Annotated in this window: 56 protein-coding genes, 1 tRNA gene and 4 pseudogenes (2 of these 61 cut by a window edge); 34 read left to right on the top strand and 27 right to left on the bottom strand. The window is 62.3% G+C overall.

Features of this window, described 5'->3' with window-relative positions; all coding sequences use genetic code 11:
- From ACX82Z_RS04860 to ACX82Z_RS04810, 11 genes and pseudogenes are all read left to right on the top strand, one after another.
- Window positions 1-229, top strand: the 3' portion of a protein-coding gene (locus tag ACX82Z_RS04860; protein ID WP_459911618.1) for a pseudoazurin. The gene continues 209 nt to the left of window position 1, outside the view; 229 of the gene's 438 nt are visible here — the last part of the coding sequence; its start codon lies beyond the left edge, outside the window; the stop codon is at window positions 227-229.
- Between the two features lie 298 nt (window positions 230-527).
- Entirely contained in the window at window positions 528-1,376 is an 849-nt protein-coding gene (gene nirK / locus ACX82Z_RS04855) for a copper-containing nitrite reductase (protein ID WP_459586880.1), read from the top strand.
- 181 nt (window positions 1,377-1,557) lie between these two features.
- Entirely contained in the window at window positions 1,558-3,198 is a 1,641-nt protein-coding gene (ccoN, locus tag ACX82Z_RS04850) for a cytochrome-c oxidase, cbb3-type subunit I (RefSeq protein WP_459586879.1), read from the top strand.
- Window positions 3,199-3,202: 4 nt separating this feature from the next.
- Complete coding sequence (gene ccoO, locus ACX82Z_RS04845; protein ID WP_459586878.1) at window positions 3,203-3,955, top strand: cytochrome-c oxidase, cbb3-type subunit II; 753 nt, start codon at window positions 3,203-3,205, stop codon at window positions 3,953-3,955.
- A 12-nt stretch (window positions 3,956-3,967) separates the two neighbouring features.
- Entirely contained in the window at window positions 3,968-4,138 is a 171-nt protein-coding gene (locus tag ACX82Z_RS04840) for a cbb3-type cytochrome c oxidase subunit 3 (protein ID WP_084466166.1), read from the top strand.
- Window positions 4,129-5,010 carry a cytochrome-c oxidase, cbb3-type subunit III gene (ccoP, locus tag ACX82Z_RS04835; protein WP_459586877.1) on the top strand — a complete coding sequence of 294 codons (882 nt, stop codon included), beginning with the start codon at window positions 4,129-4,131 and terminating at the stop codon, window positions 5,008-5,010. Before ACX82Z_RS04840 ends, ccoP begins: the two co-directional genes overlap by 10 nt.
- Window positions 5,007-5,201 (top strand): hypothetical protein, encoded by a 195-nt coding sequence (locus tag ACX82Z_RS04830; RefSeq protein ID WP_024849415.1) that lies wholly within the window; start codon window positions 5,007-5,009, stop codon window positions 5,199-5,201. The genes ccoP and ACX82Z_RS04830 overlap by 4 nt, the downstream gene beginning before the upstream one ends.
- 12 nt (window positions 5,202-5,213) lie before the next feature.
- On the top strand, window positions 5,214-6,038 hold the full coding sequence (locus ACX82Z_RS04825) for a DUF2189 domain-containing protein (protein ID WP_459586876.1): 825 nt from the start codon (window positions 5,214-5,216) through the stop codon (window positions 6,036-6,038).
- Complete coding sequence (locus ACX82Z_RS04820; RefSeq protein ID WP_459586875.1) at window positions 6,035-8,290, top strand: heavy metal translocating P-type ATPase; 2,256 nt, start codon at window positions 6,035-6,037, stop codon at window positions 8,288-8,290. Before ACX82Z_RS04825 ends, ACX82Z_RS04820 begins: the two co-directional genes overlap by 4 nt.
- The gene (gene ccoS, locus ACX82Z_RS04815; RefSeq protein WP_024849418.1) at window positions 8,287-8,499 is read left to right on the top strand and encodes a cbb3-type cytochrome oxidase assembly protein CcoS; all 213 of its coding nucleotides are present in this window, start codon (window positions 8,287-8,289) and stop codon (window positions 8,497-8,499) included. Before ACX82Z_RS04820 ends, ccoS begins: the two co-directional genes overlap by 4 nt.
- 176 nt (window positions 8,500-8,675) lie before the next feature.
- A pseudogene (locus ACX82Z_RS04810) lies at window positions 8,676-8,864 on the top strand (DUF72 domain-containing protein); the annotation flags it as partial.
- 44 nt (window positions 8,865-8,908) lie between these two features.
- On the opposite strand, the pseudogene ACX82Z_RS04805 reads toward ACX82Z_RS04810, so the two are convergent.
- A pseudogene (locus tag ACX82Z_RS04805) lies at window positions 8,909-9,031 on the bottom strand (CBS domain-containing protein); the annotation flags it as partial.
- Window positions 9,032-9,099: 68 nt separating this feature from the next.
- On the opposite strand from ACX82Z_RS04805, the gene ACX82Z_RS04800 reads away from it, so the two are divergent.
- Window positions 9,100-10,268, top strand: a protein-coding gene (locus ACX82Z_RS04800) for an IS3 family transposase (protein WP_459586874.1) whose coding sequence is annotated in 2 segments (ribosomal slippage) — window positions 9,100-9,364 and window positions 9,364-10,268 — 1,170 coding nt in all. Because the reading frame shifts where the segments join, the coding sequence is not laid out codon by codon here.
- 214 nt (window positions 10,269-10,482) lie between these two features.
- The gene (locus ACX82Z_RS04795; RefSeq protein ID WP_459586873.1) at window positions 10,483-11,208 is read left to right on the top strand and encodes a Crp/Fnr family transcriptional regulator; all 726 of its coding nucleotides are present in this window, start codon (window positions 10,483-10,485) and stop codon (window positions 11,206-11,208) included.
- Here ACX82Z_RS04795 and ACX82Z_RS04790 read toward each other — a convergent pair.
- The 3 genes from ACX82Z_RS04790 to cydD are packed head-to-tail and all read right to left on the bottom strand — an operon-like array spanning window position 11,092 to window position 15,061.
- Window positions 11,092-11,628, bottom strand: coding sequence for a hemerythrin domain-containing protein (locus tag ACX82Z_RS04790; protein ID WP_459586872.1), 537 nt, complete (start codon window positions 11,626-11,628; stop codon window positions 11,092-11,094). The genes ACX82Z_RS04795 and ACX82Z_RS04790 overlap by 117 nt on opposite strands.
- Entirely contained in the window at window positions 11,625-13,283 is a 1,659-nt protein-coding gene (gene cydC / locus ACX82Z_RS04785) for a thiol reductant ABC exporter subunit CydC (RefSeq protein ID WP_459586871.1), read from the bottom strand. The genes ACX82Z_RS04790 and cydC overlap by 4 nt, the downstream gene beginning before the upstream one ends.
- A complete protein-coding gene (gene cydD, locus ACX82Z_RS04780) occupies window positions 13,280-15,061 on the bottom strand; it encodes a thiol reductant ABC exporter subunit CydD (RefSeq protein WP_459586870.1) in 1,782 nt (593 codons plus the stop codon). The genes cydC and cydD overlap by 4 nt, the downstream gene beginning before the upstream one ends.
- Before the next feature lie 126 nt (window positions 15,062-15,187).
- Between cydD and ACX82Z_RS04775 the strand changes: the two genes are divergently transcribed.
- From ACX82Z_RS04775 to ACX82Z_RS04755, 5 genes are all read left to right on the top strand, one after another.
- Entirely contained in the window at window positions 15,188-16,768 is a 1,581-nt protein-coding gene (locus ACX82Z_RS04775; RefSeq protein ID WP_459586869.1) for a cytochrome ubiquinol oxidase subunit I, read from the top strand.
- A gap of 12 nt (window positions 16,769-16,780) precedes the next feature.
- Entirely contained in the window at window positions 16,781-17,926 is a 1,146-nt protein-coding gene (gene cydB / locus ACX82Z_RS04770; RefSeq protein ID WP_459586868.1) for a cytochrome d ubiquinol oxidase subunit II, read from the top strand.
- A 12-nt stretch (window positions 17,927-17,938) separates the two neighbouring features.
- Entirely contained in the window at window positions 17,939-18,046 is a 108-nt protein-coding gene (gene cydX, locus ACX82Z_RS04765) for a cytochrome bd-I oxidase subunit CydX (RefSeq protein ID WP_459586867.1), read from the top strand.
- A gap of 286 nt (window positions 18,047-18,332) precedes the next feature.
- Window positions 18,333-19,163, top strand: a complete 831-nt coding sequence (locus ACX82Z_RS04760) for a universal stress protein (RefSeq protein WP_459586866.1) — start codon at window positions 18,333-18,335, stop codon at window positions 19,161-19,163.
- 48 nt (window positions 19,164-19,211) lie between these two features.
- Window positions 19,212-21,047 carry an acetate/propionate family kinase gene (locus ACX82Z_RS04755; RefSeq protein WP_459911616.1) on the top strand — a complete coding sequence of 612 codons (1,836 nt, stop codon included), beginning with the start codon at window positions 19,212-19,214 and terminating at the stop codon, window positions 21,045-21,047.
- A gap of 42 nt (window positions 21,048-21,089) precedes the next feature.
- On the opposite strand, the gene ACX82Z_RS04750 is transcribed toward ACX82Z_RS04755, so the two are convergent.
- From ACX82Z_RS04750 to ACX82Z_RS04705, 10 genes are all read right to left on the bottom strand, one after another.
- Window positions 21,090-21,737 (bottom strand): nitroreductase family protein, encoded by a 648-nt coding sequence (locus tag ACX82Z_RS04750; protein WP_459586865.1) that lies wholly within the window; start codon window positions 21,735-21,737, stop codon window positions 21,090-21,092.
- Between the two features lie 83 nt (window positions 21,738-21,820).
- Window positions 21,821-22,222: a CBS domain-containing protein gene (locus ACX82Z_RS04745; protein ID WP_459586864.1), complete on the bottom strand. Its 402-nt coding sequence runs from the start codon at window positions 22,220-22,222 to the stop codon at window positions 21,821-21,823.
- Window positions 22,219-22,383 (bottom strand): hypothetical protein, encoded by a 165-nt coding sequence (locus ACX82Z_RS04740; protein ID WP_459586863.1) that lies wholly within the window; start codon window positions 22,381-22,383, stop codon window positions 22,219-22,221. Before ACX82Z_RS04740 ends, ACX82Z_RS04745 begins: the two co-directional genes overlap by 4 nt.
- 1 nt (window position 22,384) lies before the next feature.
- Window positions 22,385-23,356 (bottom strand): FAD:protein FMN transferase, encoded by a 972-nt coding sequence (locus ACX82Z_RS04735; RefSeq protein WP_459586862.1) that lies wholly within the window; start codon window positions 23,354-23,356, stop codon window positions 22,385-22,387.
- A gap of 4 nt (window positions 23,357-23,360) precedes the next feature.
- Window positions 23,361-24,581, bottom strand: coding sequence for an NADH:ubiquinone reductase (Na(+)-transporting) subunit F (gene nqrF, locus ACX82Z_RS04730; RefSeq protein WP_459586861.1), 1,221 nt, complete (start codon window positions 24,579-24,581; stop codon window positions 23,361-23,363).
- Window positions 24,578-25,180 (bottom strand): NADH:ubiquinone reductase (Na(+)-transporting) subunit E, encoded by a 603-nt coding sequence (gene nqrE, locus ACX82Z_RS04725; RefSeq protein ID WP_459586860.1) that lies wholly within the window; start codon window positions 25,178-25,180, stop codon window positions 24,578-24,580. Before nqrE ends, nqrF begins: the two co-directional genes overlap by 4 nt.
- Entirely contained in the window at window positions 25,177-25,833 is a 657-nt protein-coding gene (locus tag ACX82Z_RS04720) for an NADH:ubiquinone reductase (Na(+)-transporting) subunit D (RefSeq protein ID WP_459586859.1), read from the bottom strand. The genes nqrE and ACX82Z_RS04720 overlap by 4 nt, the downstream gene beginning before the upstream one ends.
- Window positions 25,830-26,639, bottom strand: a complete 810-nt coding sequence (gene nqrC / locus ACX82Z_RS04715) for an NADH:ubiquinone reductase (Na(+)-transporting) subunit C (RefSeq protein ID WP_459586858.1) — start codon at window positions 26,637-26,639, stop codon at window positions 25,830-25,832. Before nqrC ends, ACX82Z_RS04720 begins: the two co-directional genes overlap by 4 nt.
- Window positions 26,632-27,423 carry an RnfABCDGE type electron transport complex subunit D gene (locus ACX82Z_RS04710; protein ID WP_459586857.1) on the bottom strand — a complete coding sequence of 264 codons (792 nt, stop codon included), beginning with the start codon at window positions 27,421-27,423 and terminating at the stop codon, window positions 26,632-26,634. Before ACX82Z_RS04710 ends, nqrC begins: the two co-directional genes overlap by 8 nt.
- On the bottom strand, window positions 27,420-28,646 hold the full coding sequence (locus tag ACX82Z_RS04705; protein ID WP_459586856.1) for a hypothetical protein: 1,227 nt from the start codon (window positions 28,644-28,646) through the stop codon (window positions 27,420-27,422). The genes ACX82Z_RS04710 and ACX82Z_RS04705 overlap by 4 nt, the downstream gene beginning before the upstream one ends.
- Before the next feature lie 211 nt (window positions 28,647-28,857).
- On the opposite strand from ACX82Z_RS04705, the gene ACX82Z_RS04700 reads away from it, so the two are divergent.
- The gene (locus ACX82Z_RS04700; protein WP_459586855.1) at window positions 28,858-29,301 is read left to right on the top strand and encodes a universal stress protein; all 444 of its coding nucleotides are present in this window, start codon (window positions 28,858-28,860) and stop codon (window positions 29,299-29,301) included.
- A gap of 63 nt (window positions 29,302-29,364) precedes the next feature.
- On the opposite strand, the gene ACX82Z_RS04695 is transcribed toward ACX82Z_RS04700, so the two are convergent.
- From ACX82Z_RS04695 to rnk, 4 genes are all read right to left on the bottom strand, one after another.
- The gene (locus tag ACX82Z_RS04695; protein ID WP_459586854.1) at window positions 29,365-30,723 is read right to left on the bottom strand and encodes a GGDEF domain-containing protein; all 1,359 of its coding nucleotides are present in this window, start codon (window positions 30,721-30,723) and stop codon (window positions 29,365-29,367) included.
- A 52-nt stretch (window positions 30,724-30,775) separates the two neighbouring features.
- On the bottom strand, window positions 30,776-32,065 hold the full coding sequence (locus tag ACX82Z_RS04690) for a D-amino acid dehydrogenase (protein ID WP_459586853.1): 1,290 nt from the start codon (window positions 32,063-32,065) through the stop codon (window positions 30,776-30,778).
- Between the two features lie 88 nt (window positions 32,066-32,153).
- Window positions 32,154-32,690, bottom strand: a complete 537-nt coding sequence (locus ACX82Z_RS04685; protein ID WP_459586852.1) for a nucleoside-diphosphate kinase — start codon at window positions 32,688-32,690, stop codon at window positions 32,154-32,156.
- Window positions 32,691-32,837: 147 nt separating this feature from the next.
- Entirely contained in the window at window positions 32,838-33,281 is a 444-nt protein-coding gene (rnk, locus tag ACX82Z_RS04680) for a nucleoside diphosphate kinase regulator (protein WP_459586851.1), read from the bottom strand.
- Window positions 33,282-33,756: 475 nt separating this feature from the next.
- Here rnk and ACX82Z_RS04675 point away from each other — a divergent pair.
- A pseudogene (locus ACX82Z_RS04675) lies at window positions 33,757-33,984 on the top strand (hypothetical protein); the annotation flags it as partial.
- Here ACX82Z_RS04675 and ACX82Z_RS04670 read toward each other — a convergent pair.
- Genes ACX82Z_RS04670 through ACX82Z_RS04660 form a run of 3 tightly spaced genes read right to left on the bottom strand, consistent with a single transcriptional unit; the run spans window position 33,981 to window position 37,733 of the window.
- On the bottom strand, window positions 33,981-35,210 hold the full coding sequence (locus ACX82Z_RS04670) for a c-type cytochrome (RefSeq protein ID WP_459586850.1): 1,230 nt from the start codon (window positions 35,208-35,210) through the stop codon (window positions 33,981-33,983). The pseudogene ACX82Z_RS04675 and the gene ACX82Z_RS04670 overlap by 4 nt on opposite strands.
- Window positions 35,207-36,970 (bottom strand): GMC family oxidoreductase, encoded by a 1,764-nt coding sequence (locus ACX82Z_RS04665; RefSeq protein WP_459586849.1) that lies wholly within the window; start codon window positions 36,968-36,970, stop codon window positions 35,207-35,209. The genes ACX82Z_RS04670 and ACX82Z_RS04665 overlap by 4 nt, the downstream gene beginning before the upstream one ends.
- A gap of 13 nt (window positions 36,971-36,983) precedes the next feature.
- On the bottom strand, window positions 36,984-37,733 hold the full coding sequence (locus tag ACX82Z_RS04660; protein ID WP_459586848.1) for a gluconate 2-dehydrogenase subunit 3 family protein: 750 nt from the start codon (window positions 37,731-37,733) through the stop codon (window positions 36,984-36,986).
- A gap of 78 nt (window positions 37,734-37,811) precedes the next feature.
- Here ACX82Z_RS04660 and ACX82Z_RS04655 point away from each other — a divergent pair.
- The 5 genes and pseudogenes from ACX82Z_RS04655 to ACX82Z_RS04635 all read left to right on the top strand — a co-directional run.
- A pseudogene (locus ACX82Z_RS04655) lies at window positions 37,812-38,393 on the top strand (hypothetical protein); the annotation flags it as partial.
- Between the two features lie 238 nt (window positions 38,394-38,631).
- On the top strand, window positions 38,632-39,711 hold the full coding sequence (locus tag ACX82Z_RS04650; RefSeq protein ID WP_459586847.1) for an IS5 family transposase: 1,080 nt from the start codon (window positions 38,632-38,634) through the stop codon (window positions 39,709-39,711).
- 337 nt (window positions 39,712-40,048) lie between these two features.
- Window positions 40,049-40,139: transfer RNA gene (locus ACX82Z_RS04645), tRNA-OTHER, on the top strand.
- Between the two features lie 545 nt (window positions 40,140-40,684).
- Entirely contained in the window at window positions 40,685-41,347 is a 663-nt protein-coding gene (locus ACX82Z_RS04640; RefSeq protein ID WP_012092695.1) for a response regulator, read from the top strand.
- Window positions 41,347-42,687: an ATP-binding protein gene (locus tag ACX82Z_RS04635; protein WP_012092694.1), complete on the top strand. Its 1,341-nt coding sequence runs from the start codon at window positions 41,347-41,349 to the stop codon at window positions 42,685-42,687. Before ACX82Z_RS04640 ends, ACX82Z_RS04635 begins: the two co-directional genes overlap by 1 nt.
- Window positions 42,688-42,794: 107 nt before the next feature.
- Here the strand turns inward: ACX82Z_RS04635 and ACX82Z_RS04630 are convergent, their stop codons facing one another.
- Window positions 42,795-43,451, bottom strand: coding sequence for a L,D-transpeptidase (locus ACX82Z_RS04630; protein ID WP_109707754.1), 657 nt, complete (start codon window positions 43,449-43,451; stop codon window positions 42,795-42,797).
- A gap of 335 nt (window positions 43,452-43,786) precedes the next feature.
- On the opposite strand from ACX82Z_RS04630, the gene ACX82Z_RS04625 reads away from it, so the two are divergent.
- The 4 genes from ACX82Z_RS04625 (at window position 43,787) to ACX82Z_RS04610 (ending at window position 47,773) form a co-directional block, all read left to right on the top strand.
- The gene (locus tag ACX82Z_RS04625) at window positions 43,787-44,326 is read left to right on the top strand and encodes a thioredoxin family protein (RefSeq protein WP_012092692.1); all 540 of its coding nucleotides are present in this window, start codon (window positions 43,787-43,789) and stop codon (window positions 44,324-44,326) included.
- A 186-nt stretch (window positions 44,327-44,512) separates the two neighbouring features.
- Window positions 44,513-45,121 (top strand): DsbA family protein, encoded by a 609-nt coding sequence (locus tag ACX82Z_RS04620; RefSeq protein WP_037092232.1) that lies wholly within the window; start codon window positions 44,513-44,515, stop codon window positions 45,119-45,121.
- Between the two features lie 32 nt (window positions 45,122-45,153).
- Window positions 45,154-46,971, top strand: a complete 1,818-nt coding sequence (dsbD, locus tag ACX82Z_RS04615) for a protein-disulfide reductase DsbD (protein ID WP_034658536.1) — start codon at window positions 45,154-45,156, stop codon at window positions 46,969-46,971.
- 1 nt (window position 46,972) lies between these two features.
- Complete coding sequence (locus ACX82Z_RS04610; RefSeq protein ID WP_012092689.1) at window positions 46,973-47,773, top strand: TlpA disulfide reductase family protein; 801 nt, start codon at window positions 46,973-46,975, stop codon at window positions 47,771-47,773.
- A 131-nt stretch (window positions 47,774-47,904) separates the two neighbouring features.
- Here ACX82Z_RS04610 and ACX82Z_RS04605 read toward each other — a convergent pair whose 3' ends face one another.
- Genes ACX82Z_RS04605 through ACX82Z_RS04595 form a run of 3 tightly spaced genes read right to left on the bottom strand, consistent with a single transcriptional unit; the run spans window position 47,905 to window position 49,492 of the window.
- The gene (locus tag ACX82Z_RS04605; protein WP_012092688.1) at window positions 47,905-48,408 is read right to left on the bottom strand and encodes a DUF305 domain-containing protein; all 504 of its coding nucleotides are present in this window, start codon (window positions 48,406-48,408) and stop codon (window positions 47,905-47,907) included.
- A gap of 22 nt (window positions 48,409-48,430) precedes the next feature.
- Window positions 48,431-49,198: a glutaredoxin family protein gene (locus ACX82Z_RS04600; RefSeq protein WP_012092687.1), complete on the bottom strand. Its 768-nt coding sequence runs from the start codon at window positions 49,196-49,198 to the stop codon at window positions 48,431-48,433.
- Window positions 49,199-49,216: 18 nt separating this feature from the next.
- Window positions 49,217-49,492, bottom strand: coding sequence for a metal-sensitive transcriptional regulator (locus tag ACX82Z_RS04595; protein WP_028034411.1), 276 nt, complete (start codon window positions 49,490-49,492; stop codon window positions 49,217-49,219).
- 178 nt (window positions 49,493-49,670) lie between these two features.
- Between ACX82Z_RS04595 and ACX82Z_RS04590 the strand changes: the two genes are divergently transcribed.
- Window positions 49,671-49,847, top strand: coding sequence for a hypothetical protein (locus tag ACX82Z_RS04590; protein WP_156122387.1), 177 nt, complete (start codon window positions 49,671-49,673; stop codon window positions 49,845-49,847).
- A 104-nt stretch (window positions 49,848-49,951) separates the two neighbouring features.
- On the opposite strand, the gene copM is transcribed toward ACX82Z_RS04590, so the two are convergent.
- Together copM and ACX82Z_RS04580 are read right to left on the bottom strand one after the other, a co-directional pair.
- Window positions 49,952-50,356 (bottom strand): CopM family metallochaperone, encoded by a 405-nt coding sequence (gene copM, locus ACX82Z_RS04585; RefSeq protein ID WP_012092685.1) that lies wholly within the window; start codon window positions 50,354-50,356, stop codon window positions 49,952-49,954.
- Window positions 50,357-50,370: 14 nt separating this feature from the next.
- Window positions 50,371-50,565 (bottom strand): heavy-metal-associated domain-containing protein, encoded by a 195-nt coding sequence (locus ACX82Z_RS04580; RefSeq protein ID WP_012092684.1) that lies wholly within the window; start codon window positions 50,563-50,565, stop codon window positions 50,371-50,373.
- 159 nt (window positions 50,566-50,724) lie between these two features.
- Between ACX82Z_RS04580 and ACX82Z_RS04575 the strand changes: the two genes are divergently transcribed.
- The 4 genes in view from ACX82Z_RS04575 to cueR are tightly spaced (at most 52 nt apart) and all read left to right on the top strand, a layout consistent with a single transcriptional unit that may run on beyond the window.
- On the top strand, window positions 50,725-53,283 hold the full coding sequence (locus ACX82Z_RS04575) for a heavy metal translocating P-type ATPase (protein ID WP_028034409.1): 2,559 nt from the start codon (window positions 50,725-50,727) through the stop codon (window positions 53,281-53,283).
- 52 nt (window positions 53,284-53,335) lie between these two features.
- Window positions 53,336-53,599 (top strand): glutaredoxin family protein, encoded by a 264-nt coding sequence (locus tag ACX82Z_RS04570; RefSeq protein ID WP_012092682.1) that lies wholly within the window; start codon window positions 53,336-53,338, stop codon window positions 53,597-53,599.
- A gap of 11 nt (window positions 53,600-53,610) precedes the next feature.
- Complete coding sequence (locus ACX82Z_RS04565; protein WP_186398810.1) at window positions 53,611-54,627, top strand: 2Fe-2S iron-sulfur cluster-binding protein; 1,017 nt, start codon at window positions 53,611-53,613, stop codon at window positions 54,625-54,627.
- Between the two features lie 20 nt (window positions 54,628-54,647).
- Window positions 54,648-55,093, top strand: the 5' portion of a protein-coding gene (gene cueR, locus ACX82Z_RS04560; protein WP_012092680.1) for a Cu(I)-responsive transcriptional regulator. The gene runs 70 nt beyond the window's last position; 446 of the gene's 516 nt are visible here — the first part of the coding sequence; its start codon is at window positions 54,648-54,650; the stop codon falls past the right edge of the window.

Genomic DNA, 55,093 nt, shown 5'->3' with positions numbered 1-55,093 from the left:
CCCAGATGGGGCTGAGCCTTTCAAAGGCAAGATCAATCAGGAGATCACAGTCACGATCGAGAAGGAAGGCGTCTATGGCGTCAAGTGCACGCCGCACTACGGCATGGGCATGGTCGCGCTGATCGTGGCCGGCGAGCCGGTCAACGTCGAGGAAGCGAAAGCCGTGAAGCATCCGGGCAAGGCGAAGAAGGTGTTCGACGAACTCTTCGCGCAGGCTGAAGCCGAGTGACATAAGGAAGGACGAACATGACAAAGAAGATGGATGCCGTTTCTCCGACCGCCGATGAAGCCGGGAAGGTCTCCCGACGCAGTCTTCTGATGGGGTCCGCGGGTGTCGCCATTGCGTCGGCAGCGCTTTCCGCGACCCCGGCGATCGCCAATCACGATCACCCTGTAGCGCATTCTGGCGGCGTTTCTCCGTCTGGAAGCCTGAGCAACCGCATTTATGCGGTGGTAGACGGGATGGCGGACATCGCGCGCATGCCGACTGATATCCCCCGCCGATTACGCGACGGGAGCCGGAAACGGTGTCTGTGGAACTCGAGACCATCGAACTCGAAGCACGGCTCGATGGTCGCACGACCTTCCGGTACTGGACCTTCAACGGCACTGTACCGGGACCATTCGTCCGCGTCCGCGTTGGCGATACGGTCGAGGTGTCGCTGAAGAATGCTGAAGACAGCAGCATGATGCACAATGTCGACTTCCATGCGGTGACGGGACCGGGTGGTGGCGCGGAGGCAACGTCTGCTGCACCGGGAGAGACGAAAGGTTTCACCTTCAAGGCCCTGAATCCTGGCCTCTACGTCTACCACTGTGCCGTACCTCCCGTGGCGATGCACATCGCGAACGGCATGTATGGCCTGATACTGGTCGAGCCCGAGGAGGGACTGCCGCCGGTCGATCGCGAGTTTTACGTGATGCAGGGCGAAATCTATACGGAAGAGGAGTTCGGCTCGTCCGGCCTGCTCACCGAGAGCTATGAAAAGCTTCTCAACGAACGCCCGGAATATTTCGTTCTCAACGGCCATGTTGGCGCGCTGACCGACCATTACCCGTTGAAAGCGAATGTCGGCGAAACTGTCCGCATCTATTTCGGCGTGGGCGGTCCCAACTTCACGTCGTCGTTCCACGTCATCGGCGAGATTTTCGATAAGGTCTACCAACTTGGTTCGGTGACCTCTCCGCCGTTGACCGATGTCCAGACGGTGAGTGTCCCCGCAGGCGGCGCAACAATCGTCGAGTTCAAGGTCGAGGTTCCCGGCCGCTACGTTCTTGTCGATCACGCGCTGTCGCGCGTGGAGCGCGGCCTTGCAGGTTTCCTTATCGTCGAAGGCGATGAGAATCCTGAGATATTCAACGCCCACGAACACTAACACTTAGCTGAAGTGCGAGTGTGATCCGGCGCGGGCCCTTGAAAGCGCGCGCCGGACGTCGCTGATCGATACCGAGCTGTGGACGGCAAACGTATTGTTAAGCGTTTGAAATTTGACGGGTTGAACATGAGCGTATTCCGGGAGAGTTTAGTGCCCGCAAGCTGCAGTTGGAGGAGATAGCATGGTCGCCAAACTCACCACGTCGGAAAGGCAATCTGCGGCCGTCATTCTGCTGCTTGTGGCCCTGGCCGGCATCGCGATGGCCGCCGCCGGTCGCAACGAGGCGATGGGCGTGCATGGTCTTATCGTCATTCTGTTTGCGGGCGCGCTGCTATATCCCGTGCTGTCCGCCTTCTATGCGCCGGAGCCCACGGAAGACCGTCAGGCATCTTACTACGATGACCCGATCAAGGTGGGTATCGCTCTGGCAATGGGCTGGGCGATCTTCGGCATGTTTGTGGGCGTTTGGGTCGCCGCACAGCTCGCCTGGCCGAATCTCCATTTCGATGGCGCATGGTCGACCTTTGGGCGCCTGCGCCCGACACATACCACCGGCGTGATCTTCGGCTTCGGCGGCAACGCCCTGATCGCCACCTCTTTCCACGTTGTCCAGCGCACGTCGCGCGCGCGGCTGGCCGGCCAGGTCAGTCCGTGGTTCGTGCTCTTCGGCTATAATCTCTTCTGTGTGCTTGCGGTTACAGGCTACATCCTCGGCGTCACGCAGTCGAAGGAATATGCCGAGCCAGAGTGGTATGCCGACCTGTGGCTGGTCGTGGTGTGGGTGACATACTTCCTCCTCTATATCGCGACCATCGCGCGACGGAAGGAACCGCATATCTACGTCGCCAACTGGTACTTCATGGCCTTCATTCTGGTCGTGGCGATCCTGCATATCGTGAACAATCTCGCTTTGCCGATCTCGTGGGGTAGCGCCAAGAGCTACACGATCTGGCCCGGCGTGCAGGATGCGATGGTCCAGTGGTGGTATGGCCACAATGCCGTGGCATTCTTCCTGACCGCCGGCTTCCTCGGCATGCTGTATTACTATCTCCCCATCCGCGCAGGGCGCCCGATCTTCTCGTACCGTCTGTCGATCCTCAGCTTCTGGGGCATCACCTTCTTCTACATGTGGGCGGGCTCGCACCATCTGCACTATACGGCGCTGCCGCACTGGGTGCAGACGCTCGGAATGACGTTTTCTGTCATGCTGCTGGTGCCGTCCTGGGCATCCGCTGGCAATGCACTGCTGACCCTCAATGGTGCCTGGCACAAGGTTCGCGACGATGCGACGCTGCGGTTCATGATGGCTGCAGCCGTGTTCTACGGCATTTCCACCTTTGAGGGTTCGTTCCTCGCTATCCGGCCGGTCAACGCCTTGTCGCATTATACCGACTGGACCGTAGGACACGTCCATGCAGGCGCCCTCGGCTGGGTGGCTCTCATCAGTTTTGGCTCGATATACACACTGGTGCCGGCGTTGTGGAAGCGCGAGCGAATGTACTCTCCTGCGCTGATCGAGTGGCATTTCTGGCTCGCGATAGCCGGAACGCTCATCTACATCTTTGCCATGTGGAATTCGGGCATCCTGCAGGGCCTGATGTGGCGCACGTACACGGAAGAAGGCACGCTCGCCTACTCCTTCCTCGATAGTCTTGTTGCGATGTATCCCTATTACATTGCCCGGACCATCGGCGGGGCGATGTTTCTGCTGGGCACCGCGATCGGTTGCTACAACATCTGGATGACCATCCGGCTGGTTCCCGCAACCGTTCCAGAGGAAGCCGACTTGCCGGTCAAAGACGCAGTCGTGGCGGGGGAGTAAGCGGATGCCGGAGTTCTTTCATCGCAAAATCGAGCGGTCCGCCATCGGCTTCGTGCTTGCCATCATCGCAGCCGCCAGTGTCGGCGGCATCGTCGAAATCGCGCCGCTCTTTACCATCGACGAGACGGTGGAAGAGGCGCCCGACATGCGCGTCTACACCCCACTGGAACTGGCCGGGCGCAATATCTACGTCCGTGAAGGCTGCTATGCCTGCCACAGCCAGATGATCCGCACGCTTCGCGACGAAGTCGAGCGTTATGGGCCATACTCGCTCGCGGTTGAATCCAAATACGACCGGCCCATGTTATGGGGATCCAAGCGCACCGGCCCCGACCTTGCCCGTGTCGGCGGCAAATACTCGGATGCGTGGCATGTTGCGCATCTGATCAACCCGCGTGACGTTGTGCCAGAATCGAATATGCCGGCCTACGCATTCCTCGCGCGCACAGCCCTGCGCACCGACGATTTGTCCGATCATCTGCGTGCCCAGCGAAGGCTCGGCGTACCTTATACGGACGAGATGATTGCGAACGCGGCGGCCGATGCCTACGGACAGGCAGCGCCCGACAGCGACTTTGCAGCAGGCGTCAGCGAGAGGTACGGTGAGGCTACGGAAGTCAGTGCATTCGATGGCGTTGCATCCCGCCTGACGGAAATGGACGCGCTGGTCGCTTACCTGCAGGTGCTTGGCCGACTGACGAGTGCGGCTTACGAGAACACCGCCGCGCCGCAGGAAGCGCCGAACCCGGATAACTGAGGAGACGCACCGATGGATTTCGATCACGATACGCTGGTGGCCTTTTCCAAGAGCTGGGGCCTTTTCTACCTCATGGGGTTCTTCATCTGCGTGATCATTTATGCCTTCTGGCCCTCAAACCGGAAGCGCTTCACACGTGCGAAAACCAGCATATTGTCGGGGGAGGATAAGCCGTGGCGGTAGAAGAACGCGATCCGGTGACCGGTCGCGAGACGACCGGTCACGAATGGAACGGCATCAAGGAACTCGACACACCGGTTCCACGCGGCGTGCTGATATTCCTCGTCGTCACCCATATCTGGGCGGTGGCCTGGTGGTTCTTCGCGCCCACATGGCCGCTGGGAAGCACCTACACGAAGGGGTTGCTCGGCATCGATCAGCGCACCACGGTGGAAGAAAACCTTGTCAGGGCGCAGCAGGCGCGGTCCGTCTGGACGACCCGTCTGGAGACGGAGCCTTACGAGACCATCCTCGCCGACCAGCAACTGATGGGGATCGTGCGGAGTACCGGCCACCAGCTGTTTGGGGACAACTGCGCCGCATGCCACGGCGTGGACGGGAGCGGACGCGCCGGGTACCCCGATCTGACCGACGACGACTGGATCTGGGGCGGAGAACCGGAAGCGATCGAGCAGACCATGCGTGTCGGTATCAACACGCGCCATCCCGACAGCCGTATCGGACAGATGCCCGCCTTCGGACGCGACGGCATACTGGAACGCGAGCATGTCAGCAATGTCGCATCCTATGTCTATTCGCTGAGCAATCCCGAATACTCGACGCCGGAAAACCGAGAGCGTATTGAGGCCGGCAGAACCGTCTTCGCTGACAATTGCGCAGCCTGTCATGGCGACGACGCCACTGGCAACCGCGAGGTAGGCGCTCCCAATCTGGCCGATGATAGCTGGGTCTACGGCGGAGATCTGCAGACCATCATCAACTCGGTTCACGGCGGCCGCGAAGGCCATATGCCGACTTGGGACGAGCGGCTCAGCAATCTCGATATCCGGACGCTGTCGCTCTACGTCTATGATCTCGGGATCGTCGGACGATGAACGCTCAGGCGCCCCATCGCCCGCGGAAGTCCCGCATCATCTGGTCGCTGGTGGCGATGGGGCTGGCGCTTTTCCTCGGCGCAAATGCGCATTTGGCCTATGTCGCATTCGCCTCCCAGCCCGACTGCGTCTCCCACTCGAAGGGCTCGGGAGAGGCCCATGATTATCGCGCCGCAAAGTCTGCCTGCTAGGAGGAGCACGAGATGACCGAGACTGCAAAGTCGTACGGATTGTTCAGCGAGACCTCCGGCATCGGCGAGACGCGCGATCCGAGGCTGCAACGGAACCTGCCGCTTTTCGTCGGCCTCAATTGGCTTGGAGCTGGCTGGCGCGACCTGTGGCATCGCTCAAGTGCCAGCCTGGCCTATGGCTTCGGCATCTTCGTGCTGTCGTGGGTTCTCGTGTGGGTGCTGGCCGCCTTCGGCAGCGACTACATTCTCTTCCCCGCCCTTGCCGGGTTCATGATCGTCGGTCCTTTCTTCGCAATCGGGCTTTACGAGAAAAGCCGTGCCATCGAGGAGAACCGCGAGGTGGGCCTTGCCCAGATGCTTGCGATCCACCCACGCGCGGGACGGCAGGTCTTCTTCACCGGATTGATGCTCTGTGCGCTGATGCTTCTGTGGATGCGTGCCGCCGTCTTCGTTTACGCGATCTTCTTCGGCGTTACGCCCTTCCCAGGCATTGAGCATATCGCAAACATGCTGTTCGGCACGGCCTATGGGCTGCTGATGGTGGCAGTCGGGAGCGCTATCGGGGGACTGTTTGCGGCCTTCTCCTTCGCCGTCAGCGTATTCGCCGTGCCGATGCAGCTTGATCGCCGGGTCGATGCGATGACGGCAATGGCCACGAGCATGCAGATGGTCTGGAACAATCTCGGTCCGATGATCGTGTGGGGCGCAATCGTGCTCGCCCTGTTCGGGCTTTCGGTTGTCACCGGGCTTGTCGGTCTGATCATCGTCTTCCCGCTTCTCGGTCATGCGACGTGGTACGCTTATCGCGCCATGCAAATCCCGGAGACCCGGGTATGAGTTGCTGCGCGCCGGGTAGCGAAGCTGCTCTGGCAATCGGTCCCGGCCGCGCTATCCCACCGGAGGAAATCCGTCTGTCGAGCAGGGAGCTGGGCGACGGGCTTATGCAGACTGACCTGACCGTGCCCCAGGCACATTGCGGCGCATGCATTGCTGGTGTCGAGGATGCGCTCGCGCGGCTGCCGGGGGTGGTCGCTGCCCGGTTGAACCTCTCTGCAAAGCGGGTCTCCGTGAAATGGCGAGCCGATCAGCCCGTGCCGGATATGATCGGGGCGCTGCGTTCCGCTGGCTATCAGGCCATGTTGAGCGGTATCCAGCAGCAGGAGCGCGATCCGGAAATGGCGTGGCTTTTGCGAGCGACAGCCGTCGCCGGCTTTTCGGCCATGAACATCATGATGCTGTCCATTTCGATCTGGTCAGGCTCAGATGCCGAAACCCGCAACGCGTTCCACGTCATCTCTGCGATCCTCGCCGTGCCTGCCATTGCCTATTCCGGGCAGGTCTTCTTTAGATCGGCGTGGTCCGCCCTCAAGGCCGGCAGATCGAACATGGACGTGCCGATCTCTGTCGGCATCCTGCTCACGCTCGCCCTGAGCCTTTATGATACGGCGACCGGCGCACCGCACGCTTACTTCGATGCGGTGACGTCGCTCATATTCTTCCTGCTCGCCGGACGCACGCTCGATCATGCGATGCGCGCCCGTGCGCGGACGGCTGTCACCGGTCTTGCCCGGATGATGCCGCGCGGCGCCACGGTGATCGCAGCAGACGGAAGCCGCGACTACCGCGATCTCGCCACGATCTCTCCCGGCGATCTCCTGCATGTCGCGCCGGGCGAACGGATACCGACCAACGGCACAGTCATGTCGGGAACAGGTGCGCTCGATATGTCGGTCGTCAATGGAGAGGCGCGTCCGGAACGTTGCAGTCCCGGAGATGCGGTACTGTCTGGCGCGCTGAGCCTCGATGGCGCATTGACGATCCGCGTCGACAAACGGCCTCAGGATTCGTTTCTGGCCGACATGGTCCGGATGATGGAGGCTGCGGAAGACGGACGCGCGCGCTACCGTCGGCTTGCCGACCGGGCTGCTGCCCTCTACTCGCCCGTCATCCACACGCTGGCGCTGGCGACTGGACTTGGATGGCTGGCGGCAACGGGTGACGTCCATCGCTCGCTCACCATCGCCATCGCGGTGCTGATCATTACCTGCCCCTGCGCGCTCGGGCTTGCCGTGCCGATGGTGCAGGTCGTGGCGGCGCGACGCCTGTTCGGCCTCGGCGTCGCGATCAAGGACGGAAGCGCGCTGGAGCGCCTCTGCGAGGTCGACCGCGTCGTCTTCGACAAGACAGGCACACTCACGCTGGGCACTCCCACGGTGACGAAACACAACGTGCCCGCCGCCGATCTCGCCGCGGCGGCAACACTGGCGCAAGCCTCGCGACACCCCGTTTCACGCGCGGTGGCAGCCCTCCTTCCAATCGGCGACAGCACGGTCTCCGAGATACGCGAAGTGCCGGGAAAAGGCGTAGAGGGGACTCTTGGCGGCCATGTCTACCGGCTGGGCAGCGGGGACTGGATTTTCGGAGGGGCGTCGGCGCCGGATGACGAAGCTGCCGCGTGGCTTTCGAAGGATGGCAATCCCGTTGGCTCGTTTTCGATGGTCGATCGCCTGCGGCCCCGTGCTGAGGATGCTGTCCGCCACTTGTCGACCCTGGGCATTAGCGCGGAGATCCTGTCTGGGGACCGGGAAGCTGAGGTGCAGCGCATCGCCGCTCAGTTGGGTATCGATGAAGCAATCTCCGGCGCGATGCCGGATGAGAAAGTCGGCTGGCTTGAAAGTCTCGCAGCTCAGGGACGCACGGTGCTGATGATAGGCGATGGCCTGAACGACGCACCTGCGCTTGCCACGGCTCATGTCTCCATGGCGCCATCGAGCGCGGCCGATGTCGGTCGCAACGCTTCCGACCTGGTGTTCCTCAGCGACAGTCTCGAAGTCGTCCCGCGAACGATCAAGGTCGCGCGAGCTGCGGACCGTCTGGTTCGCCAGAATCTCGCCCTCTCGGTCGCCTATAATGTGTTGGTTGTTCCCATCGCGATGGCAGGCTACGTGACCCCGCTGATAGCGGCCATCGCTATGTCGGCATCGTCGATACTGGTGGTCGCCAATGCGCTGCGCCTGTCGCGCGAAGACATCGCAAAGCCGGCACTGCAAAAACAGATGGCTGCATGGCCGTTCGCGGAGTCGACATGAGTTACGCTATCTGGCTCGTTCCTGTCGGTCTCGTCATGGGGCTCGTAGGTCTTATCGCCTTTCTCTGGTCGATGAAAAGCGGCCAACTCGAAGACCTCGATGGAGCGGCCGAGCGGGTGCTGATCGGAGAAAAGGCCGATCGACCCCTGCCATCGCATATCGACAATGATGCCCCTGAGTTCTCGACTGTTAAAGGACACCAGCCATGACACGTTTCGTCGACCGGCCTTTCGACTGGGTCGCGGCCCTGGCCCTCGCTTCGGGCGCGGCGGTGATAGTGCCAAGTATGATAGTGTTGGCTCTTACGGTGCTAACGGTCGCCTACTCGTTCGTTCAGTGATCCCGCTGGGTCCCCTTTTCCTGACAGACAGGCCGTGGATGAAGGCCAATCATGATCGGCGTGCGGCATGAGAGCTGGGCATCTGACCACGCACTGGACTTGCTGGAGCGGTATTCGATCGACCGGGTCTTCGCAGACCCAGTGCTCGTCGGCCCGCACAGCTGGTGCGTCTTCGACAACACCGCCTCCGGGGCAGCCATCGAGAATGCCCTGACAATGCTGGGAAGCGGCTGACGCCAAGGCCGCGCTGCCACCGTCAGGAAGGCTGCGGAGAGCAGGTCGGAGCGATGCAGCAGCCCCGCTACCTCGCCGTCCCGCATTACCGGATAGACGCGGTGCGAGCGGGCGAGGAACTCCTCGGCTGCCGACACGAAGTCGAGATCCACCGGCAGGGTAAGTATCTTGGTCTGCCCCCTGAAAAGTGGTCCTCCCTGAAGTAGGCTATTGAGCCTTTAGAGAGGACGTTGGAATGCCCCAGAAGAAGCACAAGCCCGAAGAGATCGTCGCGAAGCTGCGCCAGGTCGATGTCTTGTTGTCGCAAGGTCGATCGGTTGGTGAAGCGGTTCGCTCTATCGGTGTAACGCAGTTCTCATATTATCGGTGGCGCAAGGAGTTTGGTGGCTTGAAGGGCGACCAGGTGAAGCGCCTGAAAGAGCTCGAGAAAGAGAACGACCGGCTGCGCAAGGCGGTGTCGGATCTGACTCTGGAGAAGCTGATCCTGAAAGAGGCTGCCGCGGGAAACTTCTGAGCCCCGCCCGCCGTCGCCGCTGCGTCGATCATGTCATGGCGAAGTTCTCCGTCTCGGAACGCTTTGCCTGCAAGGTTCTCGGCCAGCACCGCTCGACCCAGCGCAAGAAGCCGGAAGGCAGGTCGGATGAAGAGGCGCTGACAGCCGACATCATTCGCCTAGCCTCCCGCTATGGCCGCTACGGCTATCGCAGGATCACCGCGATACTGCGGTTCGAGGGCTGGACGGTGAATGCCAAGCGTGTCGAACGCATCTGGCGGCGGGAGGGGCTGAAGGTTCCCCAGAAGCAACCGAAGAAAGGCCGTCTCTGGCTGAATGACGGATCGTGCGTCCGGCTTCGGCCGGAGCATCCCAACCACGTCTGGTCCTATGATTTCGTCGAGGACCGGACGCACAATGGCAGGAAGTTCCGCATGCTCAACATCATTGATGAGTTCACCCGAGAATGCTTGGCGATCCGCATCGATCGCAAGCTCAATTCGACCGACGTCATCGACGTCCTGTCCGATCTGTTCATCCTGCGCGGTGTGCCGGGCCATGTTCGATCGGACAACGGACCGGAGTTCATCGCCAAGGCCGTGCGGGAGTGGATCGCGGCAGTGGGAGCGAAAACCGCGTTCATCGAACCGGGCAGCCCTTGGGAAAATGGCTACTGCGAGAGCTTCAACTCGAAGCTGCGCGACGAACTGCTCAATGGCGAGATCCTCTACAGCCTCGCCGAGGCGAAGGTCATCATCGAGGCGTGGCGGCGCTACTACAACACGGAGCGGCCGCACTCATCGCTTGGATACAAACCGCCCGCACCGCAGGCAATCGTTATGCCTGCGACACCACGCGGATCGGCTCCGTCATCGGCCCAAGCGATAGCCGGAAAGCCGATCATGCATTAAGACTAAAACCGGACCACCCAGTAGGGGCAGGCCAATGACGGCTCTCGAACGAATCGAGCGAAACCTCTCCGGCTGGCCGCTCGCGGGCGGTATGGCGCTGGCCATTGCGATCTATCTTTTCGCCCTGCTCAGCTTTTGAACAGTTAAAGCTTACCGTGCGACATCAACACCACTGGCCTTATTATCGACTTTGCTAAATCATGGCCGCAAGCTGATGACTGAAAAACGCTTTGATATCCACAATTCCGATATACCGGTGCTTTGTCAGAGCTGCGAAGCGCGGCATCGGGGTATGTGCGGTGTTCTCGATGCGAGCGAGCTTGTCGAACTCGCCAAGCATACGCGCGTCGTGCGGCAGGACGCCGGCACCGAACTTGCTGCCGAAGCGATGCCCGTCGAGACCTATGCTAACGTCATGCGCGGGGTCGTTAAGCTTTCCAAGGTTCTGGAAGATGGCCGCCAGCAGATCGTCGGCCTTCAGTTCGCGCCCGATTTCCTCGGCCGCCTGTTCAGCCCACAAAGCGCCGTCACTGCCGAAGCAGCGTCGAATGTCGATTTGTGCAAGGTGCCGCGCCGCTCGTTGGAGAAGCTGATCGCAGACAATCCCGCGCTCGAACATCGCTTGATGCAACAGACGCTGCGCGAGCTCGACGAGGCGCGCGATTGGATGGTCACGCTGGGACGCAAGACGGCGGCAGAAAAGGTCGCCAGCTTTCTTTTGCTGATCGCTACCCATATCGATCCACAAACCGAGGGTAAGCCGGTCATTGAGTTCGACCTGCCGTTATCGCGAGCCGATACTGCCGACTTCCTCGGCTTGACACTAGAAACCGTCTCTCGACAGCTCTCCAAGCTTCGCACCGAGCGCGTGATCGTGCTTAGTGGCAATCGACGCGTTAGCATCGCTGACCTCTCCGCACTCCGAAGACGTTGCGGTTGAGAGAAGCGGGAAGAGAACTTCGCGTTCGAAGGCGATATGGCGACGCATACCCTCGAAAAAGCCTCGCAGCATGTAGCCCAGCGTGTCGCCGCCCACTTTTGGATCACCTCGCGCAAGATCGTAAAGCGCGTCGCAGACCTCCTCACCATAACATTCATCCTGGCAATGCTCCCAGCGCAGCCGGTCGATACTGGCGGCGATCGCGACGCGTTCGAAGGCAAGTGTCGACAGGCGCGGAAACAGCGCGCGTTCTTCCAGTTCATGCGCCTCCATGATGATGGCGCGAACAGCGCGGGCAAGATGCAGGCAGCGCTGCGGATCGGCCCGGCTGGGAAGGCTGTCGGCGATCTCCTCCAGTTCGGCGCAAAGCGCGATTTGCCTGCGATGGCTTGCCGCAAGAAGCTCCAGATCGTCGCTCATGGGCCCGTCTCCACGCGTCCGTCGGCGACGGCGTAAACGCGCATCAGTCCTTGCGGTATGTCGGCATGGGTGGCGAGAAGAACGCTACGCCCATCGAGCGCGGCGGGAATGTCGTTCAAAAAGGCCAATTCCGTTTCACGGTCGAGGCCACTGGTCGGCTCGTCCAGAACGACGATCCGGGCAGGTGAAAGCAGCGTGCGTGCAAGGCAAAGCCGCCGCCCCTGCCCGGCCGAAAGGCTCGCGCCGCCTTCCCACAAGACGGTGTCGAGGCCGCGCGGCAGGCCGCGAACGAAATCGGCGATGCGCGCGCGCTCGAGCGCCTGCCACAGCCGCGCATCGTCGGCGCCCTCGTCGGCGATCGTCAGATTGGCACGGATCGTGTCGAGGAAGATCGGCGCGGACTGGTCGAGAAACGCGACGGTGCGATGCAAATCCGTCTGCGCCAGCGTGCGCAGATCCGCGCCGCCGAGACGCACCGTCCCGGCGCACGGATCGTGAAGCCGCAGCGCGAGTTGCAGGATGGTGGATTTCCCCGATCCGCTCGGCCCCTTCAAAGCCATCATGGCACCTTCCGGCAAGGCGAAGGTGACGCCGCGAAGAACCGGCGCGCCCCCGTCATGGGCGAAATGGACGCTCTCGAAGGCGAGGTCGAACCGTCCTGAAAGACGCGCCGGTCTGGCAGGATCGACGATGCGCGGTTCCGCCTCGGCCAGAGACCGCAAGCGTTCCGCGCTTGCCGTGGCGGTCGAGAATTTGGCGAGGCCGCGCACTACGCCTGCTGCTGCCTCGAAGCTGCCGAGCGCGGCGAGCAGCAAACCGACGAACAGAGCGCCGGGCAGGTTGCCCGCCTCGTGCGCGGCAAGGCCAAACCAGAGGAGCGCCACGATCGTGGCGCCGGAGAGGAGCTGCACCGATGCCGAGGCAAGCGCGTTGAGACGCGCCAGCGCGCGGCGCGTTCCGGCAAGGCCGGATGCGACATCGCCGAAATCCGTCACGGCCCGGCCTCTCGCGCCGAACACGGAGAGGTCGGCATGGCCCTCGACGGCGTCGAGCACACCGCTTCTCAAATCGGCCATGCCCGCGGCGATCGCACGGCCGCGCCGTTGGGATGCGACGACGAGGGCAGCCGGAACGACGAGGATCGCCGCCCCGAAAAACAGCGCGTAGGCGACGGACGCTGCGGGCAGCAGGAAGGCGAGCACGGCGGTCATGCCGATCCAGATGGCGAGCGCCGCGACCATCGGGCTGACGATGACGAGGAACGCGGTGTTGAGCGCGTCGACGTCGGCCGTCATGCGGCTGACCACATCGCCGTGGCGCGGACTTTGCCGCGTCAGCGGCAGCTTGGGAAAGAGGGTCGCGAAAAGCCAGCCGCGCATGTCGGACAGAAGCCGGAGTGTTCCGTCGTGACCGACCAGCCGTTCCCCGTAGCGCGAGAGAATACGGATCAGCGACAAGCCCCGAACGAGCGCCGAGGGTGCGAACAGGTTGAAGGCCGCGCCCGCGCCGGCAAGCGCCGCCGCCGTTATGAACCAACCGGACACGCCGAGCAGCGCGACGCCGGCCACGATGGTGACGAGGGCAAGAAGAAGCGTCAGCGCGAGCCGACCTGCCTGCGGCGCCATCAGGTGGCGGAAGGAAAAGAGCGCGCTCATGCGGCACCTTTGCGGTCGAGAATGGCGGGCGTGCGGCGCACCGGCATCGGCAAGAACGTGCCGGCGGCCATGCGGAAGCTGCGGTCCATATGCGCGGCAAGCGCGGCCGAATGGGTCGCGACGAGAAGCGTTCGTCCCCGCGCGAAGTCGAGAAGGCCGTCGATCACACGTTCCTCGGTGGCCGCGTCGAGATGCGCCGTCGGCTCGTCGAGGAGGATGATTGCGGGATCGCGAAGATAGATGCGTGCAAGGGCGACGCGGTGCGCCTCGCCGCCCGAAAGACCGAGCCCGCCGTCGCCCACGGGAGTGTCGAGGCCGAGCGGCAGAAGATCGGTGAATGCGCACACCTGCGCGCGCCTTGCCGCGCGCTCCATACGCGCATCGTCGGCGGACGGGTCGGCGAGGCGGATATTGTCGGCGACGGTGCCACGAAAGATGCGCGGCTTCTGGCCGAGATACGCGACGGAGCGGCGAAGAGCGGCGTCATCCATGTCCGCGATTGCGACGCCGCCGAGCTCGATATCGCCGTCGGCGGCGCGCAGGCCGGCGACGGCATCGAGAAGGGTCGTCTTGCCGCTGCCGCTTTCGCCCGTGACGGCAATCCTGTCTCCAGCCGCCATATCGAAATCCGCGCCGTCGATGATCGCCGCTCCACCGGGAGCGCGCACCGTCAGGCCGTGGAAACGCAATGTCGCCGCGCCTGTGTCGCGATCGGTGCGCGGGTCGGCGAAGCCCGGTTCCGCATCTTGCGGCAAAGCATCGAACTGCGCCGCGATCGCGGCGACGGCGGCCTTTGCACCGGCCCGGTCGTGATAGTGCGCGGCAAGCTGGCGAAGCGGCTGGTAGACCTCCGGCGCCATGACGAGGCAAAAGAGACCGACATGCAGCGTCAGCATGGTGCCTCGCAGGTCGAGCATGCCCAGAAACGTCAGTCCGACATAAAGCGCCACCCCCGCCACGCCGAGCGCGGCGAAGAATTCGAGCACCGCCGAAGACAGGAACGCGATGCGCAGAACCCGCATCGTGCGCACGCGCAAAGCCTCGCTGGCGTTCCGGACGGCCGCGATCTCCACCTCCTCGCGCCCGAACAGCTTGAGCGTGAGGATGCCGCGCAGCCGGTCGGAAAAATGCGCCGACAATCGCGTGAAGGCCTTGGCTTCCGCATTTTTGGCCGCCTCGGCCCCCCAGCCGACCAGCGCCATGAAAAGCGGGATCAATGGCGCGGTGAACAGGAAGAGGAGCGCGACGGTAACGTCGAAGGGAAGGATTGCGACGGCGAAGGCGAGCGGCAGGAACGTCGCCTGGATCATGGCCGGAAAGAAACGCGCGAAAAAACCGTCGAGCGCGTCGACCTGATCGACGATCGTCGCGCAGAACGCGCCCGACGACTTGCCCGCCGACCAGGCGGGACGCTCGCCAAGGAGACGAGCGAAAAGTCCCACCCGCACCTGACGCATGATGTTTTCGGAACCGGCCACCGCCATCGTCTCGGCGAGAAATGCCAACGCGGCACGCACGGCGATCAGGCCGGCGATGATGACGATCGGCACCATCAGCGCCGATCGTGACAGGCCATGCGTGACCGCGTCGTCGATGACCCCGGCGAGAAGCCAGGCCTGCGGCAGCAGAAGCAGGCCGGCGGCGAGCTGCGCGACGATCGACAGGAAAAGCGCGCGGCCGCCATGACGGCGCAGTCCCATCATCCAACGGGTCTGGTTTCGGTCGTGCAGGCGCTTTTCGGCGGCGGCGGATGCGGGGAAAACGGCGTCTGTTTGCATGGAGCAAGACGTACGCTCCGCGCCATGACCCCGCTTTGATCCAGATCAAGACAGGCTGGCCGATGCGGGCCTAGACCGCGCAAAGACCCGGCACGGGACCGGGAGCGAGAACGGGGCACCACCGCCATGATCGACATGACCGTCGTCGACCTGTCGCGGCTGCAATTCGCAGCAACCGCGATGTACCATTTCATTTTCATACCACTGACGCTTGGCCTTTCGTTCATCATGGCCATCATGGAGAGCGTCTACGTCATGACCGGCCGGGAAATCTGGCGGAAGATGACGCTCTTCTGGGGCACGCTCTTCGGCATCAACTTCGCCATGGGCGTTGCGACCGGCATCGTGATGGAATTCCAGTTCGGCATGAACTGGTCCTATTACAGCCACTATGTCGGTGACGTCTTCGGCGCGCCGCTCGCCATCGAAGGCCTGATGGCCTTCTTCCTGGAGGCGACGTTTGTCGGCCTGTTCTTCTTCGGCTGGGACCGCCTGTCCAAGGTCGGCCACCTGATCGTGACCTGGCTGGTGGCGCTCGGCGCGAACCTGTCGGCTTTGTGGATTTTGATCGCGAATGGGTGGATGCAGAACCCGGTCGGGTCGAGCTTCAATCCGGACACGATGCGCATGGAAGTCACCGACTTCATGGCCGTCATCTTCAATCCGGTCGCGCAGGCCAAGTTCGTCCACACCGTTTCGGCCGGCTACGTGACCGGCGCGGTCTTCGTGATGGCGATCAGCGCGCTCTACCTTTTGTGGGGCCGCCACCAGGAACTCGCCCGCCGCTCGATGGTGGTGGCAGCGAGTTTCGGCCTCGCTTCCTCCTTGTCGGTCGTCGTCCTCGGCGACGAGAGCGGCTATGTCGCGACCCAGCACCAGCGCATGAAGATCGCCGCCATGGAGGCGATGTATCATACCGAACAGGCCCCTGCCGGCCTCAACCTCATCGGCTGGGCGCGCGACGACGGCTCGATCTTCGAACTGAAGGTGCCGTGGGTGCTCGGCCTCATGACGACGCGCGGCTTCACCGAGGAGCTGCCCGGCATCAACGATCTGGTAATCGTCTCCGAACAGCGCATCCGCAGAGGTATCGAGGCCAATCTGGCGCTCGAGACGCTCCGCGAGGATCGCACGAACGAGGACGCACGCGCGACGATCGTCGAAACCTGGCCCGACCTCGGCTACGGGCTTCTCCTGAAGAAGTACCGCCAGGACATCGCGAACGCGACGGACGCCGAGATCGCGGCTGCCGCACAGGATACGGTGCCGGCCGTCTGGCCGCTCTTCTGGACCTTCCGCGTGATGGTCGCCGCCGGCTTCTTCTTCATCGGCTTCTTCGCCCTCGCCTTCTGGAAGGCCTCGCGCGGCACGCTGGAGACCAGCCGCCCCTTCCTGTGGACGGCGGTGTGGATGCTGCCTTTGCCGTGGATCGCGGGCGAGGCTGGATGGATCATCGCTGAATACGGTCGCCAGCCATGGGCGATCGAAGGCGTGCTGCCGACCTTCTATGCAGCGTCGAGCCTGACGATCCTCGACCTCGTGATCAGCCTGACCTTTTTCGTCACGCTCTACACCATCCTCGCCGCGATCATGGTCTGGCTGATGGTGCGCGTCATCAAGGCGGGGCCTCAGGACAAGTTCGCGCTTGCCTATGATGACGAGGACGACACCGAAATCAACGCCGCCGCCAAACCGGCCCGCGCTTAAGGAACACGGATCATGGAAAACATCCCGATCGACTACACGACGCTGCGGCTCATCTGGTGGGGATTGCTCGGCGTCCTCCTGATCGGCTTCGCCATCATGGGGGGAATGGATCTGGGCGTCGGCGCGCTGTTGCCGGCCGTCGCCCGCACGGACGAGGAGCGCCGCGTGCTCCTCAACATGTCAGGCCCGACCTGGGAGGGGAACCAGGTCTGGCTGGTGCTGGGCGGCGGAGCGATCTTCGCCGCCTGGCCGCCTCTTTACGCCGTATCCTTCTCCGGCTTCTACCTCGCAATGATCGTGATCCTGCTGGCACTGATCCTGCGGCCCGTCGGCTTCAAGTTTCGCGGCAAGGTCGAGCACGGGCGCTGGCGCTCGGCATGGGACTGGGCGCTGTTCGTCGGCGGCGCGGTGCCGGCGCTGATCTTCGGCGTCGCGGTCGGCAACGTGCTTCTGGGCGCACCCTTCCGGTTCGATTCCACCATGCGCATCTTCTATGACGGCAATTTCCTCGGTCTCCTGATGCCCTATGCACTTCTGTGCGGTCTCGTCAGCCTCGGCATGTGCGTGACGATGGGAGCGACGGTCATCGCCAAGCGCACGGAAGGCGCGATCGCGTCGCGGGCGCGTACCTATGGATCGGCAAGCGCGGTTTTGACGGCGCTCCTGTTCGCGCTCGGCGGGATCTGGACGGGACTGATCGATGGCTACGTGATCTCCGGCGAGATCGCGACCGACGGCTTCTCCGATCCACTCGCCAAGGAAGTCGCGGTCGTCGCGGGCGGCTGGCTGTCGAACTATGCAGCCTATCCGTGGATGATCGTCGCGCCGGCGCTCGGCTCCGGCGCGGCGGTTCTGGTGGCGTTGGCGCTCTATTTGCGATGGCACGTCGTCGCGATCCTCGCCGCCGCCACGTCGAGCTTCGGCATCGTCTCGACGGCGGGTCTGTCGCTCTTCCCCTTCCTTCTGCCGTCCTCCGCCGGTCCGCGCTTCAGCCTGACGGTCTGGGATTCCTCGTCCAGCCATCTGACGCTGTTCATTATGCTGATCGCGACGGTCATCTTCATGCCGATCATCCTGGCCTACACGACGTGGGTCTTCCGCGTCATGCGCGGGCCGGTGACGACGGAAAGCCTCTCGCGCAACCCGAACGCCTACTAAGGAGATTTCATCATGTGGTATTTCGCCTGGATTCTTGGCGTCGGTCTCGCCTGCACCTTCGCCATACTCAATGCGATGTGGTTCGAGATGCGTGAGGATCGCGGCAAGCCTCCGGTCTGAACCGCCGATCTTCATGCCGAACGGAAGGGCCGGAGCCGATGCTTCGGCCTTTTTGCCGTCAGCACGCGAAAGCTTGACCTGGATCAAAACGTTACATCGCGACGAAGGCGATGGTTCAGTGACAACAAGGAGAACCGTCATGCCTATCGAAACGATCCTCGTCCTCACCGGCATCGTTGCCGTCTTCGGCGGTTTCGCCGGCATGGTCTGCTTTGCTGATCTGACCTGGCAGGGAAATCGCAAATAAGGACCCCTGCCCGCCAATTCGCAACCGGAGATCAAATTCATGCGCCTGATCCATCTTCCGATTTCGACGACGGTGAAGCTGCCGGCCGAGGGCGAATGCGCCGCGCTGGCGGCAGCCGCGAAATCGCTTGGCGGTCGTCTCGAAGTCGTCGTGCAGGAACTTGTCACGCCCCAGATCGCCTCCGCTCTGGGCGGTATGGTGATTGACATTCCGTCGATCCGCCAGGAACTGGAACAGCGAAGCCGGGAGGATGCCAAGGCGGCAGGCGCACTGCTCGTCGCAGCCGCCTTGCGACTGGATGTGCCTTTCGACTTGGCTCATATCCGGTCATACCCAGCGGATTTCGCGGCGCAGGCGGTCGAGACTGCGCGCCATTGCGACCTCTCGCTAGTGCTTGTCCGACCGGGCATCGAAGCGGATGGTCTGCTGGCCGAGGCACTGACGTTCGGATCGGGACGGCCTGTAATTCTCGTTCCCTCCGCCGCGGGAAATCTCGACATACACCGGATCGCGGTGGCTTGGGATGGTAGCCGCGTCGCTGCGCGCGCCTTCGGCGACGCATTGGCGCTGTTTCCCGATGCCGGGATCGAAATTCTGGTCGTGGGCGATGAAAAGCGCATCGAGGCGGCGAAAACGAGCGAACGCATCGTCGCCGCGCTCGGCCGGGCCGGGCGCTCCGCCAGGCCTCACCTCGTCTCCCGCATCGGCACGCCGGTCGGCGAAGCCTTGCAAAAGGCTGCGCTGGAGCAGGAATGCGATATGCTCGTCATGGGCGGCTTCGGTCATTCGCGACTGCGCGATTTCATCCTCGGCGGCGCCACCGCGAGCGTCCTTGCAGATTTGCGACTACCGGTGCTGATGTCCCACTGAGGACGGCTTTCGGCGAAACCGGATGGACGCGGGCGCATCGCACCCCCTATCATCGGTGCGTCGGCGACATTCGCGCCGGACCGAACCGGAGACCGCCCCATCCCTATACTCGTCTTCAATGCCGGCAGTTCAAGCCTGAAGTTTGGGCTGTTTGAAACCGTCGGTTCCGAACGTCACATCCTCAAGGCAACCTATGACCGGTTCGACGGCCGCGAATGCAGCTATCGCATCGAGACGGATGCCGGGCGCGAAGAAGGAAAAACGGATTTCGGCAGTCTGGAAGCCGCGATCGCGGCGGTGCCCCGCGTTCTGGAGGCGCGGGGTCTTGGCCGCCCCGATGCCATTGGCCACCGCATCGCTCATGGTGGTGAGACTTTCGCCGGGCCGGCGCTGATCGACAACGCCGTCATCGATGAGATCGAGGCACTCGTGCCGCTGGCTCCGCTCCACAATCCGGCGGGTCTCGCCGGCGTACGAACGGCGCGCGAGCTTTGGCCCGACCTGCCTCAGGCCGCTGTGTTCGACACCTCGTTTCACCTTGCCAATCCGCCCCGCGCCTCGACCTACGCCGTGCCGAAGGCCTGGCGCGAGGCGGGCCTGCGCCGGTTCGGTTTTCACGGGACGTCGCATCGGTACGTCGCAGAGCGCGCTGCGGCGGAAATCGGACGGAAGCTGCGCGATCTGAAGCTCATCAGCCTGCATCTGGGCAACGGCGCGAGCGCCTGCGCGATCAGCCTCGGCGAGAGCATCGACAGCTCCATGGGCATGACGCCGCTCGAAGGGCTGGTGATGGGCACGCGTTCGGGCGATGTAGATCCCGGCATCTTCGCCTTCCTGAATCGCAGGCTCGGCCTGTCGATCGCGCAGATCGAGGCTGCGCTTAACGAGGGGAGCGGGCTCAAGGGCCTGACCGGCTCGTCCGACCTGCGTAATGTCGAGGAACGCGCCGCCGAAGGCGACGCCGACGCGCAGCTTGCCGTCGAACTCGTCGCATACCGGGCGCGCAAATATATCGGAGCCTATGCCGCCGCCATGGGGGGCCTCGATGCCGTGGTGTTCACCGGCGGCATAGGCGAAAACTCCCCGTCCATGCGTCGGCGCATCTGCGACGGGTTGGAATTCCTCGGCCTGAAGCTCGACATCGACCGCAACAAGTCGGTCGACCTTTCCGATTACGCCGCGCCGCAGGTGCAGGCCTACGGCTCGCGCGTGCAAGTGCTGGTTACCGAAACGGCCGAACAACTGATGATCGCACGCGAGGTCGCCGCGCTTCTGGAGCGGCCTGCCGCCGTCACCGTGTCGATACCGGTCGCCGTCTCCGCTCGCCATTGCCATCTCGACGCCGCTGCGGTCGCCGCTTTGTTTGGCGAGGGATATCAACTGAAGCCGAAGGCTCCGCTGCGCCAGCCCGGTCATTGGGTAGCCGAGGAACGCGTGGCGATCGAGGGGCCGAAGGGTAGGCTCGAACGCATCGCTATCCTCGGCCCGCTGCGCAGCCGCGTACAGGTCGAAATCTCGCGCACGGACGGCTTCGCACTCGGTGTGGAGCCGCCGGTGCGCGACAGCGGCAAGCTGACTGACACGCCGACCGTCCGGCTGCTCGGCCCTGCGGGAAGCATCGAGACCGACGGCCTGATCGTGGCGGCGCGCCATATCCACACCAATGCATCCGACGCCGCGCGCCTCGGTCTGGTCGACGGACAGGAAGTAGCGGTGCGGATCGGCGACGGCGAGCGCACGCTGACTTTTTCGGGAACGCTCGTGCGCGTCGGTAAGGATTCGGTCACCGAGATGCATATCGACACCGACGAGGCCAATGCAGCGGGTCTCGGTGCGGGCGCGGAAGGCGAGATTGTCGCCACGACGAGTGGCCTTATGGCCTGAAAGCCCCCGCCCCTTGGCGAGCGGGAGCCTTACCGTCGGCCGTCAGCGTGCGTGGCCGACCGGCTGCACGTAGGTGACGAGATCGTCCTCGCCGAGCGACAGCGCCTCGGCGATGGCCGGGCGATCCGCTCCGCCGACAAGGCAGGTGCCGAGCCCTTCGGCCGCGCAGAAGAGATAGACGTTCTGCGCCATCATCGCAGTGTTGACGTGCGCGCCAATCGCCAGCGACGGATCTGCACGGTCACGGTCGGTGGCCTCGACCAGCGCGGCCTGCCGCGAGACGTAGACGAGGACGACCGGCGCACGGGCGACGAAGCCCTGCGGGCTGATGACGTCGAGAATGTCTTCGTCCAGAACGTCCGTCAGCATCTCGCCTTCGGGATCGTAAAGCGTGACGCCTGTCTCGCGCACGATATAGATGTCGACGGCCCGCGCCTGCCAGTAGGGCGCCGTGCGTCCGCCGTCCTCGGGACGGTTGATGCCGCCGGCAGCCCATAGAAGACGCAGGAGTTGATCTTCCTCGACATCGTCGCGGCCGTAATTGCGGATTGACTGCCGTTGACGCAAAGCCGTTTCGAGCGAGACCGAAGCGGTTCCCCCTGCATCCTGAGCGGCTGCCGGAAGGGCCGTCGCGGCTCCGGCCGCAAGCGCGGCGCTCGATATGAAAAGACGGCGGGACATGGTCGCCATGGATCGTCTCCTTTGCTGTTTCGACGCGACGATAGGGTGATAAGCGGCCCGCGCCTTGATCTGGCTCAAACCACGTGGGAAAATCAGCGCCACTGGGTGCTGAGCGCCTCAAGGACGTCGGTGCGGCTGATCTGGCCGACGAGAAGCCCGTGGCGGGTGACCGGAAAACGGCGGAACGAGCTTTCCACCATCCGCTCGGCGGCCGCGACGATGTCGAGCCCGGCATCGAGCGTTTCGAGGTCGCGCGCCATGTAGTCTTCGACCGCGCCGCCCCATTGCTTGTAATAGGAGGCGTTGAGCGCCGCCTTGAGGCAGTCGCGTTTCGACAGGACGCCGACGAGTTCGCCCGCATCGTCCACCACGCAGGCTCCCGAAACGCCCGCCTTCAAAAGGGTGGCGACCGCCTGCACGATCTCCGTTTCGGGCGAAAGCGTAACGAGTTCGACCTTCATATGGTCGGCGACGGTGGCGATCGAGTGGTTCATGGCGCCTCTTTTCCCTTTCGGTTCGGGCAGGCATGGCATGCGCCCTGGCAGGCAATGCCTCCGCATGATCCCTTGATCGCGCCACGCCCGGAAAGGACACCGACGGCGAGCCCGGTCATGGCGAGCGCGATGAGAACGACGGCGGCGAGAACCGTTTCCATGTCATGGCTCCAGGGAGATCTTGCGGAAGGCGGAATTGTCGATCCCGGCAAGCCCGTCGCCCGCACGAAGAAGGAAGAACGCGCCTGCGCCGTGTTTGTCGGCAAGCGCCATGCCGCGCTCCGGGCCCATCACCAGAAGCGCGGTAGCGAGCGCGTCGGCCGTCATGGCGTCGCCTGCCACGACCGAAACCGAGCTGACTTCGGTCCTGACGGGCTCGCCGGTGGCGGGGTCGATCGTGTGGCTGTAGCGGCGATCGGCGTGGGTGTAGCCGTTCACGCGATCGCCGGAGGTCGCCAGCGCCCTGTCGCCGAGCGCCACGACACGCCGGACGCCGCCGGTCAGCGGGTCCTCGATGCCGACGCGCCAGCCCGCGCCATCCGGCCGCCTGCCGCGCGCAGCGAACTCGCCGCCGATGTCGACGAGGAAAGCCTCGTGCCCGAGCCCGGAAAGAAGCGCGGCGACACGGTCCACGGCGTGGCCCTTCGCGATGCCACACAGATCGAGCGTCAGCCGTGCATCGCCTTTGCGGATGCGCGTGCCGTGGATTTCGAATTCAGCGCCGCTTGCCGTCCGTTGCCCTTCGATCGGGCCGAAGCCGTAGCGGTGAACGGCCGGACCGACGCGCGGGTCGAACGCGCCGCCGCTCTCCGCCTGCATGGCCTGCGCGGCGCGGGCCACCTTGCAGAAGGCGGCCGACACCTCGTGCCATTCGGTGTTGGCGGCGGCGTTGAGCAATCCGAGTTCGGAGTCGGCGCGAAACGGGCTCATCTCCCGGTCGACCGCGTCGAGGATCGCTGAAATCCGGTCGGCAAGCCCCGACGTATCGGGCACGTTCGCCAGCGTCACCCGCCAGCTCGTTCCGAAGGCGCGGCCAGATAGGCGCAGCATGTCGTTCGCCATCGCGATGCGCGGCAGCAGCGATGCGGCGGAAAATCCGGCCAGTGCGAGAAGTAGATCGCGGCGCGTCGTCATGGCGTCAGATCCCGAAATCGTCATTGAAGATACTGGTTGTCTCCACGCCGCATTCATCGAGCATGGCGTAGACGGCCTCGATCATCAATGGCGGGCCGCACAGATAGTATTCGCAGTCCTCCGGCGCGGGGTGGTCGCGCAGATAGGCGCGCAGGGCGACATCGTGGACGAAGCCGGTTTCGCCCTGCCAGTCGTCGCCCGCCGCCGGCTCGGAGAGCGCCGGCACCCAGCGGAAGTTCCCGTGTTTTGCCGCGAGCGCGTCGAATTCCTCGGCGTAGAAGAGTTCTCCCCTGGAGCGCGCGCCATACCAGAAGCTGATCTTCCGGTTCGTGCCCAGCCGTTCGAGCTGGTCGAAGATGATGGCGCGCAGCGGGGCCATGCCGACGCCGCCACCGATGAACACCATTTCCTTGTTCGTTTCCTGCGCGCCGAAATGCCCGTAAGGACCGGCGATCTCGACCGCATCGCCTTGCTTGAGGCTGAAAAGCCAGGACGAAACGATGCCGGGCGGCGCGGAGGGAACAGCGGGCGGCGGCGTTGCGAGGCGGATATTGAGCACGACTTGGCCGGTATCCTGCGGACGGCTTGCGACGGAATAGGCCCGGCTCACCGGTTCGTCCGCCGTTGCCACGAGCTTCGAGAGGCCCAGCTTTTCCCATGCCGCGCGGTGGGGCGCGTCGATGGCGATGTCCTTGTAGGCAAGGGCATATGCCGGCGCGATGACCTGCACGAAATTGCCGGCGCGAAAGTCGAAACCGGCGTCTGCGGGCAATGCCAGAACGATCTCCTTGATCAGCGGTGTCACGCTTTTCGTAGACATGACCGTGCAGGCCATGGTCGTAACACCCAGCACCTCGTCCGGCACCGTAACGGAAAGGTCGGAGCGCACCACGACCTGACAGGCGAGGCGCACGCCGTCGCGCAGATCGGTCGGCGTCAGGCGCGCCTTTTCGGTCGGCAGGGGATCGCCGCCGTCCGTCACGTCGGAGACGCGGCAAAGCCCGCATGTGCCCGCGCCCGCGCAGCCGGACGGCACGGCGATGCCGCCGCCGTTCAATATGTCGAGAAGCTTGAAGTTCGCCGAGCCGGAGACTTCGCGCTCGCCATTGACGGTGATGGTCACGGGACGGGCGGGCAGAAGATATTCGCGCACCGTGTTGAGCATGGCGGCGAGCGCCACCAGAAGCACGGCGAGGAAGAGAAGGGCGAGGACGATCTCCGTCACAGGATGCGCACTCCCAGGAAGGCGGAGAATCCCATCGACATCAGCCCGGTGACGATGAAGGCGATGCCGAGCCCTTCGAGGCCCTTGGGAATGTCGGCATAGCGCAGCCTTTCGCGGATGGCGGCGAGCGTGACGATCGCCAGCGCCCAGCCGATGCCGGTGCCCAGCCCGAAGACCGCGCTTTCGGCGAGATCGTATTGCCGCTCGACCATGAAGAGCGAGCCGCCGATGATCGCGCAGTTGATGGCGAGCAGCGGCAGGTAGATGCCGAGCGCGCGGTAGAGTGCGGGAATGTAGCGGTCGAGCAGCATCTCGATGATCTGCACCATCGCCGCGACGATGCCGATGAAGGTGATCAATCGCAGGAAGCCTAGATCGACATTGGGCAGGCCGAGCCAGCCGAGCGCGCCTGCCGAAAGCAGATAGGCGTGCAGCAGGTAGTTGAGCGGGACGGAGAGCGACTGCACCACTATCAGGGCGATGCCGACGCCGAAGGCGGTCTCCACCCGCTTCGACACGGCGAGGAAGGTGCACATTCCGAGGAAGAAGGAGAGCGCCAGGTTCTCCTCGAAGATCGAGCGCTGGAAAAGGTCGATCATGTGCGCGCCTCCCGCTGCGGGTGCCGCAGTTCGAACTCGCGCACCTCGATCTGGCGCGTGCGCCAGCTTCTCACCGCCCAGACCATCAGGCCGAGGATGATGAAGGCGCTGGGCGCGAGGAGCATCAGGCGCAGCGGAACGTACCAGCCGCCCTCGCTCGCCAGCGGCAGGACGGCCATGCCGAACAGCGAGCCGGAGCCTAAGAGTTCTCGGATCGCCGCCACGATCATCAGGACGAGGCTGTAACCGAGCCCGTTGCCGATGCCGTCCACCATCGAGGGGACCGGCGGATTGTGCATCGCATAGGCCTCCGTGCGGCCAAGCACGATGCAGTTGGTGGCGATCAGCGACACGAAGACCGACAGCCGCTGGCTCATCTCGTAGGCATAGGCCTGGAGGATCTGGTCGGCGACGATGACCAGCGAGGCGATGATGGTGATCTGCACGATCAGGCGTATCGAGGATGGAATGTGCCGGCGGATCAGGCTGATGATGCCGGCCGACAGGGCCAGGACGACGGTCAGCGCCACCGACATGGTCAACGCGGTCGACATGGAGGTGGTGACGGCGAGTGCCGAGCAGATGCCCAGGATGTGGACGGTCACCGGGTTCTTGTCGACCAGCGGGTCGTAAAGCCGTGCCATCAGGCTCATTCGATGTCTCCGTCACGCAAGGCGTTGAGGAAGGGGCCGTAGCCGCGCGGGCCGGTCCAGAACTGAATCATGTCGGAAACGGCAAAGCCGGTGACCGTCGCGCCCGAGATTCCGTCGACCTGGTGCGGTCCCGACGCGCCCGCGCCGACCACTTCGATGACCGGCTCGCCGGTCTCGTCGAAGACGCGCTTGCCGCTCCACTGCGCCTGCCAGGGCGCGTCGGCGATGCGCGCGCCGAGCCCCGGCGTCTCGCCCTGCTCGTAGACGGCGAGCGCGGCGACCGTGTCGAGATCCGCCTCGAGTGCGAGATAGGCGCGGATCGTGGACTGGTAGCCGGAGCCGCGCACCGGCAGCACGACCAGCGCCAGTTCGCCTTCGCGGCGCACGAAATGGACAAGCGCGTGGTTTTCGCGCCGGCCGATGCCGGCAAGATCCTCGCGGCGCGAAAGGTCGGTGCTGGCGTTCGGATCAGCCGCGGCCGCATTTTGGTCGAAGGTGGCGGGATCGATTTCGTCGTCGATGCGGCCGGTGTCGAGATCGACGACGCGGGTCTCGACCGCGTCCGCGCCGGCATCGGCCAGAATGTCGCCGATGCCGGGAAGCGCGGCGAGCATCGACGTCATGCGCGCCTGCCGCTGGCCTTCGATATTGGCCTGCTGAACCGGCCGCAGCGTTACAGCCGCGATCGAGACGGTCAACCCGCAGCCAAGCGCGACGAGGAAGGCGACGCCGAGCGTCTTCACCCGGTCGTCGTTCGGCCGCGCGAGAAACGCGCGCCAGACGCGGAAGATCGATCGGTCAGCCATGGCGCGCGGCCCTCCGGCGGATGTGGAGCGCGATGATGATCTGGTCGATCGTCGGCGCGAAGATCGACGCCATGAGGATCGCGAAGACGACGGAGCCGAAGAGTTCGCCCGCTTGCGAGAACAGCGCGGCGAGCGTCCCGACGAGAAGACCGTGAATGACGCGCCCCGGATTTGTCGACGCCGAGGCGACCGGATCGGCGGCGAGGTAGAGCACGGCGAAAACGATCGCACCGGACAGGAACGGCGCGGCCGGTTCCCCGCCGACGGCCCACAGGACCAGCGGCATGGCGATCGCGAAGCCGAGAAGGATGCGCCGTGCCGCCTGTCCGGTGACCAGAAGTAGAACCAGAGCGGGCAGGAGCGTCCAGACTGGAATGTCCGGTCCGGCGCGATAGGTCGCATCCGTGAAGGAAAACATGACGAAAGCGAGCACCACGACGGCGGGATGCACAAAATTGCGCCCCCGGCCGCCGAAGATTTGCTCGCCGATGACGATGCCGAAGGTCATACCGAGGGCCAGTTGCCAGAACGGCGCGTCGGCGGGAACGAGGATGGCGACCAAAAGCGCGGTCACGATGCCGCTCGGCTCCATGGCGCGGCCGCGCACACGGCAGAACAGCGCCTGCCAGAAGAGCGTCACAATGAGAAGCAGCACGATCCTCGGTAGGACCACCGGACCTTGCAGGAGTAGGATCGCGGCAAGCGGCAGCGCCAGCCCGAGAAGAGCGGGGAAAACGCTGTGGCGGAATGCCGAGCCGGGGGCGATGAAGGCGGGCCAGATCATAACGCGGCCTCCAGATCGTCCAGCGTGCGGCGCAGGAGCGCGCCGTAGTCGACGCCGTCGATCCTCGACAAAAGCGCCATATCCTCCTCGACGAGTTCGAGCGCGCCGAGCCGTTCGGCCGTCTCTACGTCTCCGATGCTGATGGCGCGCAGGAACGGGACGGCCAGGACGCCGGCGGGCGCGGCGCCTTCATGCGCAGCGTTGGGCACCAGGGCTTCGGGCCTGCGCGCAAGGAAGCGCTGCAACAGTGCGAGCGCCCCTGCTGGCTCCCTCGAAGGCGCGCGATGTGGCAGCGCAGTGACCTGGAGATGGTAGCGGCTGAGATAATGGTCGGGGTACCCGTCAAGCGGCGAGCCGGAAAGAAGGCGCGGCGTGCCTGTGATTTGCCCCGCCGTCAGGTCGCGCAACGACGCGCCCATCGGCATGCGAAAGAGTTCGGAAGAAAGGATCGCCGGGCCGGCAACCGAAACGACGCGCTCGCCCCATATGCGTCCCGTCCCCAGGAGATGGCCGAGCGCGATCACGTCCTGATAACCGATCTGCCAGACCAGACGGCCCCGTCCGACGGGGTGGAGCTTGTGGATATGCGTTCCCGGCAGCCCCATCGGATGGGCACCGGAAAAGTCGGCGGGTCGCGTTCCCGCGACATCGGGAATGTCGGCGCCCTTGGCCTTGCAAACCCATGTCGTGCCTTCGGGTAGCATTGCGAGCGCAACCGCCCCCCGCACGAAATCGTCGCGATGGGCGCGGATGACGACAACGGGATCAGGTGCCTGCGGGGCGGTGTCGATGGCGGTGATGAACAAGGCGTCGGCACGTCCGGCCGGATCGGCGATACGCCCGAAAGGGCGCGCCCGCAGAGACGGCCACAGCCCGCTTTCGAGAAGCAAGGCAATCAGGCTTTGGCGATCGGGTGCCGCCGGAACACTGAAAATGCGCGACGCGTCTCCGTCGATATCGATCACAAGCGCGTCGAGGCTGCGGCGTGCGCCGCGGGAAATGTCGCGAATGCGGCCCGCGACGGGTGCGACGTGGCGGATCTCCGGTCGCCTGCGGTCGGTGAACAGCAGTTCGCCCGCCGCAACGTTCTGTCCCTGCTCGATTGCAAAAGCGGGCCTTAGACCCGGAAAGTCACGGCCGAGAAGCGCGACCGACCTGACTGCGGCCAGCGCGAATTCGTTGTCGCTGTCCTGCTTGAACGCCGGAGACGGCTCCGATGTCAATGTACCGCTCCATTGTCGCAAATTAGAAATATGAATGCCTGCATATTTAGGATGTTAGAGTTTTGCTTGGATCGATCTGGTCATAGACGAAATCTTGGGCGGCAATTTTGATCTGGATCATCTTGGCATTGCACGCGACGAATAAAACTGCACCGACAGGGAGCACGAAGCAGCTATAGCGTAAGGCAAAAGCACAAAGAGAGGCAATGCGATGTACGACCATATTCTGGTTTCAACCGACGGCTCGGAATTTGCGCAGCGCGGCGTCGACCACGCGCTTTCGCTGGCGAAGGCACTCAACAGCAAGGTAACCGTGGTGACCGCGACCGAAGCCCTTGCGGCGGTGGCCTACGGAGAGGGGTGGCTGTCGGACCCAGAGGCCTATCAAAGCTATGAAGCGGACCGGGCAAGATCGGCCGAAGAAAAACTGACTGCCGTCAAGGCTTCCGCGGAACGCATGGGCGTTCCGGCTGAAACGATCCACGTGCCAAACAAGGGCGCGGCCGCCGCGATTCTGGAGGCGGCCGATAGCCTCAGATGCAGCCTGATCGTGATGTCGTCGCACGGCCGGCGCGGGGTTAGCCGCCTTCTGCTCGGAAGTCAGACCGCCGAGGTTCTGGCGCAAAGCCCTATCCCGGTACTAGTTGTACGGTGACGCTATATTCCATGTAAAAACCTGTGGTCTACATGGCTACAGGTTCGTGAAGTCATAGATGCTTCAGGCAGCCACTGCCAGCGTCACGCGGTTTCTCCCGCCTTGTTTGGCGCTGTAAAGGGCCTTGTCTGCCGCATTGATAAGGTATTGGTAGTCCGGATGGCCATCGTAACTCGCGACCCCGATGGAGAGCGTAACGTTTAGAACTTCCTGATCCGAGACCGAAATCGGGGTGTCTTCGACCTGTTGACGGATGCGCTCTGCAACATGGGACGCCTCGTTCCGATCCGTTTCGACGAGCACGATCAAAAACTCTTCACCACCGTAGCGAAAGACGAAGTCACTAGCCCGCACCGAATTAAGCAGAATTTCTGCTGTATGGCTCAATGCCAAATCGCCGGCAGAATGGCCGTGTGTATCATTGACCGATTTGAAGTGGTCGATATCGACCATAAGAACGCTTAAAGATGTCGTCGAGCTTTTGGCCAAGGTGATTTCGCGCGCCAGAACAGACGGCAGGAAACGTCGGTTGAGGGTTCGCGTGAGAGGATCCCGGCCATTTTCGACATTCGCAGCGGCCTGAAAAAGATCGTTCAGGAGGAATTTGACCTCGTCGATGTGGCGATGAAGTTCGGCAACGGCTTCAGCTTGGTTATCGGACACAGATGCGAGAACGTTGGTATCGACCTCATGCATCAGCCTCTCGATACTGGCAAGAATCGCCGAGCCTTGAAAAAGGACTGACGCGCGATGTCGTACCCACAGCCCGAAGGGCGAGGCAGACAGCGGGCTGGCTACCTTGTTGGAACCGTGACCCAACATGCCGAAAAGAACTGATTGGCTCCATTCCATAAGCGCAGCACGTTGGGTCTCCCGCTCAAGATTGATATCTTGCCCAAGCGAAAACAGACGGAACGCCTCATCGGTCTGCACCCGTCTTTTTGTGTCGGAAACATAGGCGGCGGTCATCAAGCGCATCGCATAATCGATGACTTCGCCAAGCAGGATGATCGTGCGTGTCGCCGATTGGACGTCGAGATCGCTCTCCGCGACCCTGATCGATATCTCTGTCTTCAACAGAGTCATGCCTTCCATAACCAGATGATTTGGAATTTTCAGCCTGGCATGAATTTCGCCGATCTTGACCTGACGCTCGTCGAACGATGTCAGATCCGCATATGGGTTCATCTGGACAAGATCTAGAAGCCAGTTTCGGAGGGAAAGGTTTAAACGCTCGCTGACCACTGAATGACTGATGAATGCGGATGCTTCGTCATGCACGAGAAACGTCGAATAGAACTTGCCGACGAGTTCTTCGACATCATCACCGACGATCGTGCCTAACAGTGCGCGCGCCTCCTGACGGGTTTCCTCCGATGCTCCGGACCAAAAAAACAGGCCGGGATGATCACTGATAGCCAATATCTGCCTCTTCGTATCGAAATGGCCTGCCTATCGACAGGATGCTGCAGGATCAAGCCGCGTGATGATCGCGGGAACGGCGACGAGTCTGGCCGTAACGAGCGATGTTTAGGCACCGAGTGTCGATCCCGGGAACTCTGCCGCTGACGATATCGGCTACGACGCGTCCGGACCCGCATGCCATCGTCCATCCCAGCGTACCATGACCCGTGTTGATATAAAGACGTTCGAGCGGCGTCGCGCCGACCACGGGAGGGCCATCCGGCGTCATCGGACGCAACCCGCACCAGAAACTGGCCCTGCCGACATCGCCGGAGCAAGGGAACAGATCGGCGACAGAACGTTCCAGCGCTGCGCGGCGACCGGGCCGGAGAGAAAGATCGAAGCCCGCAATTTCAGCAGTTCCTCCAACGCGAATCCTGTCGCCAAGTCTCGTGATGGCGATCTTGTAAGTTTCATCCATGATGGTCGACATTGGAGCCAGAGCTTCATTGGATATCGGAATGGTCAGTGAGTAGCCCTTGACGGGATACAGAGGCAATTTGAGCCCAAGCTTGCGCGCCATCGTGGCCCCATGCACGCCCAGCGCCATGACATAGGCATCGGCAACGTGCAAACCACTCGAGGTCATCACGTCGGTAACGCTCCGCCCATCCATGCAGACCGAGTGAATCGTCGTCCCATAAGTGAAACGGACGCCCAGCTCCGAAGCGGCGGCCGCGAGCCTTAACGTGAAGATATTGCAATCGCCCGTCTCGTCTTGTGGGAGTCGCAACCCACCTACGAAATCCGTGCGTGCATGGGCCAGAGCCGGCTCGGCTGAGATACATCCTCGATGATCCAGAGCCTCGTAGGCGACACCAAACTGCCTTAGCACGTCCACGTCCTTGGCAACGTCGTCCAGCTGCTTGGATGTGCGAAACAGTTGAAGCGTGCCCAGACTTCGCTCGTCATAGGTGATGCCGGTCTCCTTGCGCAGTTCTCGCAGACAATCGCGGCTGTATTCCGCCAGCGGCACCATACGGGCCTTGTTGACCGCATAGCGATGCGACGTGCAATTGCGCAGCATTCGAAACAGCCATGCCCACATCGCCGGGTCGGCGTCTGGACGGATAACCAGTGGCCCATGCTTCATCGTGAGCCATTTGAGCGCCTTCAGCGGCACGCCTGGTCCGGCCCAGGGAGACGCGTAGCCAGGCGAGATTTGTCCCGCATTGGCAAAACTCGTCTCCGCGCCCGGACCTTCACGTCGCTCGACGACCTCGACCTCATGTCCGGACCTGGCGAGATAGTAAGCGGTTGTCACACCGATTACGCCGCCGCCCAAAACAAGCACTTTCATGGAATATGCCTCATCGTCAGAAAATACGCCGGTGATCGGCTACCGCCGGGATTTCCCTGCGGCCGTGACCTGGCTTCCGTGGCAAGCGTCACGCGGCAGACGGATCCGGGTCACAGAAATCGTCAGACTGTCGGAATCCTGGGACGGTAGCGCCGTAAAGCGCGCCACGTATGAGCTTGAATGTGGGCTTCGCTGAAGGTTTAGTTCTTCGCTCCAGCGCCTCCTTCTCCCGCCTTGCAGCCTCGGGCTGATACTGCACTTTCTCCAGTCGGACATCTTCCATACGATGCTTCCGCGTCACTAGGCGGAAGGTCTGGCCTTCACGGAGCCCCAAGAGTGCCAGCCCACGATTCATCGTGATGGGCAGGAACATGCCGACGGACGCCGCCATTCGATCATGTGAGATCACCCGCGTGTCAGGATCACGGCCGTCGACGCTGAAGGTGACCCGGCTGCTCAACGTCGCGACGTCCGCAGGGATGTCTTCGCGGAACATGACGGTTGCGGACAGGAGCTTTTGCTCAAGGATCGGACTTAACGGATCATCGGTTCCAACGCGTCGGTCTCGCATGACCTCGAGGATCGTGAAGTCCTTGGTTGAAAGGATGCAATTTTCGGTCGACATCGCAGTTCTCCATCGCTCCCGCTCGGGAGCAGGTTCCTTGACACGGCATTGGAGAATCCCCTGGCCACGCAAGGCGGCGCAGGGGCTACGATCCTGCGAGGAGGCACCCCCCGAAAAGAGAAAGACGGCAGAGCGATCCGATATAGGTCATGAGAGCGCCCGCGCCGCGTCGCGCGCTTCAGTGCGCATTGCTGTTTCATCGACACATTCGACTCTCAGCCGGTGTGTCCGGCCGTCTCGGGCAGTCCACTCAATAGACTGACCCGAAGACAGCCCGATCAATGCAGCGCCGATCGGTGTCAGGATTGAAATCTTGCCGGCGGCGATGTCCGCCTCGCCAGGAAAGACGATCGTCACCGTACGGTCTGCACCAGCGTCGGAAGAAAAGCGAAGTCGTGAGCCCATCCGCACGACGCTCGCTGCGATGCGCTCGTCGGCCACGACGCGGGCTCGGTCGAGCTCCTGGAAGAGCTGCTCAGCGATATCGGCGTTGTGTGCTGGAGCGGACTCTGCCAGCCGGGACAGTCGGTCGTGATCGGTGCGTGTCAGCGTGATGGCGGGCTTACGCCGTCTCTGGGATTCCGTTGCCATTCCTGGACCTGCTACAGCGGATAGCCGCGGACGCATCTTGGCATCGCTGCGACTGTTTTCAATTTTCTTAGATGGGATGTCGCTGAAAGGGCTCGGCTTGGAGCGATGATGCGTAAGCCAGTGTTCCCACGGCCGGGGCGCGACGCTACCGGGCCGGGGTCAATGTCCTGCGATCGGACATACCTTGTGCAGAGCAAGGTGATGGCGCTTTGTAAAGTGCATAGCGCGAGCCTCGACGACCAGGTCCCGAATGTCAACCCAATTGAATTGCCAGAAACTTCTTGCTCTTACTCCGCTCTGTGGCCTCGTGGCCGCACTCCTGACGAGCATCAACCCGTCCTCCAGCAATACGCGCTATCGGCACCTTCCAGCATGCCATACACCGGTTACCAATGCACGAGAAAGAGAGATGCATTTCCGTTCCTCGCCCGCACCGAGCCGTTGTCATCATCGAACGGATGCAAGATCATCCTTCCACAATGACGCGGTGGTTCAGGGACTGAGCGAGGCGGCAAGGATGGGCGACGTCGAGCATTGGGCGGTCGTGACCATCGGGGCTGGCCTCGGCTACGCAGCATATACAAATCGTTCCGTCCGAAAGAAGTACGACTACGGCGCACGAGTGCGGCTGAAAGAAACAGGGCTGGGCAGCGAAACTGAGATCATCAGGACGCCGCCGCTCCAAGCGCATCATGGCCGCTAATCTCCGCTGAGGACTTCGCGCAAATCGGCGACGTCGCTCCCGCTAATCGGCGAGGCCGAGTTGTTCCAGGCATTGCGAACATAAGAAAGAAGATCAGCGATTTCGAGGTCCGAGAGCTTCCAGCCGAAGGCCGGCATGCCGAGCGGCGCTGGCCGCGCCTCGGTCGGCTCGGCGTGCGCGCCTTCCAGAACGACACGGATAATCGTCGTCGGATCATCCGCATTGACCTTGTTCGATCCATCAAGGCGCGCGTAGATGTGGTCGACACCGCTGCCATCCGAGACGTGGCACGCGGCGCAATTGTCAAAGTAAAGGGCTTGTCCGGCCGCCATGATCCGCTCATCCGGCACGTCGACCGGTTCGCGCGGCTCATCATCGAGATCTTTGAGATAAGTGGCGATCGCGCTGAGATCATCCTCTGTCATATGCTGGGTCGACAGGGATACGACCTCTCCCATGCGCGACATAGCGATGGTGTGCGAGGCGCGGCCAGTGCCAAGATACTCGACAATATCCTCATCGCTCCAGTGCGAGATGCCACCGTTCTCGCCGCCTCTGATATTGGGCGCGTACCAATTCTCAAGAACGCCACCTCGCAGATACTCGCTCTGCTTGTCGCCGCCGGTGACGTGCTTGTCGGTGTGACAGGCCCCGCAATGTGCCGGACCGTCGACCAGATATGCGCCACGATTCCATGCGTCGGACTTTTCGGGATCGGGTTCGAAGACGCCTGGTTCGAAGTGTAGAAAGTTCCAACCACGCACTGCCGCTCGGATACGCAAAGGTGCAGGTAGTTCGGCCTCTGGCTCGTGCTCGGCGCGCACGGTCGGGATCGTCGAGAGATAATCGTAGAGAGCGTCGACATCCTCGCGCGGCATGCGGGTGAAATAGGGATAAGGGAAAGCAGGATAGAGTTGCGCACCGTCGCGGCGCACGCCGTGATGCAGCGCGTTCCAGAAATCGTCGCGGCTGTAGAGCCCGATGCCTGTTTCATCGTCGAAAGTGATGTTCGGCGTCGTGATCGGACCGAAAGGCGTTTCCATCTCCAGTCCGCCAGCCCATGGCGTACCGTCATTGTCGACATCAGTGTGGCAACCAGCGCAGTTCGCAGTCGTCGCAATGTAGCGACCGCGTTCGATTTGCGAATGGGACAGGTCTTGCGCCCGCACGTCATCCAAAAAGACAGACAGGCTAGCGGCGGCAGCTAAGGGGATGGCATGTCTCATGTGCGCACCAATGGACCGGGGTCACGCAGATATCGGTTCACAATGGCGTCGGCTGACCAGTAGGCGAGCGCAGCGACCGTGTCGGTCGGGTTATAGCCAGCGTTCTGGGGGAAGACCCCCGCCCCCATGACGAACAGGTTCGGCAGGTCCCAGCTTTGCAAATAGCGGTTGACCACACTGTTAACTGGCGACGTCCCCATGATAGTGCCGCCAGTATTATGCGTGGTCTGATAGGGGACGATGTCATAGGCCTCGTCCGTGAAACGGTTGGTTTTCGTCTCGCGCCCGCCCATCCCGCGCGCGATCTGCTCGGCGACCGGTGTGATGTGTTCCGACAGTCGGCGGTCATTGTCGGTGAAGTCGTACGTCATGCGCATCAACGGGCGACCGAACCGGTCGGTGTAGGTTGGGTCAAGGTCCAGATAATTGTCGCGGTGAGCCATCGATGCGCCGTGGATCGAGATCGACGTGTACTTGAGAAAGTTGTCGCGCATGGCACGCTTCCAGCCAGCGCCCCATTCGGGCGCACCTTCCGGCAAAGGCTGGTTCTCGATCGGTCGGGCATTCGTGGTCCAACTCGCGATGTAGGCTCCACCGATGAAGCCGAGGCCGGAATGGTCGAAATTGTCGCCATTGTAATCGTCGACGACCATACCAAGCGCGCCCGCACCAATGTACTGATTGGTGTATTCCTCATCGAAGAAGACGCCGACGCTCGACATCACCTGATAGGTGTAGTTCTTGCCGACGAGTCCGCGGCCCGTCGACGGATTATAGATTTCGCCGATTCCGGAGAGCATCATCAGCCGCGTATTGGATAGCTGGTAGCCACACAAAATAACGAGTTCGCCTGGTTGTTCGAATTCTTGGCCCTGCGCATCGACATAGGTGACGCCCGTCGCTCGTGCGCCATCGCTTGATTTGTCCACATGCAGCACCTCGCAATTGGTGCGAAGCGTGAAGTTGGGTTTCTTCATCAAAACGGGAATGATCGTCGTCTGCGGACTGGCCTTCGAATAATTGCCGCAGCCGAACTTCTCGCAGAAGCCGCAATAGGTGCAGGGTGCGAGATCGAGACCGAGCGGATTGCGATATGCACGCGACAAGTTGGCCGACGGGGCCGGATAAGGGCTGTAGCCCAGTTCACGTGCCGAGGCTTCGAAACGGTGTTGGGAGAATGTCATCTCCATCGGCGGGTTGGGATACTCGTCCGAGCGCCAACCCTCGAAGGGGTTACCGCCGTCCTGGATCGAGCCGCGGATATTGCCCGCCTTGCCGCTAATGCCGCAGATCTTCTCGAAGCGGTCGAAATGCGGTTCAAGTTCGTCATAGGTGACGCCGTAGTCCTGCACCGTCATTTCCGGCGGAAGCGAACCGTAGCGCTCTTCATTATGGGTTTTGGCCTCGAAGTCGGACGGTAGGAAGCGAAATGTCTGCCCGTTCCAGTGGACACCGCCGCCGCCCACACCCGTGCCGGGCAGGAACGAGCCCCAGCGGCGCATCGGCAAGGCTGTCTGCGTGCGATTGTTGCGGAAGGTCAGCGTGTCCTGTGCGGTCTCCTGGAACATCGCGTGTCGCCAGTAATAGCGAAGCTCATCTGGTGCATGGGTGGTCGGAAAATCGGTTGGCGTGTCACGCCACCCACCACGTTCAATTGCAAGAACCTCGAGTCCTGCCTCTGTCAATTCCTGCGCAAGGATCGAGGCCGTCCAACCGAAACCCACGAGAACCACGTCTACAGCCGGCAGCTTCTGCGCCATGCGGCCCCTCTCCCTATCCTCGCTGTGAATTCCATTCGGGCCGCCCCATCAGACCGACGGGCGGCATTTCTATCTGCGCGCCGTTGTGGTCGAGATAGTCCCGGTAGTCGTAGCGCGCACCAGGGAAGCCGACGAGCCGCCAGCCTGCCATGTCGCGGTTACCGCCATAAACCGGGTCGGCGAAGAAACCCTCGATCGTGATCTCGTGGACGAAGTCGAAAAATGCTTTCGCCGACAATCCGTCGAACTCGATCTCCTCTTCGTAGAGTGCGGTGAGGACGGCATCCTGTTCGTCCTCGGAAAGCTCTGCGAACCCGCGTCCGTCATGTTTGTCCAGGCAATGTGCGTCGAGCGCCGCCAGCCCGTCGCGGATCAGTTGAGCTGGCGGCTGCTCAGACTGGTAGCCTTGCGTATCGAGCGGTTCGGAAAAAGGCCCTTGCATGTACCAACGCTGGCCCCGCCCGTAATATCCGGCAAGCTGCCTGTCGATGAAGGTGATCACATCGGCTTCGCGCGCGCCTGGGCCGGTATCGTCCGAGGGAATGAGCCGCGCGGTCAAGGCATCGAGAGCCGAGCGCTCTTCAGCCGTCAGAAATGTTCCAATTTCGGTCCCGTAATGCGGTTCGTCGGCGATTCCCGCCTGCCAAGGCATGCCTTTGCCGCCGCCGAATTCGTGCGCGTGGAGCGAGACGCGTGTCGCAATCAATGCGACGCCCGCCATGAGGGATTGGGTGAGAAGTGCGCGTCGTGAAATGCCCGGCAATCCATCTCTCCTTGGCGTGATCAAGGGGAAACTGCAAACACGCTATCATGTTCCAAGGAAACAGCTTGTGAAAAAACGGGACATCCGCCGACGGCGGAGCGACTTCTCGAGCAGCTCCGGCGTGGCGAGCTTCGCTGGAGCACAAAAGATCACGGATGGGAAGTGCTGATCCCCGCCTTCGCCTTCAAGAATGCGAACTCCTCGTTCTTCGGCTCCAAGCCGTTCCGACTGATACTGCCCGATCTTGGCGGCCTCTACGGCATGATCGAGGCCTGGATCGATCGTCATCGCGCGCGTCTGATCGGACCGGCCGAGGATCCCGAAACGTTCTTCGTCAAGTCGGTGAAGAGGACGAGCACCGACGCGGCCTACGGCCAGAACACGTTCTTCGAAGTCTGGCGGCAGACTATTCAGCGTTACGGGATTTATAACCCATATACCGACCGTGGCGCGATCAAAGGGCTCCTTCCCCACGGAACGCACAACGTTCGGGACGTTCTTGCCACGCACATCCTGAAGCAGACTGGCTCGTATGAGCAGGCCAGTTACGCCATCCAGGAGACTCCCGAGATGGTGGCCCAGCACTACGGCCGTTTCCTGCCGCAGGACAAGGCTGAGATTGCAGCCCGCATTCTCAATCAGGTTTGGGAAGCCGCCTAGGAGCAACCGCGGGCCGGGCATCCCGTTTCGATGCTCGGCTCGCTGGCAGATAATACGAAGTATATTTCACCGGTTCGACATGCGCTTCGCGGCATTTAGCACCAATATCGGTCGAATACCGGAGTCCAAAGATTTCAACGACTTGGAACACCCGATCTCACCTGGACGCCTCGAATTACCTCGCGTTTTCGGCCGTGATTTGATTCCATCGCCGTGCTGATTTGCACGGAGGCGATGGATGCGAGGACAGGCCGGATTTTGGGACGTTGACGAGCGCTATGTGCGTCTGAGCGGAGCCGGCGATCCGTTGGAGAAGCTGAACGCGGTCGTGCCGTGGGAGTTGTTCCGCAAGCCGCTATCGAAGGCTCTGAAGCGCTCGGACGGCTCGAAGGGCGGGCGTCCTCCCTATGACACTGTGATGATGTTCAAGGTGCTGGTGCTGCAGGCGCTGTATAGCCTGTCGGATGACCAGGCCGAGTTCCAGATCCAGGACCGGCTGTCGTTCATGCGTTTCCTGGGATTGGGTTTGGGCGACAAGGTGCCGGACGCCAAGACGATCTGGCTGTTCAGGGAACATCTCGTGCAGGCAGGAGCCGTAGAGAATTTGTTCGCCCGTTTTGATCGCCATCTTTCGAAAGCCGGATATCTGGCCATGGGCGGGCAGATCGTCGACGCCACGGTCGTTGCCGCGCCGAGGCAGAGGAACACCGACGACGAGAAGGCCGATATCAAGGCGGGCAAGATACCGGATGTCTGGAAAGGCAAACCTGCAAAGCTGCGGCAGAAAGACCGGGACGCGCGCTGGACCGTGAAGTTCTCGAAGGCCAGGGTCGATGACGAGGGCAAGGAGCACAAGCGCGACATCGCCGTTCCCATCTTCGGCTACAAGAGCCATGTCTCGATCGATCAGCGACACGGCTTCATTCGCGGCTGGACGGTCACGAACGCCGCCGCCTATGACGGCGCGCAGCTCCGCAACGTGGTCAAACGGCCGAACACCGGTTCGACGGTCTGGGCCGACACGGCCTATCGATCGAAAAAGAACGAAGCATGGCTCGACAGGAACGGATTCGCCAGCGACATCCATCAGAAGAAGCCGAAGGGGCGGCCAATGAGCGAGGCGACGGCGCGGGCCAATGGCCGGCGCTCCAAAATCCGATCCCGCATCGAGCACGTCTTCGCGCAGCAGAAATCCCGCATGGGCCTGTTTGTCAGAACCATCGGCATCGCCCGCGCCAGGACGAAGATCGGCATCGCCAATCTCGTCTACAATCTCAACCGCTTCGTCTGGCACGAGAGGCGAACTGCGTCCGCATGACAGCGAGCGCGGCGAAAACCGCCGCCGCAACGCCCAAATCGACAAAATACGTCAACCCAAACTGCACTCAGTGCCACGCTCTACGCCATGACGGCACTCGTAGCGATCCTCACCGGCCGCGAAACCCGGTAGTTCGAGGTGTCCACCTGCTTCACCGCGTTTTCGTAGTGCCAAATCGGAGAAAATCGTGGTTTTGGAGGGCCGTATCGTAGTTTAGCGTAGGATTTGGTTGCGGGGGCAAGATCTAATCTTTACTTGCTGCCCAAGCAAGTAAAGATGGTTGCGGGGACCGGCGTCGATCATAACTTGCGATCGACGCCGGTAAAGATGGTTGCGGGAGGGCGCACCCATCATAACTTGCTGTTTCGGGCCGCCGCATAGCAACCTTGCCAAGGTTGGAGTCAAGGGTTCGAATCCCTTCGCTCTCTTCAGATTTCTAAAGGAAATCAAAGGATTGAGTAAGGGCCATCTTCGGGTGGCCCTTCCCTTTTTGGGCTTGGCCAACACCTGGTCAACACGAATGACGCCTGAGCAGGCAGGACGGGATGATCGCCTGAACACCAGCCGGACGATGCCTCGGCGAGCCGAACTGATTCGAGTCCGTCTCCAATGCGCATTGCCCAACTGGCTCGGGCAGACAAGTGGACCCGCGTATCGTTTCAGGCCGGGCGAGTTCCTTCACCGCGACCAGCAACAGCCCGATGGACAGGAGGGCCGGAATGACGGGTACACTGCCGCCATGCCAGCGTTTTGTTTCGGCGCTGGGCTGGAGATGCCCATAAGGATCAGGGCGAGAACGGCGTTTTTGCCGGCGCGATTCCAAGTCTCGAAGACGTCCGACTCTTGGCTCAGGTAAGATGAGGTACATCACAGGCGCCCAATCCCCGAACGATATCGAGCGCGCTCAAGTTCGATCCTTAAGGCTGCCTTAAGCCTCGTATAGAAATGCGACCTGGAACCTCGGGTGATAACCATGCGCGTGCTGATAGTCGAAGATGATGCCGTCCTCAGAGACGGATTGACGGTGGGCCTTTCGATTGGCGGCTTCACCGCCGATGCGGTCAAAACCTGCGAAGAAGCCGGCGCAGCTCTCACGAACCATGAGTTCGATGCGCTGGTGCTTGACCTGATGCTTCCCGACGGTTCCGGCCTCGACGTGCTGAAATCCCTGCGGGAACGGCAGGACGCCACGCCCGTCCTCCTCCTGACTGCGCGTGATCAGGTCGCCGACCGGATTCACGGACTGGATGCGGGGGCCGACGACTATCTCGGCAAGCCGTTCGACCTCGACGAGGTCGCGGCGCGGCTGCGCGCGCTCGTCCGCCGTGCCGCTGGCCGGCCGCAGGCGCTTATCGAATGGCGCGGCCTGCGGCTCGATCCTGCAAACCAGAATGTCGAACACCAAGGCGAACCCATCCGCCTGTCGCGGCGCGAATACTCGATTTTGCATGCCCTCATGATCCATCCCGGCCGGATCCTGTCGCGGAGCCAGATCGAGGAGAAGCTTTACGGCTGGCAGGAGGAGGTCGAGAGCAATGCTGTCGAGGTCCACATCCATCATCTTCGCGGCAAGCTGGGACCGGGCATGATCCAGACCGTCCGTGGGATCGGCTATCGCCTCGGAGACGAACCGTGATGCCGTCGATCTCCAAACGGCTGTTCCTGATCCTCGCCCTGACCACCGGTCTCGTCTGGCTGTCGGCGGTCGTCTGGATTTTCCTTTCCACGCGCGCGGAGGTGGAACGGGTTCTCGACGCGCGGCTGATGGAAGCCGGCCGGATGGTTTCCTCATTGATCGTCAGCCAGGAGATCGCCATCGATCCGACGCAAACGATCACGTCCGATCTGCCGGTGCGCGGCCACAGCGCCTATGACCGCCAGCTTTCGTGCCAGATCTGGTCGCTGCAGGGGACATTGATCGGGCGATCGGATGCGGCGCCCGATCAAGCAATGTCGGAGCACACCGACGGGATCTCCGAAACCGTGATAAATGGTGAGCGGTGGCGGGTTTATGCAATCACCAATACCGAGCGCGGTGTTCGCGTTCTGGTCGGCGACAATCTGAGTATCCGTAACGGGTTGGTGAACGACGTCATCCGCGGTCTTCTCCTGCCGGTCCTGCTGATGTTGCCGGTTCTTGCTGTCCTGATCTGGCTCAGCGTCAGGCGCGGCCTTGAGCCGCTAAGGAAGATCGCAGGCGACCTGGAAGCACGACCCGCCTCCGACCTCAGCCCGATCGAGGACGTGCAGACCGCGAAGGAGATTGCGCCGGTCTTGCAGTCGCTCAACGGATTGTTTGCACGCGTGGCCGGGCTTCGGGAACGCGAGCGCAACTTCACCGCCTTTGCCGCCCACGAACTGCGCACGCCGTTGGCCGGCCTCAAGACGCAGGCGCAGGTCGCGCTTGCAAGCGGCGATGGCACGATCCGCGAGCAGGCATTGCGTCAGATCATGGTTGGCGTAGACCGCACCGGCCGGCTCGTTCGGCAATTGCTGGATATGTCGGCGGTTGAGGCGCTCGACCAGGGCGAGCGTAGTGGGAAGGTATGGCCCGGGAGTATACTGAGAGCGCTCGCGGACGAATTAGCAGATCCGACCAGGGGCGTTGCGGTCGAGGTTTCCCCTGATCTTGACCGCATCGAGCTGGACATCGAGCCGGATCTGTTCGCTCTTGCTGCCCGGAATCTGATGGAGAACGCTGTGAACCATTCGCCGCCCGGAGGCGTCGTCAGGTGTCGTGTGGCCGGCCCCGCCGAAGAGGGCCAGATGATCATCGAGGATGATGGTCCCGGTATCCCCGAGGAGGAGTTGGCCCGCGTCACCGAACGCTTCTTTCGCGGCCGCAACAAAGTACCGGTCGGCAGCGGTCTCGGTCTCGCGATCGTCGAACTGGCGCTCGGGCGGAGTGGTTGGCACCTACGACTTCAGAATCGCGATTGCGGAGGGCTGCAAGCGGTGATGGCGAACGCCGCGTGACCCGTTGCACATACATGGTGCGGGGCGCAGCCAACTCATCTTCAAGAAGATGGAGTGCCAGCAGGATGCGCCAACGCAGGGAGTGATCTTCTCGCCGCGCGACGAAGCTATCCCACCAAAAGATGCCCCATAGCCGGATCTGCTATCACAACCAGCGGGCTCCCGTCGCGAACGTTGTCGGCGAGGTGGATGACATCCTGATTGATCATCCGGATGCATCCTGATGAAACGGCCTGGCCGATGGTCCAGAATTCCGGGTTTCCGTGGATGCGATAGATCGTGTCCCGGTTTCCTTCATGAATGTAGAGGGCGCGTGCTCCAAGTGGATTTTTCAGCCCCGGGTCCATGCCGCCATTGGCGATTGAGTAGGGCTCTAACTCGGGTTGGCGCGCAACCATTTCATCGGGAGGTGTCCAGCGCGGCCATTCCCGCTTGTATGCGATATGACGCCCTCGACCAGCCCACGAAAAACCGTCCCTGCCGACACCCACACCGTATCGGGTTGCGCGGCCGTGAGGCTGAACGTGGTAGAGGTAACGGTTTGGCGTATCGACGATGACGATTCCGGCTCGTTCATCGGTTGGATAGTCGACTTCCGTCCGCCACCATTTCGGATCGACCTTGGAAACGTCGACTTCCGGGATCGGGAAGCGCTCGTTCGGCAGTGCGTAGTACATCGGGGGCGTCGGCGGCGGAGGAGGCATCGAGACCGGCTGCGCGACTTGCGGTGTTTGCCTCGTGGAAACGCATCCGGCGAGAGTCATTGCGCTGGCGCCAATGAGGAAAGCGCGTCGCGCGATTGCGGGTGTCGGTAGCTTGCTCACGTTTCGTACGCTCTCTGCTTTGCGATCAATCAGGCCGCACAGCACGATGCCCATCTTAAGAGCAGCTTAAGGTAAGCGCGGCCGAAGATAGCGAAGCGGCGGGGACTTCAGGCGCCGGCCTGCGGCTCAAGTGATCCGGCCGAACAGGTTTTCGATTGGGTGGGGGCACTTTGTTGGAAACGCGGGCTTGCGTCGCAGGCGAGGAGCACTTTTCCGCCCTTAAGCGGGCCTTAAGGAACGCCCGCTTTGCCGCCGGTCCTGTGAAGGAGACGAGGATGCGGACGCGACTTTTAAGAAACAACGCCGTAGCGTCCGCGGAAGGTGTTGGATGCGGCATCGATGCTGATGCTCGACGCAAGAATGACCAATGGACCCGCCGCGAGCTTCTGCTCGGGGGCCTGGTGGTGCCGGTAGGATTGTTGGCGACTCCCAGCGGGATGGCCGCCGCCAATCCGGCTGCAATGGTCACGGACGTCGCTTCCTACCGGGAGAGACTGGAGCAGATCGCACGAACACATAGCTTCGCGCTCATCGACATCCGTGCGGATTGGTGCGCGGTGTGCCACCGCATTGAGCGGGAAATCCTCGCCCACCCTGCTGTGCTGCAACACCTTGAGGCTGTCCCTCTCGTCAAGGTGGACGTCACGGCGATGGACGAGGGAAACCGCCAGCTCCTCTCCCACCTTCGAGCGAGCGGCCCGCCGACATTCTTCGTCGTGGATGCAGCCACCGGACAGGAATACAACGGCACCCGTTCGGTCGGACCGTTCAGCAGGCGCGATCTCATGCGGCGGTTGCGGCCGTTCACCCGATAGTCCGGAGTCAGGATAAACTGCCGTCGCATCTTCGGCTCAATGCGGTCCTTAAGACTGTCTTAAGCTCGGGAGAGTGCGCTCGCTTCAATATCCATGATCTGGAGCTTTGAGACCATGCACGATCGGCGCCTCTGCACACGTAGACCTCATCCTTTCGCTATGGGTAGGCCGCCGTTCCGCGGTGCATTGAGTCGGCGGACCTTGCTCTCGGGCCTGGCGGCGCTCGCTGCCGCCGGCTTTGCCATGCCCGTGCGTGCCGACGACATGTCAGCCGAGATGATCCTGAACGACCCGGAGGCGCCGGTCGGCGGCAACCCGAACGGCGACCTGACGATCGTCTCGTTCTTTGACTATAACTGTCCTTTCTGCAAGCGCACCGTCGAGCCGCTGAATACGGTGCTGGAATCGGACGGCAATGTGCGTCACGTCTACAAGGACTGGCCGATCCTCGCGCAGTCTTCGGTCTATGGCGCAAAGCTGGCGTTGGCGGCCGGGTATCAGAACCGCTACGAGGAAGCCTATCTGGCGTTGATGGGTATCGAAGGGTCGCGGGTGCCAGAAGAGCAGATGCGACAGGCATTGGAAGGTGCCGGCTTCGACACGGCGGGTCTCGAGACCGAAGCCAACCGCCGCGACGCCGAGATCACCGCCTTGCTTCAGCGCAATAACGCGCAGGCCGAGGGGCTCGGTCTGCGTGGCACGCCCGTGTTTCTGATCGGTCGGTTTCTCGTCGCCTCCGCCCTCGACGAGGACGGCTTCCGCCAGGTTGTCGCAGACGCTCGCGAAGCGTCTTGATGCATCCCGATCGCGATCATCCGAGTAATTTCATGTCCTCAATGCCCATACTCCGCCTCCTTGCTGGCCTGTTCTTCGTCTTCCTGTCGCTGCCCGCCGCGGCGCAACAGGAGGATCTCCTGCAAGCCGAGGAAGCCTTCCGTTTCTCGGTTGAGCGGAATGCGGATCAGCAGATCCAACTCCGGTGGGAAATCGAGGAAGGCTATTACCTCTATCGCGATCATCTGGAAGCGAAGGATGCCGCGACCGGCGAGCCGATCCCGCTGTCGACTGGACCGGGCGTCGTGGAGACAGAGGATGCCAACTTCGGTCCTTCGGAGGTCTATTATCTTGAAGCGGTGGCACGTCTCGGCACTGAAGCGCCCGGGCAGGTCGCAGTCACCTATCAGGGCTGCAAGAAGGATTCGATCTGCTATCCGCCGCTGACCCTGACGGTCAACACGGCAAACCTTCAGGTTTCCGAACCCGTTGTCGGCTTTGGCATAGGTCCAACTCCGGCCGCCCCTGCCGGAGGGACGGGAAACGGCGGCTTCAGCCTGGCTGAGGACACGCAGGACGGCGGCATGGTCGGCTCGCTTCTCGCCAGCGGCGGTGCGATCTGGGTGATCGTGAGTTTCCTCGCCTTCGGGCTGTTGCTCGCCTTCACGCCCTGCGTGCTGCCCATGTATCCGATCCTGAGCGCGACCCTGGCGCGCGAGGGCGAGGCATTGACGGCCCGGCGCGGCTTCATCCTGTCTTTGGCCTATGTGCTGGCAATGGCCGCAGCGTTTGGCCTGCTTGGCGTGGTTGCCGCGTGGTCCGGCCAAAACCTCCAGATGGTGCTGCAATCGCCCTACGCCATTGGCGCCGTCGCAGCGCTGTTCGTCGTGCTGGCGACGGCGATGTTCGGCCTGTTCGAACTGCAACTGCCGACCACCTGGGTCAGCCGGATGGCAGGGGTACAGGCCGGCACGCGCGGCTCGGTGGGCGGAGCCGCCGGAATGGGCTTCCTTTCCGCGCTGATCGTCGGTCCCTGCGTCACCGCGCCGCTCGCCGCGGCACTTCTCTATATCGCACATACGGGCGATGCCTGGATCGGCGCGAGTGCGCTGTTTGCCCTCGGGCTCGGCCAAGGCATTCCGCTGATCGCCTTTGGCACGATGGGGAGCCGCGCTCTGCCGCGTGCGGGGGCGTGGATGGTGCAGGTCAAATACGCGTTCGGCTTCGTCTTTCTCGGCGCGGCGATCTGGATGGTCTCCCGAATCCTGCCGCCGCAAGTGACGCTGGCGCTTTGGGCGGGCCTCCTCTTGATTGTTGCGGTCTTCATCGGCGTCGCTGATCGGCTCCTGGCCGATGCGGGTGCCTGGCCACGTTTCCGCAAAGCCGCCGGACTTGGGGTTTCCCTCGGCGGCGTCATCCTGGCGATCGGGGCGGCGTCGGGCGGGACCGACCCGCTACGTCCGCTCGCCCACTTCGTCATGACCGGTTCGGGCCAGCAGATCGCCCAGTCCGAGATGACATTCATCGAGGCAAACTCGACGCCGCAGGTCGAGCAAGCGATTGCCTCTGCCAACGGACGTCCGACATTGGTCTATTTCACGGCCGACTGGTGCGTCATCTGCAAGACGATCGAACGCGACGTCTTTTCGAGCACGGAAATCGTTGCCGCACTGAACGACTTCCAGCGTGTCAAGGTGGATCTGACCGGACTGGATGAGGCCAGTCAGGGTCTGATGCGCGATCTTGCTGTGGTCGGCCCACCGACCATGATCTTCTTCAACCGAAATGCCTCGGAGGCAAACGGCTCCCGCCTCATCGGCGATGTGACAACCGATACGTTGCTGACATCGGTCTCTCAGGCGAGGCAGTGAGATGAACGCAGTCGCCATCGGGCCTTTCGTCTTCGCACCCGACCGCTTCGCCGCGATCCTCGCCATCGCCGCCTTTCTCCTGCTGAGCGAGATCCTCGCCCGCAAGGTCGATCAGCGCTTTTCGTCCTGGGCCTGGGGCGCGACCGTCGCTTTCGTGGTCGGCGCGCGCGTCGGGCACGTCATCCAGCACGCGAGCAGTTTCCTCGCCGAGCCGCTGCGCGTATTCTACATGTGGCAGGGCGGCTTCATGATCGAAGCCGGCATTGCGCTGGCGTTCGCCTACACGTTCTTTCGCTTCCGGCGCGAATTGCGGCTCACATTGTGGACGGCCCTGCCGAGCGCCGCTGCGGCCTATGTCGCGTTCTTCGTACTGCAGCTCAGCGCCGGCGTGCCGGCGACACCGCTGCCGACCGGAGACATCTACCGCACGCTGGCCGGAGAACGGTTCAATCCAAGTGAACTCGAAGGTCAACCTGTGGTCATCAACCTGTGGGCGACGTGGTGCCCGCCCTGCCGCCGTGAAATGCCGATGATGGCGGACGTTGCCGCAAATACGGACGCTGCCGAACTTGTCTTCGTCAACCAAGGTGAAGGCCAGGAGATCATTCAGCGCTACCTCACAGCCGAGAATCTTGAGCTTGAGCATGTGGTGCTCGACGGACTCGGTGAGTTCGGTCGTCATTACGAGGTACCGGGCCTGCCGGCTACGTTGTTCCTCAAGAGCGACGGGACGCTGCAATCGGTACACATGGGCGAGATCTCAAGAGAAGCCCTCGTGAGCGGCATTCAAGGTCTCGAATAGCCGCCGCAGGTCCGGCACGGCTGGCTTTTGCTGACGACCGTGACGAAGCTGCGACCATCCTCATGATGTTTTGTCATGCAATCCTCATTGAGCCTGCCATTCTCGGACGCTATTGGGCAAGGCAACAGGTCTTAGGGCCTTTGATCGAGACGAGCCTTAATTGTCTCCATCTGCTCGATCTCGCTGCGCTGGGCTGCGATGATTTCTTCGCAAAGCGTCAGCAATTCAGCATCGCGCAGGTCTGCTTCCCGGCACATGAGGATCGCGCCCGAGTGGTGCGGGATCATCGAATCGATGAACTGCCCGTCACCGATCAGGGTTTGGCTTCGTGTGGCTGCGAATGAGGCGATCGTCAAGACGAGGAAGACGGCGTAGAGGGTGATATTGAGCCCTTTTCGCGGAAACATGCCGGGCATCGTTGCCAGCATGAAGATGCCCATCGGCGCCCACATGGTCACGGCCATGTAGAACATGTTGAGATTGTTTCGGAAATCTTGAAATCCGTCGATCATCGAGAACATGACGACGTACATGACGATCAGGCCGAGCGCCATGTTGATCCAGAACATCAGGTAGGGACGTCCTTCGCCGTGATCGGCGTGTTCGTGCTTGCCATTATGGGACGATTGGGTCATCTCGTGGCTCCTTGGTTTTCGCTTAATGTCCGAGACCGATGCCCATGGGCTTGAGTAGCATCCAGATCGCCATTCCGACCATCATCAGGTTCTCCGTCAGCGAGACGAAGCCGAGCGGAACGTTGCTGTCACCGCCAACGCAGGCGCATTTGAGTTCGCGCTTGTCGATATAGACCGCCTTGAAGACCGATACGGCTCCGACAGTGCCGATGAAGAGGGCAACGGGGATCGACAGCCACATCAGCGCGCCGGCCATCATCAGGATGCCCGCCAGCGCTTCGGCGAACGGATAGACGTAGGAGTAGCGCACCCAGCGCTGGGCGAACAGATCGTAGTTGAGGAACATGGTAGCGAAGCTTTCCACGTCCTTGAGCTTCTGCAGGGCGAGCAGACACATGGCGATGGCAATGAACCATTCTGCCGCCGCAACGGTCGCAAGGGTACCGAACGCGGCCCAACTCGTCGCTAGCGCCATCAACGCAGCCATCGCGAACAACGCGATCACCGGCGTATAGGTGGTGGCGTCCTTGTCCTTTACCTCCTTGCCGAAGAAGGCGAGAAGATCGTCGTAGCCGCCGATGCGATTGCCGCCGATAAAGGTCTGCGGTGTGGTGTCGACGCCGTGCGTTTTCTTGAAAGCATCGATCTCGGCGCGCGACGTCAGCTCATGATCGTTGACCTCGTAGCCCTGCCGTTTCAGGAGGTCGAGCGATTTGAGACCGTAGGGACAGGTATGTTCGTGGGTCACCATCCTGTGCAGGTCGGCGCGTTTTGCGGTGGAAGTGGCCATGTCGTCAGTCCTTCGATTTCAGAGTTTTGCTTTTGCGAACACCTCGACCAACTCGCTGAATTTGCGGCGTTGCGCGTCCGCATCACCTGCCGCTATCGCTTCCTCGACACAGCAAGCGGCGTGGGTCTTGAGGATTTCGGTCTCGACCTTGGCCAGCGCCGCCTTGATGGCGTGGATCTGATGCAGGATATCGATGCAGTAACGGTCATCGGCCACCATCTGGCTGACCCCTCGCACCTGTCCTTCGATTCGCTTGAGCCTCGCGCGGAGGGCTTTGTTGTCCTTCTGGCACATGGCCGTAAAATACCCCGTATGGGTATATTTAAGGTTCGAGAGCCATCTTGGTTCCCTCCGATCAAAAAATCTCGCCGGCGCTTTCTGTCTGCTTTGCACCATTGTCGCGATCATCAGTGGGGTTGACCTTCCAATGGTTGGAACCCTCATCTTGGAGGGCCAAACGAAGGAGATGGACATGAAGATCAGAGCCGAGAATCTGATCGCCGCAGTTGGAGAGCTTCGGGTCGGGTTGCTTGCGGTCAGGGATCTGGCCGATACGCTGTTATCCCTGGTCGAGGCCCGCGGACGCATCACCATTTTCGAAACAGGGTTCCAGACGTGGTTCAGCGTCCACGCGAGCCGTTTGCCTTGACCGAAGGCGCACCGATGGGGCGCTTGTCGCCTTCGCGGTGGCAACCGTCCTCGTGCTGATGACCGGCAAAGGAAAAGGGCGGAATTGATCCGCCCTTCACCGTCTCATTGGCTGCGCTTGGCCAGCCATTCCTGCATCTGCGCGATTTCCGCCTCCTGGGCGGAGATGACCTCCTCAGCAAGTGCTCGCACCTCGGGGTCTGATCCGTGTTCGAGAACGACACGAGCCATGTCGATGGCGCCCTGGTGATGGGGGATCATGCCGCGCATGAAATCCTCATCCGCATCGCCCGTAAACTCGATCGCCATATCGGCATGCATCTTGTCGTTGACTTGCTGGTAGGCGCGAATGACAGGGTTATCCGAAGGCGCGGTGGCGCCGTGTCCGGCATGTTCGCCGTGATTCATGGTCGCTCCTTGGCCTTGCTCGTCCATCTGAGACTGTGCGTAGGCGAGTCCGCCAGCAATGACGAACGCGCCGGCAATGAAGATCGGGGTGAGCTTGTTCATGACACAGCTCCTGGTCAGTTTACAGTTGCAGGATAGCCGGCTTCTTCGAGAACCTGCTGAATAGCCCCCGCACTAGCAGTCGTCTCAACCTTGACCGCCCGCGCCTCCGGATTCGTCTCCACCCTGGCGGTGGGGTCGACTGACTGGATCGCCTTGGTGACGGATTTTGCGCAGCCACCGCAGGTCATGTTCTCGATTCTGAGTTCCATGAGAATTCTCCTTGTTTGGTCTCACGTTGCCAAATGTGGGGCTTCCAACCATGGGAAGGTCAATGGCGATTTTTCTCTGTTTGTCCTCTTGACCTTCCCATGGTTGGAAATCCCATCTTCTGTCCGAACTGGAATTTCGGGACAAAAAAGGAGGCGGCTATGAATGCCCCCGTTCGAGCAACAGACCTGTCTGGAACGATATCACTCCCCATTGAGGGGATGACCTGTGCATCCTGCGTAGGTCGTGTCGAAAGAGCCCTCAAGGCCGTGCCTGGCGTCGCCGATGCGGTCGTCAATCTGGCGACCGAAAAGGCGAGCATCACCACGAACGCTGCGGTCGATCCTGCCACTCTCGTCAAGGCCGTGGAGGATGTAGGCTATGAGGTTGCGGCAAGCTTCTCCGCGCCGACGGCAGCCTCGCTTGAAGTGGCGATCGAGGGCATGACCTGCGCATCCTGCGTGGGACGCGTCGAAAAGGCGCTCAAGGCCGTACCCGGCGTCACTAATGCCGTCGTCAACCTCGCGACCGAGAAGGCCACGATCCAGGGCAGCGCCGATGCGGCGGCTTTGGTGGCTGCCATCGAGGGCGCGGGATACGACGCCAGGGTGATCGCCACGGCGGCAGGAACCAGCCAGGGCGAGACGGATGATCGTACCGAAAAGAAGGAAGCGGAACGTCGTGAACTGACCCGCGATTTCACCATCGCGGCGGTGCTGACGGTGCCTGTCTTCATCCTGGAGATGGGCTCACACGTCATTCCGGGCATGCATGACCTGATCGCTTCAACCATCGGCATGCAGACGAACTGGTATATCCAGTTCGTGTTGACGACCATCGTCCTGTTCGTTCCGGGTATCCGCTTTTACGACAAGGGGCTGCCCGCCCTGTGGCGGCTCGCCCCCGACATGAACTCGCTGGTCGCGGTCGGCACGCTCGCCGCCTATGGCTATTCGCTGGTCGCGACCTTCGCGCCCGGTTTCCTGCCTGCCGGAACGGTGAACGTCTATTTCGAGGCTGCCGCCGTCATCGTGACGCTGATCCTGCTCGGCCGTTTGCTGGAGGCTCGTGCCAAGGGACGCACCTCCGAGGCGATCAAGCGTCTCGTCGGCCTTCAGGCCAAGATGGCGCGCGTGCGCAGGGACGGCAAGACGATCGAACTGCCGATCGACGCCGTGCTGTCGGGAGACATCGTCGAGGTTCGTCCCGGCGATCGCATCCCGGTGGATGGCGAGGTCATCGAAGGCCAGAGCTATGTCGACGAATCGATGATCACGGGCGAACCGATCCCGGTGTCCAAAACGAATGGCAGCGAGGTCGTGGCCGGAACGGTGAACCAGAAGGGCGCCTTTGCCATCCGTGCGACGGCGGTCGGCGGCAACACGGTGCTGTCGCAGATCATCCGCATGGTCGAGGAAGCGCAAGGCTCAAAGCTACCGATCCAGGCGCTGGTCGACAAGGTCACGATGTATTTTGTGCCGGCGGTGTTTGCGGTAGCGATCCTCACCTTCGCCGCATGGATGTGGTTCGGCCCGTCGCCCGCGCTGACCTTCGCTCTGGTCAATGCCGTCGCCGTCCTGATCATCGCCTGCCCCTGCGCCATGGGTCTGGCGACGCCGACCTCGATCATGGTGGGCACGGGCCGCGGTGCGGAACTGGGCGTGCTCTTCCGCAAGGGCGAAGCGTTGCAGCTGCTCAAGGACGCCAGGGTCGTCGCCGTCGACAAGACGGGCACACTGACCGAAGGCAAGCCTGCGCTCACCGATCTGGAACTGGCCATCGGATTCAACCGGGCAAATGTCCTCGGTTTGGTTGCGGCCGTCGAAGCGAAGTCGGAGCATCCGATCGCCCGTGCGATCGTGGATGCGGCCGCCGGGGAGGACATCCCGCTGCCGGCCGTGTCGGACTTCGAGTCGGTGACGGGTTTCGGCGTCAAGGCCATGGTCGGCGGCAGCCAAGTCGAGATTGGCGCTGACCGCTACATGGCAGACCTCGGCCACGACGTAGCTGCCTTCGCCAAGATTGCCGAACGTCTCGGCAATGAGGGCAAGTCACCGCTCTATGCCGCCATCGACGGCAAGCTCGCGGCGATTATCGCCGTGGCCGATCCGATCAAGGAGACGACGCCCGCAGCGATCAAGGCGCTGCACGATCTCGGCCTCAAGGTCGCGATGATCACCGGCGACAATGCCCGCACGGCAAAAGCCATCGCGGCTCGGCTGGGGATCGACGAGGTGGTGGCGGAAGTGCTGCCGGACGGCAAGGTCGACGCTGTACGCCGCCTCAAAGCCCAGCATGGCAAGGTCGCTTTCGTCGGCGATGGCATCAACGACGCTCCGGCGCTGGCCGAAGCGGATGTGGGCCTTGCCATCGGCACGGGTACGGACATTGCCATCGAGGCAGCCGACGTGGTGCTGATGTCGGGCAGCCTGCAAGGCGTGCCGAACGCGATCGCACTGTCCAAGGCGACGATCGGCAACATCCGGCAGAACCTGTTCTGGGCCTTTGCCTACAACACGGCTCTGATCCCCGTTGCCGCCGGTCTGCTCTATCCGGCCTACGGCATCCTGCTGTCGCCGGTCTTTGCCGCCGGCGCGATGGCCCTGTCGAGCGTCTTCGTCCTCGGCAACGCGCTGAGGCTCAAGACCTTCCGCGCGCCCGCGCAGGCGGAAAGCGGCGCAGTCCGGCCCCGTCAGCCTGAACTTGCGCCTGCGGAATGAGAAACAGGCGAGCCTGCTTCGGCAGGCTCGCCACATGTAAAGGAATGAAGCGATGACCAATACGGGAACTCCGTCAGTGGTGCTGTATACCACGCCAACCTGCCCCGATTGCCATGCCGTCAAGCGATGGCTTGCTGACCAGGGTGTCCCATTCGAAGAGCGTGACCTGTCAGATCCGCAGATCGCCGAAGAGGCGAAAGCGCGGACCGGCGTGCGCGTTGCCCCGATCACGATTGTCAACGAACAGGTCTTCTATGGCACCTTTGCTGACCAGAAACCTCGTCTGGCGGAAGCCCTGTCATCGGGCGCCGCCTGAGGGAGATTGTCATGGGAAGACAAATCGAAATTCGGCAGGCGGGGCGCATCATCGACGTGCCGGATGGCCGAACCATTCTGGAGAGAGCGCTAGAAGAAGGGATCGCATATCCTCATGGATGCCGTTCGGGCCGCTGCGGCTCGTGCAAGTCCCGACTGGTCAGCGGCGAGGTCGATCTTCTGCCGCACACGCGCTTTGCCCTGACGGACGATGAGCGGTCTCAGGGACTGATCCTTGCATGCCGCGCGCAGCCGCTCACGGATTGCACGGTCGCATGGCTCGATGAGGAGGAAGAACAGCTTGATCTTCCCGTCCGCACCTATCGCACGCGGGTTGTCGCGATCGATGACGCAACCCACGACATCCGGCAAATCAGGCTGGAGGTCGAAACGGGAGAGGCCGTCGCGTTCAAGGCGGGCCAGTATGCGCAGGTGACGTTCGATGGCGTTCCGGCGCGCGACTATTCGATGGCGAACCAGCCGGGTCGAGACCATCTCGAATTCCACATCAGGCATGTGCCCGGTGGAGCGACGAGCGAACACGTCGCCAGGTCACTCAAGGTCGGCGACGAGGTTTCGGTTCGCGGGCCGCTCGGCAGTTCGTTTCTGTGCGAACAGCATACGGGTCCAATTCTGGCGGTCGCCGGCGGATCGGGACTGGCGCCGATCAAGTCGATTGTCGAAACGGCGCTGGCAAGCGGCCTGCGGCAGCCGATCCATCTCTATTTCGGGGCACGGACGGAACGTGATCTCTATCTCGTCGATCATTTCAGTCTTCTGGCGAGCACCTACGACAACCTCACCTTCATGCCCGTGCTTTCGGAGGTGAGCCGATCCGATCACTTCCGAACCGGCCTGGTAACGGATGCGATCGTGAGTGACGTGCAGGACCTCAATGGCTGGAAGGCATATATGGCCGGACCGCCTGCCATGATCGATGCTTCCGGCATCATGCTTCGCGAACTGGGCTTGCGCGGCGAGGACATACATGCGGACGTGTTTTTTACGCCCGAAGAAGCGCCTACATAAGTCGAAGAAAGGAACCAGCGATGAACATCGGTAAAGCAGCGGCGGCATCAGGCGTCTCGGCGAAGATGATCCGCTACTACGAATCGATCGGATTGATCGCGGAAGCGTCGCGGACGGATAGCGGATACCGGGATTACTCCGATAAGGACGTGCATACGTTGCGTTTTATCAGGCGTGCGCGCGATCTCGGTTTCTCGGTCGAGAAAATGACGGAACTGCTTGCGCTCTGGCGAGACCGAGACCGGGCGAGCGCGGACGTCAAGCGCGTGGCGCTCGAGCATGTCGAAGAACTTGAACGGAAGGCGCGTGAACTCAGGGAGATGAGCATGACGCTCAAGCACCTTGCCGAGAACTGCCGGGGCAATGCCCGGCCGGACTGCCCGATCATCGATGAGTTGGCGACGACTGATGACCCTGAGACCAGCCCCACACACACCCGCGATCGTTCCGGCGCGACAGGGAACAG

It is taken from the genome of Aliihoeflea sp. PC F10.4 (genome assembly GCF_054612275.1).
Note: the sequence above shows the minus strand (reverse complement) of the source record. Positions and strands in the feature narration are given on the sequence as shown.

Bases quoted from the DNA above. Each gene is read 5' to 3' on its own strand.
- ccoN (WP_459586879.1), top strand. From the start codon at position 1,558: ATGGTCGCCAAACTCACCACGTCGGAAAGGCAATCTGCGGCCGTCATT.
- ccoO (WP_459586878.1), top strand. From the start codon at position 3,203: ATGCCGGAGTTCTTTCATCGCAAAATCGAGCGGTCCGCCATCGGCTTC.
- ACX82Z_RS04840 (WP_084466166.1), top strand. From the start codon at position 3,968: ATGGATTTCGATCACGATACGCTGGTGGCCTTTTCCAAGAGCTGGGGC.
- ACX82Z_RS04830 (WP_024849415.1), top strand. From the start codon at position 5,007: ATGAACGCTCAGGCGCCCCATCGCCCGCGGAAGTCCCGCATCATCTGG.
- ACX82Z_RS04825 (WP_459586876.1), top strand. From the start codon at position 5,214: ATGACCGAGACTGCAAAGTCGTACGGATTGTTCAGCGAGACCTCCGGC.
- ACX82Z_RS04820 (WP_459586875.1), top strand. From the start codon at position 6,035: ATGAGTTGCTGCGCGCCGGGTAGCGAAGCTGCTCTGGCAATCGGTCCC.
- ccoS (WP_024849418.1), top strand. From the start codon at position 8,287: ATGAGTTACGCTATCTGGCTCGTTCCTGTCGGTCTCGTCATGGGGCTC.
- ACX82Z_RS04795 (WP_459586873.1), top strand. From the start codon at position 10,483: ATGACTGAAAAACGCTTTGATATCCACAATTCCGATATACCGGTGCTT.
- ACX82Z_RS04790 (WP_459586872.1), bottom strand. From the start codon at position 11,628: ATGAGCGACGATCTGGAGCTTCTTGCGGCAAGCCATCGCAGGCAAATC.
- cydC (WP_459586871.1), bottom strand. From the start codon at position 13,283: ATGAGCGCGCTCTTTTCCTTCCGCCACCTGATGGCGCCGCAGGCAGGT.
- cydD (WP_459586870.1), bottom strand. From the start codon at position 15,061: ATGCAAACAGACGCCGTTTTCCCCGCATCCGCCGCCGCCGAAAAGCGC.
- ACX82Z_RS04775 (WP_459586869.1), top strand. From the start codon at position 15,188: ATGATCGACATGACCGTCGTCGACCTGTCGCGGCTGCAATTCGCAGCA.
- cydB (WP_459586868.1), top strand. From the start codon at position 16,781: ATGGAAAACATCCCGATCGACTACACGACGCTGCGGCTCATCTGGTGG.
- cydX (WP_459586867.1), top strand. From the start codon at position 17,939: ATGTGGTATTTCGCCTGGATTCTTGGCGTCGGTCTCGCCTGCACCTTC.
- ACX82Z_RS04760 (WP_459586866.1), top strand. From the start codon at position 18,333: ATGCGCCTGATCCATCTTCCGATTTCGACGACGGTGAAGCTGCCGGCC.
- ACX82Z_RS04750 (WP_459586865.1), bottom strand. From the start codon at position 21,737: ATGGCGACCATGTCCCGCCGTCTTTTCATATCGAGCGCCGCGCTTGCG.
- ACX82Z_RS04745 (WP_459586864.1), bottom strand. From the start codon at position 22,222: ATGAACCACTCGATCGCCACCGTCGCCGACCATATGAAGGTCGAACTC.
- ACX82Z_RS04740 (WP_459586863.1), bottom strand. From the start codon at position 22,383: ATGGAAACGGTTCTCGCCGCCGTCGTTCTCATCGCGCTCGCCATGACC.
- ACX82Z_RS04735 (WP_459586862.1), bottom strand. From the start codon at position 23,356: ATGACGACGCGCCGCGATCTACTTCTCGCACTGGCCGGATTTTCCGCC.
- nqrE (WP_459586860.1), bottom strand. From the start codon at position 25,180: ATGATCGACCTTTTCCAGCGCTCGATCTTCGAGGAGAACCTGGCGCTC.
- ACX82Z_RS04720 (WP_459586859.1), bottom strand. From the start codon at position 25,833: ATGAGCCTGATGGCACGGCTTTACGACCCGCTGGTCGACAAGAACCCG.
- nqrC (WP_459586858.1), bottom strand. From the start codon at position 26,639: ATGGCTGACCGATCGATCTTCCGCGTCTGGCGCGCGTTTCTCGCGCGG.
- ACX82Z_RS04710 (WP_459586857.1), bottom strand. From the start codon at position 27,423: ATGATCTGGCCCGCCTTCATCGCCCCCGGCTCGGCATTCCGCCACAGC.
- ACX82Z_RS04700 (WP_459586855.1), top strand. From the start codon at position 28,858: ATGTACGACCATATTCTGGTTTCAACCGACGGCTCGGAATTTGCGCAG.
- ACX82Z_RS04690 (WP_459586853.1), bottom strand. From the start codon at position 32,065: ATGAAAGTGCTTGTTTTGGGCGGCGGCGTAATCGGTGTGACAACCGCT.
- ACX82Z_RS04685 (WP_459586852.1), bottom strand. From the start codon at position 32,690: ATGTCGACCGAAAATTGCATCCTTTCAACCAAGGACTTCACGATCCTC.
- rnk (WP_459586851.1), bottom strand. From the start codon at position 33,281: ATGGCAACGGAATCCCAGAGACGGCGTAAGCCCGCCATCACGCTGACA.
- ACX82Z_RS04670 (WP_459586850.1), bottom strand. From the start codon at position 35,210: ATGAGACATGCCATCCCCTTAGCTGCCGCCGCTAGCCTGTCTGTCTTT.
- ACX82Z_RS04665 (WP_459586849.1), bottom strand. From the start codon at position 36,970: ATGGCGCAGAAGCTGCCGGCTGTAGACGTGGTTCTCGTGGGTTTCGGT.
- ACX82Z_RS04650 (WP_459586847.1), top strand. From the start codon at position 38,632: ATGCGAGGACAGGCCGGATTTTGGGACGTTGACGAGCGCTATGTGCGT.
- ACX82Z_RS04640 (WP_012092695.1), top strand. From the start codon at position 40,685: ATGCGCGTGCTGATAGTCGAAGATGATGCCGTCCTCAGAGACGGATTG.
- ACX82Z_RS04635 (WP_012092694.1), top strand. From the start codon at position 41,347: ATGCCGTCGATCTCCAAACGGCTGTTCCTGATCCTCGCCCTGACCACC.
- ACX82Z_RS04630 (WP_109707754.1), bottom strand. From the start codon at position 43,451: ATGACTCTCGCCGGATGCGTTTCCACGAGGCAAACACCGCAAGTCGCG.
- ACX82Z_RS04625 (WP_012092692.1), top strand. From the start codon at position 43,787: ATGCGGACGCGACTTTTAAGAAACAACGCCGTAGCGTCCGCGGAAGGT.
- dsbD (WP_034658536.1), top strand. From the start codon at position 45,154: ATGTCCTCAATGCCCATACTCCGCCTCCTTGCTGGCCTGTTCTTCGTC.
- ACX82Z_RS04610 (WP_012092689.1), top strand. From the start codon at position 46,973: ATGAACGCAGTCGCCATCGGGCCTTTCGTCTTCGCACCCGACCGCTTC.
- ACX82Z_RS04605 (WP_012092688.1), bottom strand. From the start codon at position 48,408: ATGACCCAATCGTCCCATAATGGCAAGCACGAACACGCCGATCACGGC.
- ACX82Z_RS04600 (WP_012092687.1), bottom strand. From the start codon at position 49,198: ATGGCCACTTCCACCGCAAAACGCGCCGACCTGCACAGGATGGTGACC.
- ACX82Z_RS04595 (WP_028034411.1), bottom strand. From the start codon at position 49,492: ATGTGCCAGAAGGACAACAAAGCCCTCCGCGCGAGGCTCAAGCGAATC.
- ACX82Z_RS04590 (WP_156122387.1), top strand. From the start codon at position 49,671: ATGAAGATCAGAGCCGAGAATCTGATCGCCGCAGTTGGAGAGCTTCGG.
- copM (WP_012092685.1), bottom strand. From the start codon at position 50,356: ATGAACAAGCTCACCCCGATCTTCATTGCCGGCGCGTTCGTCATTGCT.
- ACX82Z_RS04580 (WP_012092684.1), bottom strand. From the start codon at position 50,565: ATGGAACTCAGAATCGAGAACATGACCTGCGGTGGCTGCGCAAAATCC.
- ACX82Z_RS04575 (WP_028034409.1), top strand. From the start codon at position 50,725: ATGAATGCCCCCGTTCGAGCAACAGACCTGTCTGGAACGATATCACTC.
- ACX82Z_RS04570 (WP_012092682.1), top strand. From the start codon at position 53,336: ATGACCAATACGGGAACTCCGTCAGTGGTGCTGTATACCACGCCAACC.
- ACX82Z_RS04565 (WP_186398810.1), top strand. From the start codon at position 53,611: ATGGGAAGACAAATCGAAATTCGGCAGGCGGGGCGCATCATCGACGTG.